The sequence below is a fragment of the Acidovorax sp. Root267 genome, from assembly GCF_001429215.1.
Taxonomy (GTDB): domain Bacteria; phylum Pseudomonadota; class Gammaproteobacteria; order Burkholderiales; family Burkholderiaceae_C; genus Acidovorax; species Acidovorax radicis.
Genome location: NZ_LMJC01000029.1, coordinates 114,041 through 170,588, shown reverse-complemented (window position 1 = coordinate 170,588; position 56,548 = coordinate 114,041). Strand labels below are relative to the sequence as shown.

Below are 56,548 nucleotides of genomic sequence, written 5' to 3'. Positions count from 1 at the left end.
CAGCGAGCGCATCTACCGCGAGGTCAAGGTCATGATGATCGGCGGCGGTGCGGAAGAAATCATGAAGGACCTGGCTGCACGTCAGCTAGGCATTTGAAGGAGAGAGGCACCATGCACAGCACCGACAACAGCAACAAAGCCATCATCACCTGCGCCATCACCGGCGTGCTGACCGACCCCGGCCAGCACCACGTGCCCGTCACGCCCGAGCAATTGGCCCAAGAAGCCCGCCGCGCCTACGACGCAGGCGCCGCCGTGGTGCACGTGCACTTTCGCAACCAGGAGCCCGGCAAGGGCCACCTGCCCAGCTGGGACCCGCAGGTGGCGCGCGACTGCGTGCAGGCCATGCGCGAGGCCTGCCCGGGTTTGATCATCAATCAGACCACCGGCGTGGTCGGCCCCAACTATCAGGGCCCGCTCGATTGCCTGCGCGCCACCCGCCCCGAGATGGCCGCGTGCAATGCCGGCTCGCTCAACTACCTGAAGGTGCGCAGCAACGGCACTTGGGCCTGGCCGCCCATGCTGTTCGACAACCAGCCCGCCAAGGTCAAGGACTTCATCGACGTGATGCTGGAGACCGGCACGCTGCCCGAGTTCGAATGTTTTGACGTGGGCATCGTGCGCTGCGTGGAGATGTATGTGCAGACCGGCATGTACACCGAGCGCCTGCCCGAATACAACTTTGTGATGGGCGTCGAATCCGGCATGCCTGCGGACCCGGACCTGCTGCCCATCCTGCTCAAGCTCAAGATCAAGGACGCCCCCTGGCAGGCCACCGTCATCGGCCGCAGCGAGATCTGGTCCGTGCACCAGCGCGTGGCCGAGCTGGGCGGGCATCTGCGCACGGGGCTGGAGGACACGTTCTATCTGCCGGATGGGACCAAGGCGGATTCGAATGGGCCGCTGATTGAGAAGCTGGCCGAGTACGCGCGCAACGCGGGGCGGGAGGTGGCGTCGCCGCAGGAGGCGCGGGGGATGTTGGGGTTGAAGGGGGTGGCAGCTGCTTCGATTGCCTGAGTGCTACATGAGGGAGCTCATTCCGGTGCTCTCCTCAGATCCTTGCAAATTGATCGTCTCGTGATCAATTTGCAGGGTAACCCTATCTGCGCTCTGGCCGTAGAGTCGGTCGGCACTCTGCGCTTCATAAGCATGCAGCTGGACGCTGGAAAGCTATTTCCCCCGTTGTTCTTGTTCGACCACCGCTTTTGGCAGGAGCCACCAAGAGCCTTTCCTGGCGGGAACCAGCCTCTCAAGCGCCAGGTTGTCCAACTTTTCGCTGGGGAGTTGTGCTACTTCTGGCGCAGTTGGCGCCTCCGAATATTTTTTAAGTTCTTCCACTAGCTTCCGCTCTGCTGTCGGATCAATGGGCTCCTCAAGCAGGGGCTTTCCTCTTTTTGGGGAGTGCTTTTCCCACATCGATACAACTACGTTGCTGGCATTCCCACAGGGTCTCGGCGCGATTTTGTGCAGACCTTGCTCGCGTTCCTCTTGGGGGATTGAGGAGAGTTCAGAGTTGATGCTTGAAAGCGAGGCTTTCAGATCAGGACCCCATATGAAGTCTTGGGCTGGGGCCAAGAAAGGTGGGGTGCATAGTTTGTGCAATTTATCGCCCGAGACAAACAAGTTGCAAAACGGCAAATAGAAGAGATACGCAATATCGGCCCGATTCGATGCTCGATCGGCAGAGATCAGGTTGGCTGCCAGAGCTATCTGAAAAAACATCTCAACTTTCAGAACGTGCGCTGCATAGGGCGCGTAGTTGGCGAGCGGAGGGAAGCCTGCAGAAGACCAGCGATGGAGAATTTCCCCCTGGAGATGGACCGGTACATGAACAAATTCAAAGAGCAGACCGATTTGCTCCAATGGAGCAGCTTGGGAGTGCATGAGCCCGTGAGCTAGTCCCCATGCCTCTTTGACAGATTTGCAATTTTTTGGTGTGACACCGAGTGCCCTCATTCTTTGAGCGACCTCGGGCAAGTTCAAGCTAGAGAGCATTGCCCGCCATGCGGACGCAGCATCGCGTTCGACCTCCATAAATTCGTGACGTTGCCAACGAGCAAACGATTCCGCTTCAGGGGAGGGCTTGAACACAACCCCAGCCTTGTTGTCTTTGGTTCTTATGGGACGGCCGCCAGCGAGGGGGACTTGGCCCAATCTTGGTGCTTGGTGACCCAAGAGGTTGGCGATACACATATCCATGTGATGTACGCATGGAGCGCCAGACAACACAGGAGATTTGTCTGCAAGTATTCGGACTTCATCCTGAGGGGTTCTTGAAGAGTTTGAACGCTTGGTTTTTGCCAGATCTGCTAGTGTTTCGACATAAAAAACTGGGCATATGACGGCCAAAAAGAAGTGATCAAACCAGACCGATTCGTCAAGCGTCAGCGACTGTAAAAACGATTTGTCGAAGAGCGCAACAGGACCCATTTTTCCCTCGTGAGTCACTAGTGAACCGGGCGGTGGACATCCCTAGTGCATTCTCGATACCTCGATTGCATTTCTAGCGCACTTAGATATCCAACGCCCAACACTACCGCATCTCACTAGTAGGGCGGTTGAAGTCGTTCGACTGCCTGCTTGACTGTCGCGGTAGCTGTGAAGCCTGCGCCGTGTTTAGTGGCAAGTTCTCGGGATCTCTGCCAAAACGCTTCCGCGCCCATCCCATAAATAAACTGCATCGCCCCCCCCGTCCACGCCGGAAACCCAATCCCAAAAATCGACCCGATGTTCGCGTCATGCACGCTGGTCAACACGCCCTCGGCCAGGCAGCGCGCGGTCTCGATGGCTTGGCGGTAGAGCAGCCGGTCCTGGATCTCCTGCACGCTCCACTCCACGCCGGGCTTTTCAAACAGAGGTTTCAGCTCGGGCCACAGGTGCTTCTTGGCGCCTGCGGGGTAGTCGTAAAAGCCGCCGCCACCGGCGCGGCCCGGGCGCTTCAGTTCCTTGACCATGCGCTCCACCAGCAGCTCGCCGGGTGTGGCGGTGTAGGTCTTGCCTTCCGCTGCATAGTCGGCGCGGGTCTGGTCCAGCACGTGCACGCTTAACGTCAGCGCGGTTTCGTCCAGCACGGCCAGCGGTCCCACGGGCAGGCCGGCCTGCATGGCGGCGTTTTCAATCGCGGCGGCGGGGATGCCTTCGCCCAGCATGGCGGCGCCTTCCATCACAAAGGTGCCGAAGGTGCGGCTGGTGTAGAAGCCGCGTGAGTCGTTGACCACGATGGGCACCTTGCCCAGGGCCTGCACGTAGTCGAAGGCGCGGGCCACGGTTTCGTCATCTGTCTGTTTGCCGCGGATGATCTCCACCAGCTTCATCTTGTCCACGGGGCTGAAGAAGTGGATGCCGACAAACTTCTCGGGCCGGCTGCTGGCCGTGGCCAGGCCGCTGATGGGCAGGGTGGAGGTGTTGCTGGCAAAGAAGCCGCCGGGCGCCAGCTGCGGCTCGGCCTCTTGTGTGACTTTGGCCTTGAGGTCGCGGCTTTCAAACACGGCTTCGATGATGAGGTCGCAGCCCGCCAGGTCGGCCGCGCTGGCGGTGGGCGTGATGCGCGAGAGCAGCGTTTGCTGCGCCTCGGCCGTCATGCGGCCCTTGTCCACACGGGCCTGCGTGAGGCGGGCAGAGTAGGCCTTGCCGGCCTCGGCTTTCTCCGCGCTCACGTCCTTGAGCACGGTGGCGATGCCTTTGCTCGCCTGGGCCCAGGCGATGCCCGCGCCCATCATGCCGGCGCCCAGGATGCCGACCTTTTGCGGCTTGTAGCGTGGGGCCGAGCCGGGGCGCGACTTGCCGCTCTTGATCGCGTTCATGTCGAAGAAGAACGTGTTGATCATGTTGCGCGCCACGGGGCCGGTCATCAGGCGGGCGAGGTAGCGGCTTTCGATGCGCAGGGCGGTGTCGTAGTCCACCATGGCGCCTTCGACCATGGCGGCCAGTGCTGCCTCGGGCGCGGGGTAGCGGCCGCGGGTGGTCTTCTTGAGCATGGCGGGCGCCACCGTCAGCGCGCCCGCAATCTTGGGGTTGGCGGGCGTGCCGCCGGGCATCCTGTAATTTTTGTCGTCCCACGGCTGCACGGCGTGTGGGTGGGTGGCGATGTGGGCCAGGGCTGCGGGCAGCAGCTGTTCGCGCGTAGCGACCAGCTCGTGCACCAGTTGCAGCTCCAGCGCCTCGGCGGGGTTGAAGAGCTTGCCTTCCAGAATGTAGGGCTGCGCACCCATCAGGCCCAGCAGGCGCGTCATCTTGGTCACGCCGGTGGCGCCAGGCATCAGCCCCAGCGTGACCTCGGGCAGGCCGAACTGGATCTTGGGGTCGGCCACGGCGATGCGGTAGTGGGCGACCAGGGCCACTTCCCAGCCGCCACCCAGCGCGGCGCCGTTCAGGCACGCCACCACCGGGATGCCCAGGGTTTCGAGCGTGCGAAAGTGCTTCTTCATGCGCTCGATCTCCCCAAACGCGGCGGGCGCATCGGCGGGCGTGAGGCGCATGGTGGCCTTGAGGTCGGCACCGGCAAAGAAGCTGGTCTTGGCCGATGCCAGCACGATGCCTTTGAGCGCAGCGCCCAGGCGTTCGCGGTCGCCAAGCACCTGGGCGGTGACCTCGCCCAGCTCTTGCTGCCACTGGCGGCACATGGTGTTGACGGGGGAGTTGGTTTCGTCAAAGGTGATGACGGCAACTTCGCCGTCGGTGCCCTGGGCGGGGATGAGTTCGTAGCGGATGGTTTGCATGCTGATGTCTCCGAATCTGTAATACGGCATAGCGCAGGTGTGGGGCGCGGCCTTAGATGAAGCGTGGCCGAGGCCAGCGGACGCCGTGGAACTGGCTTTGCCAGGCAAGTGGCGTCGTCCCCCTTCCCATCGCGCAGCGATGAGAGAAGGGGGAAGCGGCGCAGCCGCTCAGGGGGGTGTTCCTCATATGCGTTCAACGATGGTGGCAATGCCCATACCGCCGCCCACGCACAGCGTGGCCAGGCCGTAGCGCTGGCCCCGGCGGTGCAACTCGTCAATCAGGGTGCCGAGGATCATGGCGCCCGTGGCGCCCAGCGGGTGGCCCATGGCAATGGCGCCCCCGTTCACGTTGACCTTGTCGTGCGGTACGCCCAGCTCGCGCATGAAGCGCATGGGCACGGCGGCAAAGGCCTCGTTCACTTCAAACAGGTCGATCTGGTCGATGGTCATGCCCGCACGGGCCAGCGCCTTTCTGGCAGCGGGCACGGGGCCGGTGAGCATGATGGTGGGGTCGGCGCCGCTCAGTGCCGTGGCCACGATGCGTGCGCGGGGAGTGAGGCCGTGGGCCTTGGCGGCGGCCTCGTTGCCGATGAGCACGGCAGCGGCGCCGTCCACAATGCCCGACGAGTTGCCCGCGTGGTGAACGTGGTGGATGCGCTCCACCTGCGGGTAGCGCTGCAGCGCCACGGCGTCAAAGCCCATGCCGCCCAGTTGCTCGAACGATGCCTTGAGCGCACCCAGGCCTTCGAGGGTTGTCTTGGGCTTGATGAATTCGTCTTCCGCCAGGATGGTCTGGCCGATGAAGTCGCGCACGGGCACGACGGAATTCTTGAAGTAACCCGCGGCACGCGCGGCGGTGGCGCGGCGTTGGGATTCAAGCGCGAAGGCATCCACGTCGGCGCGGGTGTAGCCGTCCAGCGTGGCGATCAGGTCGGCGCCGATGCCCTGGGGCACGAACAGGGTTTCTGAATTGGTGGCGGGGTCTTGCGCCCAGGCGCCGCCGTCGGAGCCGATGGGCACGCGGCTCATGCTCTCCACGCCGCCGGCCACCACCAGGTCTTCCCAGCCGCTGCGCACTTTTTGCGCGGCCAGGTTCACGGCTTCGAGGCCCGATGCGCAGAAGCGGTTGACCTGCACACCCGCACAGCGAAAGTCCCACCCGGCCTTGAGTGCCGCCACCTTGGGCAGTACCGAGCCCTGCTCACCCACGGGCGAGACGATGCCCATGACAACGTCGTCCACCGCTGCCGTGTCGAAGCGGTGGCGTGCCTGCAGCTCAATGAGCAATCCCGTGAGCAGGTCGATGGGCTTGACCTCGTGCAGGGTGCCGTCCTTCTTGCCCTTGCCGCGCGGGGTGCGCAGCGCGTCGAATACATAGGCTTCGGTCATGAATGGTCTCCGGTGGTCTTTAAACGAAGGCAACGCCGAACAAGCCCATACAAGGGCTTGCTCAGGGATGCCGTGAAAGTCGCATGGGAAATGGGCAGATGCCTTAAAACACGCTTCGTACACATTGACAGCGAACGGCGCCCCGCTGGCCCACGCCACGACAGCACAACCTCTGACGCCGGTCCAGCCGGTTTTGCACTATCTTTCTGCAGTCGCTATCTAAATTTCTGGCTATGAAAACAAACACATCCTCTGCCGTGCAGCGCATGGCCCGTGGCGCCATCGAGTACGACGACACGCGTGACGGGTTTGCGCTGGAGCACCACGTGGTGCTGGCCGCATCCAGCGCGCTGGCGGTGGCGGCCTTCATGGCGCCCTCGCGCGGTGCGGCCGCCATTCGCGGCATCGGCGCCGGGTTGCTGCTGATGCGCGCGCTGAGTGGCAGCCAAGGCATCCGCGCCTGGTTGAACGTCACAGACCGCCGTCCCGGGGCGCCGCTCAGCCCCGAGGAAGCCCGCGCCGCCTGGTACCTGTGACGGCGTGGGGCGCGCAACGCGGCGCTGTTTTGCGCGCTGCTGCGGGCGCTGCGTGTGGCGCAGTCCATGGCGCTATTTGCCCAAACCCATCGCACGCGCAATCACCTCTTTCATGATCTCGTTCGTGCCGCCGTAGATGCGCTGCACGCGCGCATCAGCGTAGGCGCGGGTGATGGGGTATTCCCACATGTAGCCGTAGCCGCCGAAGAGCTGCACGCATTCGTCCATGACCTTGCACTGCAGATCGGTGGTCCAGTACTTGGCCATGCTGGCGGTCTGGGTGTCGAGCTGGTCGTTAGCGATCAGCTCGCAGCATTTGTCCACGAACACACGCGCCACCTGCACCTGGGTCTGCAGCTCGGCCAGGGTGTGGCGTGTGTTCTGGAATGACGCCACGCTCTGGCCGAAGACCTTGCGATCCTTGACGTAGTCCACCGTCCAGTCGATGGCGGCCTGCGCTGCGGCCACGGCGGTGATGGCGATCTGCAGGCGCTCCCACGGTAGCTGCTCCATCAGGCAGATGAAGCCGCGCCCTTCCATGGCGGGGCCGCCCAGCAGGTTGCCCACCGGCACCTGCACGTCGTTGAAGAACAGCTCGGACGTGTCCTGCGCCTTCATGCCCATCTTCTTGAGGCGCTGGCCTTTTTCAAAGCCGGGCATGCCGCGTTCCACCAGGAAGAGGCTGGTGCCCTTGGCCCCGGCAGCCGGGTCGGTCTTGGCGACCACGATCACCAGGTCGGCATGCCAGCCGTTGGTGATGAAGGTCTTGCTGCCGTTGAGCACATAGTGTGACCCGTCCGCGCTCTTGATGGCCGTGGTCTTGATGCCCTGCAGATCGCTGCCGGCGGCGGGCTCGCTCATGGCGATGGCGCCCACCATGGCGCCGCGGGCCATCTGCGGCAGGTACTTCTGTTTCTGGGCTTCAGTGCCGTAGTGAAGGATGTACGGCGCCACGATCTCGCTGTGCAGACCAAAGCCGATACCCGTGGTGCCTGCACGCGCCAGCTCTTCCATCTGCGCCACCGAATACAGCTTGTCGGCCCCGGCGCCACCGTATTCCTCGGGCAGGCTCATGCACAGAAAACCGTTGGCGCCCGCCTGGCTCCACACCTCGCGCGCCACATAGCCCTGGTCTTCCCAGGCGGCGTGGTGGGGCGTCACTTCCTTGTCGATGAAGCGGCGAAAGCTGTCGGCAAAGGCCTGGTGGTCGGGCTGGAAGAGGGTGCGTTCGATCATGGCGGTGGACTTGGTCTATTTATGCAAAGTTACTGCTTGGTTAAATTTTGCCACCGACTAGGCTCGGATGCACCCCCTGAAATACAAAAGCCGCCCGAAGGCGGCTTGTGAGAGCGTTTAAGTTCTCATGGCTTGACGTAGTCGGACACCACCTTCCACTTGCCGTCGGTGATCTGCGACAGGCGCGAAAGATCGCTGCCCAGGCGTTTTTGTGGGCCAAAACTGGCTTCGGCGCTGCCGAACATGTCGGGCGGAATCACCATGGTGTCCATGGCCTTGATGAAGCTGTCGGTGCTCAGGTTGGGGCCCGCCTTCTGGGCCGCCTTGATGAAGGCGTCGATGGCGTTGTAGCCGTAGACCGAGAAGACGGTGGGGTCTTCATTGAACTTGGTCTTGTACTTGTTGGCCCAGAAGCGGATCGGCTGGCTGGCCTCGTCCAGATAAGGGTGCTGCACCGTCATGGTGGCGTACAGCCCGTCCATGGGCTTGCCGCCCAGCTTGTGGATAAGGTCGGTGTAGGCGGCGCTGGAGCCCAGGAAGGTGGGGTTGAAGCCCGTCTTGCGCGCCTCGCCAATGGTGCCGATGGTCTCGCGGATGATGGTGCCCAGGATCACGAAGTCGCAGTCCGAGGACTTCATCTTGGCGACCTGCGACGAGAAGTCGGTAGCGCCGCGCTTGTACGAGGTCTTCTCGGTGAACTCCATGCCCAGGGCCTTGAGCGCTGCTTCGCCACCGCGCATCACCTCCAGCCCGAACTCATCGTCCTGGTAGATGGTGCAGATCTTCTTGGCGCCTTTTTCCTTGATGAGTTTGGGCGCGGCCAGACGGATCTGGTCGTAGTAGGTGGCGGCAAACGAATACTTGAGCTTGTGGAAGGGCTCGTACATTTCCCGCGCGGCCGTGATGGGGAAGAAGTTGATCACGTTCTTGCTGAACTGCACGGGCATGGCCGCCAGGTTCTGGGCCGTGCCGATGTGGCCCACCATCATGAAGATCTTGTCCTGGTTCACCAGCTTCTGCGCGGCCAACACGGCTTTCTTGGGGTCGTAGCCCGAGTCTTCCACCTTCAGGTCGAGCTTGCGGCCGTTGACGCCGCCTTGCTCGTTGGCTTCGTCCACGCGCAACATCATGCCCAGCCGCACCTGCTTGCCAAACCCTGCCAGCGGGCCGGACAGGTCCTGGATGGAACCCAGCGTGATGGTGTCCTTGCTCACGCCCTGGCTGGGCTGGGCTTGGGCGGAGGCACCGGCCATGGCCACGAGGGCCAGCGCGGCGATGTGATGAAACTTCATGGCACGTCTCCTTCGGTTGGATCGAAACAAAAACGATCGCTCGTTATAGAACGATGCCCGGGGTGGGGCACCAGCACTTTCCCTATCCTGACGGGCGTGGCCTGTGGTTGCGTGACGTGCGCACCTACGGGTACATCGCCTCAATCTGGGGGGCGTACTTCTGCTGCACCAGCTTGCGCTTGAGCTTCATGGTGGGTGTCAGCTCTTCGTCCTCGGCCGTGAGTTGCGTATCGAGCAGGAAGAACTTCTTGATCTGCTCCACGCGGGCGAACTTGGCGTTCACGCGGTCGATCTCGGCCTGAATCAGCTCCTGCACCTCGCGCGTGCGGGTCAGGCTGGCGTAGTTGGAAAACGGCACGTCGTTGTCCTGCGCGTATTTCTCCACGTTTTCCTGGTCGATCATGATGATCACCGTGAGGTAGGGCAGCTTGTCGCCAATGACCACCGCGTCGGTCACGTAGGGGCTGAACTTGAGCTCGTTCTCCAGCTCGCTGGGCGTGATGTTCTTGCCGCCCGCCGTGATGATGATGTCCTTCATACGGTCGGTGATGCGCAGGTAGCCATCGGCGTCGATGGCGCCCACATCGCCGGTGTGCAGCCAGCCATCGGGGTCGATGGTTTCGGCAGTCTTCTCGGGCTGGTTGAGGTAGCCCTTGAACACGTTGGGGCCGCGCACCAGGATCTCGCCCGTGGCGGGGTCGATGCGCACCTCGTTGTAGCTGGCCGCCGGGCCGATGGAGCCGGGCTTGATACGGCTGGCGGGCACGCCGGTGGCGGCGCCGCAGGTCTCCGTCATGCCCCACACCTCCAGCATGGGCACGCCCAGGGCCAGGTACCACTTCACCAGTTCGGGCGAGATGGGGGCGGCGCCGGTGACGAGAAAACGCGCGCGGTGGATGCCGATGAGCTTGCGCACATTGTTGAGCGCCAGCCAGCGCGCCAGCTGGAACTGCAGCTTCAGCGGCCCGCCCACGGGCTGACCCGCCAGCACCCGATCTGCAATGCGGGTACCCACGCCGATGGACCAGGCATAGGCCATCTGCTGCATGCGTGTGGACTCCTTCAGGGCAATCATCACGCCGGAGTAGAACTTCTCCCACACGCGCGGCACGGCGGTGAACACAGTGGGGGCGATCTCACGCACGTTCTCGGGCACGGTGTCGGGGTTCTCCACAAAGTTCAGGCGCGCGCCGGTGTACAGCGAGAAGTATTCGCCGCCCATGCGCTCGGCGATGTGGCACAGCGGCAGAAAACACATGGTCTCGTCGGCCTCGCTGCGCGAGATCAGCGTGTTGTAGCCGCGTACGGTGTAGGTGAGGGCTGCGTGCGTGTGCATCGCGCCCTTGGGCTTGCCCGTGGTGCCCGAGGTGTAGACCAGAATGGCCACGTCCTCGGGCCTGCAAGCTTGCACGCGGCGCTGGATTTCATCAGGGTGCTGCTGGTTCCAGGCGCGGCCCAGCTCGCGCAGGGCCGTGAGGCTCAGCACATCGGGGTCGTGCAGGCCGCGCAGGCCTTCCATGTCGAACACCACAATCTTGCGCATCAGGGGCAGGCCGCCGCGCACTTCCAGCGCCTTGTCGAGTTGTTCATCGTCTTCGACAAACAGCACGGTGGTGTGGGAGTCTTCGCTCAGGTAGTGCACCTGCGCCGCCGCATCGGTGGGGTAGATGCCGTTGGCCACGCCGCCACAGCTCAGCACGGCCAGGTCGGCCAGCACCCATTCGATGTTGGTGTTGGACAGGATGGACGCGCATTCTCCGGGCGCAAACCCCAGCGACATCAGGCCGCCCGCAATCTCCCGCACGGCCTCGGCCGTCTGGTTCCAGGTCCAGCTCTTCCAGATGCCCAGTTCCTTCTGGCGCATCCACACGCGCGGGCCGCGCTCGGCCACGGCGTTCCAGAACATGGCGGCGATGGTGTCGCCTGCGAGCACGTCAGTGCCTGCGGGCTGGATGTGAGAAAGGTCCCAGAGATTGCTCATACCGTCCTCATCGCCATGTTTTCTTCTTTTTCCAGCGCCGCTCTCCGCGCACACCGACATCTTTCATCCCAAGGTAGAACTCCTTGATGTCGTCCTTTTCGCGCAGGCGCTCGCAGCTGTCTTCCATCACGATGCGGCCGTTCTCCAGCACGTAGCCGTAGTCGGATGCGTTTAGCGCCATGTTGGCGTTCTGCTCCACCAGCAGGATGGTGGTGCCGCGCTCGCGGTTGATGCGCACCACGATCTCGAAGATCTCCTTGGTGAGCTTGGGGGACAGGCCCAGGCTGGGCTCGTCCAGCAGGATGAGTTCGGGGTTGGCCATGAGCGCACGCGAGATGGCCAGCATCTGCTGTTGCCCGCCTGACAGCAAACCAGCATCCTGCGCGGCGCGCTCCTTCAGGATGGGGAAGTAGCCATACACCGTTTCAATATCCCGAGCCACGGCATCGGCGTCGCTGCGGGTGTAGGCGCCCATGAGCAGGTTGTCGCGCACCGAGAGCAGTGCAAACACCTCGCGCCCCTCGGGGACATGCATGAGGCCCCGGCGCACGATGGCCGCCGGGTCGTTGGCGGTGATGTCGGCGCCCGCGAATTCGATGGAGCCCTTGCGGGGGTCGATGATGCCGCTGATGGTCTTCAGGATGGTGGTCTTGCCCGCGCCGTTGCTGCCCAGCACGGCGGCGATCTCACCCCGTCGCACCTGCAGGCTCACGCCCCGGATGGCCTTGATGGGGCCGTAGGCGCTTTCCACGTTCTGCAGACGCAGCAGGGGCTGGTCAGCTGCTGCTGCGGTTGGTGTGTGGGCGGCTGCAAGTACGGCGCTCATGCCCGAACCCCCAGGTTGGAACCCGCCGGGCGGCGCAGGTTGCTCACATCGTCGATGGTGCCCAGGTAGGCCTCGATCACCCCGGGGTGCGACTGCACCTCGCGCGGCGTACCCATGGCCACGACCTCGCCCTGGTTCATGGCCAGCACGCGGTCGGATACCTTGGAGACCAGTGACATATCGTGTTCCACCATCAGCACGGTGATACCCAGCTCGTGCTGGATGTCCTGGATCCAGAAGGCCATGTCGTCGGTCTCCTCCACGTTCAGGCCCGACGATGGCTCGTCGAGCAGCAGCAGTTGTGGCTCGGTGCACAGGGCGCGCGCCAGCTCCACCACCTTGCGCACGCCATACGGCAGGCCGGCCACCATGGTGTCGCGGTAGTGCTGCAGGTCGAGGAAGTCGATGACCTGCTCGGCCTTTTCTCGGGCGCGGATCTCTGCGCCGCGCACCTTGCGGGTGAAGAGCATGTCGGCCCACAGGCCGGTCTCGCGGCGGGTGTGGCGGCCGATCAGCAGGTTGTGCAGCACGCTTGCGTGCTCGAAGAGTTCGATGTTCTGGAAGGTGCGTGCAATGCCCAGGCCCGCTACCTTGTGCGGCGGCTGGTCGGTCAGCGGCAGCAGGGCCCCGCCCGGGCCCGCATAGGCGATGGTGCCGGTGGTGGGCGTGTAGATGCGGCTGATGAGATTGAACACCGTCGTCTTGCCGGCACCGTTGGGGCCGATGAGGGTGAACACCTCGCCACGGCGCACATCGAAGCTTACGTTGTTGACCGCCAATACGCCGCCAAAGCGCACGCTGAGGTTCTGGGCGCTGAGAAGTAAATCAGCGGTGTTCATGGGCAAAGCAGCGTTGGTCATTCACTGTTCCATGGGATGAGTGCACGGCCGTTGAAACCGGCGTGCCTCGAGCCAGTGCCCCCGCGCAAGGGCCGCCCCGCCGCGCTGGGGGCGTCCCCCTCCCGACTCGCGTAGCGAGACGAGAGAGGGGGAAGGCGCGAAGCGACTCAGGGGGTGTTTCATTTCAACCGATCCGATTTCTGGAACGACTTCTGCCGCTTGAACAGGCCCCTGCGGTAGAACGGGAACATCTGCAGCCAGGTGCGCACCTTGAGCCAGCGGCCGTACAGCCCCATGGGCTCGAACAATACAAAGGCGATCAGCACCACCCCATAGACCACGGCCTGCAGGCCCGGCGCCTGGCCGATGGCGGCGGGCAGCCAGTCCTTGCTGAGCGAAATCATCTGCGGCATGGTGATGAGGAAGATGGCCCCCAGGAACGCGCCATGCACCGAGCCCAGCCCGCCGATCACGATCATCAGCAGCAGGTCGATGGACTGCAGGATGTTGAACTGGTCGGGCGAGATGAATTGCAGCTTGTGCGCATACAGCGCGCCGCCCACGCCGGCCAGCGCCGCCGAGATCGAGAATGACAGGGTCTTGTAGCGCGCCAGGTGGATGCCCATGCTCTGCGCCGAGATCTCCGAGTCGCGGATGGCGACGAAGGCCCGGCCCGTGGGCGAGCGCAGAAGGTTCAGGATGGCCAGCGTGCTGACCACGGCAATCACGAGGCACAGAAAGTAGAACGACTCGGTGGATTCGAACTTGAACCCCCAGATTTCGGGCGGCACCAGGTGCTTGCCAGAGTTGCCGCCTGTGACCGATTCCCACCGCGCAAACACCTCCTCGACGATGAAGCCGAACGACAGCGTGGCCATGCCCAGGTAGATGCCCTTGACGCGCAGCGCAGGCAGTCCCACCACCACGCCCACGGCGGCCGACAGCCCCGCCGCGCAGGCCAGCGACAGCGCGAACGGCCAGCCCATGCCCGTGAGCACCGCCTGCGTGTACGCCCCTACGCCGAGGAAGGCCGCATGACCCAGCGAGAACAGCCCCGTGAAGCCGGCCAGCAGCATGAGCCCCAGGCCCACGATGGCGTAGATCAGCACAAAGGTGAGTTGCGCCAGCCAATACTCCGGCGCCACCCAGGGGGCTGCGACCAGCCCTACGGCCAGCAGGCTGTACCAGAAGACATGCCCGCCATGCTTGGCCAGGCGCAGGTCTTGTTCGTAAGATGTCTTGAAAAGAAAGCGCATGGGGTCAGACTTTCTTTCTCAATTTTTCGCCGAACAGACCGTTGGGTTTGACCATCAACATGATCAGCACCACGATGTACGCGGCCGTGTCCTTGAAGCCGTCGGGCAGATAGAAGCCCGAGAGCGATTCGACGATGCCGATGACCAGCCCGCCCACGATGGCGCCCGGCAGGCTGCCAAAGCCGCCCACCACGGCCGCCGGGAAGGCCTTGAGCCCGATGAGTCCCATGTTCGCGTGCACAAAGGTGATGGGTGCCAACAGCAGCCCGGCTACCGCCGCCACCGCTGCGGCAAGCCCCCAGGCCAGGCCGTTCAGACGCTGAACGGGGATGCCCATGTAGTAGGCCGCCAGCTGGTTCTGCGATGACGCCTGCATGGCAATGCCGAGCTTGCTGTAGCGGAACATGGCAAACAGCAGCACACACAGCACGCCCGTGGCACCGATCACCACCAGCTGCTCGGCGTTGAGCACCAGAGCGCCGAGGCGAAACGACAGGTCCTTGTAGGGCACGGGCAGCGTATGGGTGTCGGTGCCGATGTTGGGGATCATCGTGACCAGCCCGCGCAGCACGTAGCCGATGCCGATGGTGAGCATGACGATGGAGAACGCGGGCTGGCCCAGGATGGGACGGATCACCGCGCGCTCGAGCACCGTACCGAAAAGACCCATGGCCAGGATGCTGGCGAGCACCGCCACCCAGAAGGGAAAGCCCAGCACCGTCATGAGCGCGAGGCCGCAGAACGCGCCCAGCATCATGAGTTCGCCCTGGGCAAAGCTCACGGTCTCCGTGGCTTTGTAGATAAGCACGAACCCGAGCGCGATCAGCCCGTAGATGCATCCCTGTGAGACACCGCTGATCAACAGTTGCACAAATTGCACACTGGCTCTCCAGAATAAGTGATACGCAAAGCGGGTAAGAGCGGGGCGTATGCCTTGTGGGCATGTGCTTGGCGCATCGTTGCTTGCGCAGGTCCTGCAGAATATTTTTACAAAGCGATTGCTTTGCATAAATAATGGTGCACGCGTGCTGTGCATACCGCACTCGGGGCTAACCCTGATGGGGTGGGCGAGCGGGTAGCGGCGGATATTGACGCAGCGCTGCACCCTGCGCAATAGGAGTAACGTCGGGTGGGGGAACAGGTTCTGAGCACAGGGCCACAGGAGAGCCGCATGTCCGTAGAGGTTGAAACGCAAGGCGGTGTCACGCTGGTGACATTGCGCCGGCCTGATGTGCGCAACGCGGTGGATGCCGACACCGCCCGCGCGCTGCATGCGGCCTTCGTGGCTTTTGAGCACGATGAAAGTGCCGATGTGGCGGTGTTCCAGGGCGCTGGCGGGCATTTTTGTGCGGGCTGGGATCTGCAGTCGGGCGCGCGCTTGCTGGCCGACGGCGTCGCGCCCGAGGCGCTGGCAGAGACGCTCGACTTCCCTCCCGACGCGGTCCACCCGCCGGGGCCTATGGGACCGAGCCGCCTGCATCTGTCCAAGCCGGTGATCGCCGCAATAGAGGGCGCCGCCGTGGCCGGTGGCATGGAGCTGGCGCTGTGGTGCGACCTGCGCGTGATGGCGGAGGACGCGTATCTGGGCGTGTTCTGCCGCAGGTTTGGTGTGCCGCTGATCGACGGCGGCACGGTGCGCCTGCCACGCCTCATCGGGCTGTCGCACGCGCTGGACCTGATCCTGACGGGGCGCAAGGTGGATTCGTCAGAAGCCCTGCGCATGGGGCTGTGCAACCGGGTGGTGCCTGCAGGACAGGCGCTGGATGCAGCCCTGGCGCTGGCCCGCGAAATCGCGGCCTTCCCGCAGGCCACGTTGCGCGCGGACCGCGCCAGCGCGCTCGCCGCTGGAGGCCTGCCGTTACAGCAAGCCTTGCTGCAGGAATGGGCCGGTGGCCGCGAATGCCTGGCCGAAGCACTGCGCGGTGCCTCGCGTTTTGCCTCGGGGCAAGGGCGCCATGGCCAGTTTTAGATAAAAATGACCGCTGGCGCTTATCTAATAAGCGTACACAGCTACAAAATCAGGAGTGACTGGATGGTTTCGATTGCACGCACCATCCGGTATTGACCCCCAGGAGACCCATGAGCAAATCCACCGCCACCCCACCCCCACAAGCCTTTGAGCCTGAGTTCATCGCCGGGCTCAAGTCCATTTTTGAAGAAAAGATTGTGTTCAACCAGGTGCTGGGCCTCAAGATCACCTCGCTGGCACCCGATGGCGTGGTGGGCCGCATCGACATGAAGCCGGACCTGGTGGGCCACTACGCCTACAACCGTATTCACGGAGGCGTGATCAGCGCCGGGCTCGACGCCATGGGCGGTCTGGCGGTGATGGCCGCCATTGGCGCCAAACACCTGGATGAAGCACCCGAGCAGCGCCTGCACCGTTTTGCCAAGCTGGGCACCATCGACTTGCGCATCGATTACCTGCGCCCTGGCATTGGCAGCCATTTCGAGCTGCGCGCGCAGGTGCTGCGCCTGGGCTCGCGCGTGGCAACCACGCGCATGGAGTTTCTGGGGCCGGATGGGCAGATCATGTCGGCGGGGGCTGCGGCTTATATAGTGTCCTAGTCCAGCTGTCCCCCGGGCCGCCTGCGGCGCCTTCCAGCAAGGGTGACGCCAGCGGTGGCCTGGCCAATCCAGTTCCACGGTGGCCCTGGCCCTGGCCTTGGGAAGCGCCAGTTGCCTGCGTCGTGCCCGACTTCGCCCCACCATGCCGGGCAAGTTCGGCGCCGGGCTGTGGCACACGCCGGATGTGTGATCCCGCAAGCCTTGCAAGCGCATGCTACGAGCGAACCGTTTGGTTACCGTTCTTGCGTAACGAAGGCATCTTTCACGGGGCGCGGTACCTACGATGACTCTCTTTTCAAGGAGATCTGATGGCCGTGCAAAACCCCTTCTTTGGCAAGCGTGAACCCGAGTCGTTCCAACCCCGTAGCAGCACCACTTCAGGCTCCGTATTGGGAGGCTCGGCAGCGAGCAGTTCTGCAGCTGCACAGCCGGTGGCCAGCCCGGCAGTCCCCAAGGCCGCCAGCAGCAGCGACAGCTCGGGCAGCAAGCTCACGGTGGGCCCGAACATCAAGCTCAAAGGCGTGGAAATTACCGATTGCGACACCCTCGTGGTCGAAGGCACGGTCGAAGCCACCATGGATTCGCGCGTGATCCAGATCTCGGAGCATGGTGCCTTCAAGGGCTCGGCCGAGATCGACATTGCCGAGATCCACGGCGAGTTCAACGGCACGCTCACCGTGCGCCAGAAGCTGGTGATCTACAGTACCGGCAAGGTCAACGGCAAGATCCGCTACGGCAAGCTGGTGGTGGAAGAGGGCGGCCAGCTGGCGGGTGAGATCGAAGCCGGCTTTGCGAATGGTGTGTCCTTGTCTGGCGCACAGCGCACGTCCTCGGCGCCGCTGCGGGCAGAGCCTGCAGCCATGGCCGCCTGATCGGCGCTGCCTCCACAAATCGACAAATACGCAGGCACCTGCGGCGGCCCGGTTTGGCGGGTGGCCCGGGTGCCTGTTGCCGTCTGCGTCGGTGGAAAAGGGGCTGGGCTATGTGGTGCGGGGGTGGGCGGCGCCGGCATGAGGACTGGACCCGGTCCGGCACGGAAACATCTTTGTAGAATTTCCGCAGCCCTTTTCCACTTCCACACGCGCCCCCGCGCGCCATTGCCACCATGACGCGAGTCCTCCTTGCCGCGTGCCTCCTCCTGGCTTCGCAGGGCGCCTGGCCGCAGACTGAGTCCTCTGAGCCAGTGCGGCGCACCCGGCAGCCTGTGCAGCGCGACGCGGCACAGACCCTCGTGCCCGCACCCCCCGCAGCAAGCACCTTCACCCCGTTTGTGGATGCCCATGTGCACCTCAACAGCCTGCCGATGCAACTGGAGTTGATGGCACGCTGGAGGGCCAGCCATGCGGTGGTGTTCTGGGGCGGGCGCAGCAGCAATGAATCGGTGGCCGAGGCCGCGCGCCAGCATCCCGGCGTGTTGATCCCGTTTGCGTCGATATCGCCCGAACGCACGGCGTACCGCCCGCACTGGGAGCAGCACAGCGACGAGCTGCTGAAACAGCTGGACGCCATGCTCGCGACCGGACTCTACAAAGGCATTGGCGAGATCTCGGTGGCGCATTTCCCATCCGCCGGGTTCGCCGAGACGGACTTCGGCGTGACCGGCCCGATGATGACCGGCATCCTGGAACTGGCCCGCAAGTACAAGGTGCCGGTGATGGTGCATGTGGAAAACACGCGCATGGCAGAGCTTTCGCAACTGCTGCAGCGTTTCCCCGATGTCTCGGTGATCTGGGCGCACGGCGGGTACACGCCGCTGTTCCTGGCGCGGCGCATGCTGGAGCAGCACCCCAATCTTTACTATGAGCTTAGTGCGCGCACCTGGCCGCACCATCCCCGCTCGCCGGACTACACCATCCTGCGCGACGGGGTGCGGGTCTGGCCCGAGTGGCTTGAACTCATCGAGCAGAAACCCGGGCGCTTTCTGGTGGGCACCGATGCCAGCCACCGCTCTGCGTCGAGCGACGACATGAAGTACGCCAGCGTGCAGGGGTTTCTGACCCAGCTGTCGCCAGCCGCGCGCCAGCAGGTGGCGCGCGACACGCTGATGCGGCTCGTGGGCCTTGGCCCCTGAGAGCCGTTCAATGGGCGAACGTGCGCCGCCCGGCTTTCAAGAGGATGGGTTTGGCGTGTGTTTGGGGACGGGGCGGGGGCGCCCATGGTCGTCGATGGCCACATACGTCAATCGGGCCTCGGTCACCTTCACATACCGGCCCTGGTCGGTAAACCGTTCGGCATATACCTCCACCTCCACGGTGACCGAGGTATTGCCCACCCGTGTGATGGACGAGAAGAACGACAGGATGTCGCCCACGCGCACGGGCTGCTTGAAGATGAATTCGTTGACCGCCACCGTGGCCATGCGGCCCTGGATGTAGCGTGCGGGCAGCACCGAGCCCGCCAAGTCCACCTGCGCCATCACCCAGCCGCCAAAGATGTCGCCATTGCCATTGGTGTCGGCGGGCATGGGGATGACCTTGAGCACCAGCTCCTTGTCGGTGGGTAATGCGGCGGGTGGCGGGCTGAAAACGGCGGACATGGGCACAATCTCGGTTGGGGCTGAGCCAATCCTTGGGGAAACCGGTGGTTTCGCAAGGGGCTTGCGCCCTGCAAAAACCACCTGGGCATCAGCCGGGTCGGTAAAAACAACAACCGGAATTGTCCCCCATGCGCCACCACGGCGAAACTGCCCCCACCGCTCCCAGTGCCACCGCCAGTGGCACGGGCGTCAGCCCTGCGCCGGTCCCGTCCGACTGGGCCACCCTGCACCGGCTTTTGCCCTACCTGTGGCAATACAAGTGGCGCGTGATTGCCGCCATCGTGTTCATGATCGGCGCCAAGTTCGCCAATGTGGGTGTGCCCATCCTGCTCAAGACGCTGGTGGATGCCATGAGCTTCAAGCCCGGCGATCCCGCTGCGCTGCTGGTGGTGCCGGTGGGGTTGCTGGTGGCCTATGGCGGCCTGCGGCTGTCCACCTCGTTTTTTACCGAGCTGCGCGAACTGGTTTTCGCCAAGGCCACGCAGGGCGCGGCGCGCTCGATTGCGCTGCAGACCTTTGAGCACCTGCATGCCCTGAGCCTGCGGTTTCACCTGGAGCGGCAGACCGGCGGCATGACCCGCGACATCGAGCGCGGCGTGCGGGGCATCGAGTCGCTGATCTCGTTCACGCTGTTCAATGTGGTGGCCACGCTGGTCGAGGTGGTGCTGGTGCTGTCGGTGCTGGCCATCAAGTTCGACGCCTGGTTTGCGTGGATCACGCTGGCGGCGCTGGCGCTGTACATCACCTTCACGGTGCTGGTGACCGAGTGGCGCACGCAGTTCCGCCGCGAGGCCAACGAATTCGACTCGGCCGCGCACTCCAAGGCCGTGGATTCGCTGCTCAACTACGAAACGGTCAAGTATTTCAACAACGAAGGCTTTGAGGCCCGCCGCTACGACGAAAGCCTGGAGCGCCTGCGCCGCGCGCGGCTCAAGAGTCAGACCACGCTGTCCCTGCTCAACACGGGGCAGCAGCTCATCATTGCTGCCGGGCTGGTGGCCATGCTCTGGCGTGCCACGCAGGGCGTGGTCGATGGCCGCATGACGCTGGGCGACCTCGTCATGGTCAACGCCTTCATGATCCAGCTGTATATCCCGCTCAACTTCCTGGGCGTGATCTACCGCGAGATCAAGCAGAGCCTGACCGACCTGGACAAGATGTTCACGCTCATGGACAAGGAGCGCGAGGTGGCCGATGCGCCTGGGGCCTTGCCCCTGGCCGGGCTGGACCAGTCCACCGTGCGCTTCGAGGACGTGCACTTTGCCTACGATGTGCGCAAGGGCGGCGACCTCCGCAGCGGCCGCCCCATCCTGCAGGGCATCAGCTTCGAGATCCCGGCGGGCAAGACGGTGGCTGTGGTCGGGCCCTCGGGTTCGGGCAAGTCCACGCTGGCGCGGCTGCTGTTCCGCTTCTACGACATCCAGCAGGGCCGCATCACCATTGCGGGGCAGGAGATCCGTGGCGTGACACAGTCGAGCGTGCGCCAGGCCATCGGCATCGTGCCGCAAGACACGGTGCTGTTCAATGACACCGTGGCCTACAACATCGCCTATGGCCGCCCTGGTGCCAGCCAGGCCGAGGTGGAGGCCGCCGCGAAGTCTGCCCGCATCCACGACTTCATTGCCAGCACACCCAAGGGCTACGGCACCATAGTGGGCGAGCGCGGGCTCAAGCTGTCGGGGGGCGAAAAGCAGCGCGTGGCCATCGCGCGCACCTTGCTCAAGAACCCGCCCATCCTGATCTTTGACGAGGCGACCTCGGCGCTCGACTCGGCCAACGAACGCGCCATCCAGGCCGAGCTGCAGAGCGTGGCGCAGAACAAGACCACGCTGGTGATCGCGCACCGCCTGTCCACCGTGGTGGACGCGCATGAAATCTTGGTCATGGATGCTGGCCGCATCATCGAGCGCGGTACGCACGCCCAGTTGCTGGCCCAGCGCGGGCGCTATGCCAGCATGTGGGCATTGCAACAAGAAGCTCCCCTGGATGTGGCTCCCCCTGAGTCGCCTTCGACGCCTTCCCCCTGAGGGGGACGACGGCCTTTGCTGCGGGGCGGCCCTTGCTGGCCGTCCTCGCCATAGCGCCGCGCCAGTTTTACGGCGTCACTCAGGGACACTTTGGGGGGACTGAGATTTCGTTCCTCACTGCATTCGCTCTTTCAATTTGACCTTCTCATCCCTCCCATGAAACCTGTCCTGCTCGCCCTCATGTTCCTCTCCGAAGAACACTGCGCCCAGCTGTCCCAGTCGTTCGATCTGATCTACACCCCCGATGCCCCTCAGGCCGCAGCGGCCATTGCCACACACGGCGAACGCATCACGGCGGTGCTGACCATTGGCTCCACGGGCTTGAGCGTGGCGCAGATCGACGCGCTGCCCCGGTTGTCACTGATCTGCGCGCTGGGCGCGGGTTACGAGAACATTGCCGTGCAGCATGCCAAGGCGCGCGGCATCGTGGTGGCCAACGGTGCGGGCACCAACGACGACTGCGTGGCCGACCACGCCTGGGGGCTGCTGATTGCTGCGGTGCGTGGCATCCCCAAGCTCGACCAACTCACGCGCGAGGGTGTGTGGCGCACGGCGCTCCCGCTGCCGCCCAACGTGTCGCACAAACGCCTTGGCGTCATCGGCCTGGGCACCATTGGCAAGAAGATCGCGCAGCGCGCGCTGGGCTTTGAGGTGGAGGTGGGTTACCACAACCGCAGCCCGCGCACTGATGTGCCGTACACCTACTTTGCCGATGTGACGGCGCTGGCGGCCTGGGCGGATTTTCTGGTGGTGGCCACGCCGGGTGGAGGGGACACGCGGCACCTGGTCAACGCCCAGGTGCTCAACGCCCTCGGCCCGCGTGGCTATGTGGTCAATATCGCGCGCGGCAGCGTGATCGACACCCAGGCGCTGGCGTTGGCGCTGAAGGACGGACGCATCGCCGGTGCGGGCCTGGATGTGTATGAGAGCGAGCCCGCGCCTCCGGCCGAACTGGTGGCGCTGGACACCGTGGTGCTCACCCCGCACGTGGCCGGCTGGTCGCCCGAAGCCGTGCAGGCGTCGGTGGACAGGTTTGTGGAGAACGCGCGCCGGCACTTTGCGGGCGAGGCGCCGGTCTCACCTCTCTAGAATCTGAGTCTAAATGGCCGTTAGCGCTTGATGGATAAGCGCAGGTAGCTATTAAATCAGGAGTAATCGCGATGTCGCTGGATGTAGATGCCTTGCAGGCGCGGCTGCGTGCTTTTGCGGCAGAGCGGCATTGGGAGCCGTTCCACACGCCCAAGAACCTGTCGATGGCGCTCATGGTGGAGGCGGCAGAGCTGGCCGAAATCTTCCAGTGGATGACACCAGAGCAGTCGCTGGCGGCGCGCAATGACCCGGCGTTCACAGAACCCATTGCCGACGAGGTGGCCGATGTGCTGCTGTACCTGCTGCAGATCGCCGACCACGCGGGCGTGGACCTGGCGCAGGCGGTGGAGAACAAGCTGCGCAAGAATGCCGTCAAGCACCCGGCGCCGCGCGTTGTGGATCCAGCCTTGGACAGTCGTGAAATTTGAGGGTAAAGTGCCTCTGGCGCTTTTCTGATAAGCGCTAAATGCTATCAATAGTGAAGCAATTGGCTTGAGCCAGGCTATCGTCCAACGCACATGAAAAAGCCCCGCCGCAGCGGGGCTTTTTGGGGCTTTGTCGAACCAGCGTTGGGTTTACTGCTTGCGCGCCGCAATCGCCTTCTCGGCCGAGGTCACGAGGTCAGCGCCGATCTGGCCCTTCCACTTGTCGTACACGGGGCGTGTGGCCTTCACAAAAGCGGCGCGCTCGGCAGGGCTCAGCTGGGTCACCGTCACGCCCAAAGCGCCGATGTCCTTGAGCAGCGGCTTGTCGGCCTCGATCACGCCTTTGCGCGCGAGGGCGATTTCTTCCTTGCCGGCGTCGATGGCAGCCTGCTTGACGATCTCGCGGTCAGCGGGGGTCCAGGATGCCCAGATGTCCTTGTTGACGACAAAGATCAGCGGGTCATTCACGTAGCCCCACAGCGTGATGTGTTTTTGCGCCACGCTGTGCAGCTTGGCGGCGGTGAAGATCGACAACGGGTTTTCCTGTCCGTCCACGGCGCCGCTGGCAAATGCGGGCTGTGCATCGGCCCAGCTCATCTGCGTGGGGTTGGCGCCCAGCGCGGTGAAGGTGTCCAGGAACAGGGGCGAGCCCACCACGCGGATCTTCAGGCCCTTCAGGTCTTCGGGGGTCTTGATCGCCTTCTTGGAGTTGGAGATTTCGCGGTAGCCGTTTTCACCCCAGGCCAATGGCACCACACCCGCCTTGTCGAGCGTGGCAAAGATGCTCTTGCCCACGTCGCCCTGCGTCACCGCGTCCACAGCGGCGTAGTCGGGGAACAGGAAGGGCAGGGAGAACAGGTTGAGCTGCTTGACCTGGGGCGACCAGTTGATGGTGGAGCCCACGGCCATGTCGATCACGCCCTGGCGCAGCGCTGAAAATTCGCGCGTCTGGTCGCCCTGGATCAGCGAGACGCCGGGGTACAGCTTGATGTTGATGCGGCCGCTGGTGCGCTCGCGGACCTTGTTGGCCCACAGCTCGCCGCCCTTGCCCCAGGGGAACGCAGGGCCCAGCACCAGCGACATGCGGTATTCGCTCTTGTACGCGGTTTGCGCCATGGCGGCGGGTGCGGTGAAGGCCAGCGCTGCGGCAGCAGCCACGGCGGAAGTGAGGAAGGTGCGCAGTTTCATGGTGTCAGTCTCCTTGTAGAAATTAGTCCGTCAGTCAGTCAATCAATCAATATCCGAGTTTGGCAGGCAGCCACAGGGCCAGTTGCGGGAAGGCGATCACGAGCACCATCACCAGGAACATGGCAAACAGCATCCAGCCCACCCAGCGCACGGTCGATTCCATGCGCACGCCGGCAATGCGGCACGAGACCATGAGGTTCACGGCCAGCGGCGGGGTGAATTGGCCCAGCGCCACCTTGAGGGTCAGGATCACGCCGAACCAGACCGGGTCCCACTTGTAGAACTGCATGATGGGCAGCAGCAGTGGCACAAAGATCAGGAAGATCGAGATGCCGTCGAGGAACATGCCCACGGTGATGAGCAGCACGATGAGCAGCGCCAGCACGCCGTACTCACCCAGGCCCGAGTTCACGATGGCGTTGGCCACCGGGTCGATCACGCCCAGCGTGGACAGCGAATACGCAAAGATGCCCGCAAGCGACACCACCAGCAAAATCACGGCCGACAGTTCACCCGACTCGCGCAGGATGGGGAACAGGTCGCGCACCTTGATCGTGCGGTGGATCACCATGCCCACGAACAGGCCGTAGAACACCGCCACCACGGCCGCCTCGGTTGGCGTGAACCAGCCGGCGCGCATGCCGCCCAGGATCAGCACGGGTGCGGCCAGGCCCCAGGTGGCCTCGCGCAGGCTCTTCCAGAACGGCGGGCGAGGCATGGTGGCTTCCAGCGCGCCCATCTTGTGCTTGCGCGCCATCCACACCGCCGGGATGACCAGCGCAATCCCTGCCAGGATGCCCGGGATCATGCCCGCCGCAAACAGCGCGGGTACCGAGGCGCCCGGCACCAGCACCGAGTAGATGATGAAGGCGACGGAGGGCGGGATCAGGATGTCGGTGGCGGCGGCTGCCCCCACCACGCTGGCCGAGAACGAAGGCGGGTAGCCCGCGCGCGACATGGCCGCGATCATCACGCCCCCCACGGCGGCGGCGTTGGCCGGGCCAGAGCCCGAGATGCCCCCGAGAAACATGGCCACCACAATGGCCACCAGCGGCAGCATGCCCGGGCCGCGCCCGACGATGGCCACGGCAAAGTTCACGAGGCGCAGCGCGACGCCCGAGCGGTCGAAGATGGAGCCGACCAGCACGAACATCGGGATGGCCAGCAGCGGGTATTTGCCCAGGCCCGCGTAGAAGTTCTGCGGCACGGCCAGCAGACCGAACCACTGGCTGTCGGCATTGGCCAACGCGATGGCGGCGGCACCGGCCAGCCCCAGGGCAGCGCCGATGGGCACGCCCACGAACATCAGGCCCAGGAAGGCCACGAACAACAGGGTGGCGATCATGGCTGGCCGTCCCGGGTGGCTTCTGCGGCCGCTGCTTCGGGCTCAGTGCGTGTGCGGCGAAGCAGCACGCCGACGGCGCGGGCGGCGATCAGCGTAGACAACACTGGCAGCCAGATCGAGTACCACCATTGCGGCACGCCGATGCCGGGCGAGGTCTCGCCAAAGCGGTAGTCGTCCCACACCACGCGCACGCTGAGCACGGCGATCAGCCCGAACAGCACGGCCACGGTGACGGCGCCGAGTTGGGCCAGCCGCTTGCGGCGCAGGGCCGAGCCGCCTTCGGCAAAGTATTCGATGCGGATGTGCTGGTCGCGCGCCACGGCTGCAGAGCCCGCCACCAGGGCCAGAACAATCATCAGGAAGACCGAGATTTCCTCGGTCCAGGCAAAAGACGAGTTGGTGAAATAGCGCACCAGCACGTTGGCAAAGGTGATCAGGGCCAGGGCGGCCATCACGATGACTGTGAGCCAGTCTTCAAGGCGCAGCGAACGGGGCTCGGCCTCGGGGCTTGTGGTGTCGGGCGATGCGTCGGCCGAAGGCCCTGGGGGGGGAGAGGAGGACATGGGGGCAGGGTGGAAGAGAAAAAACGTGCGCGGGACTTGTGCCAACAAGGATGAATCCGCAGCGGCAGGCAAAGACAGGTAGGTTGCCTGATCGCGCTGTAAGTCGTGATGCGAACACCAGCCGCCCCGCCCGGCGGTGTTGTGCACCGTGGGCGTGGGGCGTGTCACGCCCCGAGCGCAAAAAAAGCGCGGTAAGCGCTGTGTTCCATTATGCGTTGGTTGCTATGCATGCACACCATTGGTGCGCTCAGGGTGCACTATGAAAACCCTCATATCTTTACGAAGCACGACCGCAGGCGCGCGCGGATAATGCCTGCATGGAAACCAAGTGGCTAGAAGATTTTGTCAGTCTTGCGGAAACACGCAGCTTCAGCCGGTCCGCCCAGTTGCGCCACGTGACACAGCCGGCCTTTTCGCGGCGCATCCAGGCCCTGGAAGCCTGGGCGGGCACCGATCTGGTGGACCGCAGCTCCTACCCCACACGACTCACCCCGGCCGGCAAGACCCTGTACGACCAGGCGCTGGAGGTGCTGCAGGCGCTGCAGAACACGCGCGCCATGCTGCGGGCGCACACCAGCGCCGGCAAGGACATGATCGAGTTCGCGGTGCCGCACACCCTGGCGTTCACGTTTTTCCCCGCCTGGGTGTCGAGCCTGCACGACAAGTTCGGCCCGTTCAAAAGCCGGTTGATCGCGCTCAATGTGCACGATGCCGTGATGCGGCTGGTGGAAGGCGGGTGCGACCTGCTGATTGCCTACCACCACCCCTCACAGCCTTTTCAGCTGGATGCCGACCGGTATGAAATGGTCAGCCTGGGGCAGGAAGTCATTTCTCCCTACAGCAAGGCCGACGCAGACGGCCAGCCCTTGCACCGCCTGCCTGGCCGGGCCGGGCAGCCACTGCCCTATCTGGGCTACGCCCCCGGCGCGTACCTGGGCCGCGTGACGGAACTGATCCTGAAGGAATCCGGCACGCCCATCCACCTGGAACGGGTGTACGAGACCGACATGGCCGAAGGCCTGAAGGCCATGGCGCTGGAAGGCCATGGCGTGGCCTTTCTGCCGCACAGTGCCGTGAAGAAAGAACTGCGGTCCCGCCGCCTGGTCAGTGCGGCCCCGGCCGACACCGAAGGCCTGCAGATGACCATGGATGTGCGCGCCTACCGCGAGAAGCCAGCGGGCAAGGAGGCCCCCAAGGGCACGGCCCAGGCCCTGTGGATGTACCTTCAAGCACAGGCAGGGTCATGCTAAGGGTAAATACGGATATAAACACTTTGCATAGTTGCGCGCGCAAACGGCATTGGAATTTCACGGTAACGACACGTACAGTCGGCGCCATCGCTGGGTCGGTTACCGCAGCGTGTGCCGTCTAAGAGCAGGTTCTTAGTCCCCACGGTGGCACGAACATTGCGAATCCGATCCATCCACTCACCGAGACGCCGTATGAAAGTTCAGCATTGGGGAATAGCCTGGGGCCTTGCGGCTGCAAGCTGCGCTTTTGCGGCGTCCGCACACGCCTCGGTGCTGGAGCGCATCAGTGCCGGTGGCAAGCTGGTGATTGCACACCGCGAATCGTCGGTACCTTTCTCGTACATTGATACGCAGTCCGGCAAGCCGGTAGGCTATGCGATGGATCTGTGTTTGCGCCTGGCCGAAGTAGTGCGCAAGAAGACCGGCAAGAAAGACATGGAGGTCGAGTTCCTGGCGGTCACACCCGCCAACCGCATCGCCGTGATCGAGCAGGGCAAGGCCGACATGGAGTGCGGCTCCACCACCAACAACGCCGAGCGGCGGCAGAAGGTGGCCTTCACCATTCCCCATTTCATCACTGGCGCGCGGCTGCTGGTCAAGTCTTCGAGTCCCATCGACCGCGTGGAAGATCTCAATGGCAAAAAGCTGGTGTCCACCAAAGGCACCACCCCCCTGAAAGCGGCGGACCAGGCCAACCGGGAGCGCCTGATGGGGATCTCCATCGTGGAGGCGGCCGACCACGCCAAGGCGGTCGATATGGTCGAGAAGGGCGAGGCCGATGCCTTTGTGATGGACGATGTGCTGCTGTATGGCCTGGCGGCCGGGCGGCCGGACCCCAAGGCGCTCAAGGTGGTGGGCCGCTTCATGACCACCGAGCCGCTGGCCATCATGCTGCCCAAGAACGACCCTGAGTTCAAGAAGCTGATTGACGAAGAGATGCGCCGCCTGATCACCAGCCGGGACATCTATCCGATCTATGACAAATGGTTCCAAAAACCCATCCCGCCGAACAACACGGTACTGAACCTCCCGGTCAGCTACTTGTTGCGCGACTTCTGGAAATACCCTACCGACCAAGTCCCGTTCTGACTAATATCCCGGTCGAGGTTTCTGTTTTTGGAGAACATGGCCTGCTGGCGTTGCCAGCACGGGCGAATCTCTAGAATCCCCCCTTTTTAGCTTCACACACAAGGAGATACCAATGAAGAAGCATTTGCTCGCGGTTGCCGTGACCGCCCTGGCTGCAGGTAGCGCTTTCGCTCAAGCCACCGATACCCTGGCCAAGATCAAGGCCTCGGGTACCGTGACGCTGGGTGTTCGCGAATCTTCCGGTCTTTCCTACACCCTGGGTAACGGCAAGTTTGTGGGTTTCCATACCGAAATGGGCGAAATCGTCTTGGCCGATATCCAGAAGCAACTGGGCCTGCCCAAGCTGGAAGTCAAGTACCAGCCCGTCACCTCGCAAAACCGCATTCCACTGGTGACCAACGGTACTGTGGACCTGGAGTGTGGCTCCACCACCAACAACGCAGCCCGCCAGAAGGATGTGGCCTTTGCCGTGACCACTTACGTGGAAGAAGTGCGCACGGCCGTGAAGGCCAGTTCGGGCATCACGTCGATCAAGGACTTGAACGGCAAGACCATTGCTACCACCACGGGCACCACTTCGGTGCAGACTCTGCGCAAGCACGAGCGCGCTGGTGGCATCGACTTCAAGGAAGTCTTTGGCAAGGACCACGCTGACAGCTTCCTGATGCTGGAAACGGGCCGTGCTGACGCCTTCGTGATGGATGGCTCCATCCTGGCGGCCAACATCTCCAAGTCCAAGAACCCCGCCGATTACAAGATCGTGGGCGAAGTGCTGAACGTGGAACCCATCGCCTGCATGCTGCGCAAGGACGACGCGGGCTTCAAGAAGGCTGTGGACGATTCCATCAAGCGCCAGATCGCTGACGGTTCGCTGGCCAAGCTGTACGACAAGTGGTTCATGCAACCCGTGCCACCGACCAACACCAAGATCGGCCTGCCATTGTCTGACGCTACCAAGGCCGCGTGGGCATCGCCTAACGACAAGCCCATGGAAGACTACGCAAAGAAGTAATTTTCTGAACGCTTGTGCCCCTTCGGCCAAACGGTTTGAAGGGGCTTTTTTGTTGGGCTCGCAAAGGGTTGCGCCCAACGCAACACCAAGAATTTAAGGGGTGCTCCTATGAGTTGGGATTGGCAGGTGTTCTGCCAGGACACCATGGACAGGGAAGTCGTGCAAAGCTGCTTTGGCAAGGGCGGCGATATCACCTACCTGGACTGGATGCTGTCGGCCTGGGGCTGGACGGTGTCTGTTTCGCTGCTGGCCCTGGTGCTGGCTCTTGTGCTGGGTTCCCTGATCGGGACACTGCGGACCTTGCAGGACCGACCGATGATCGTGCGCCTGGGCAATGCCTGGGTGGAGCTGTTCCGCAATATTCCGTTGCTGGTGCAGATTTTTCTGTGGTACCACGTCCTGCCCAGCTTCTTTCCGGTTTTGAGGGGCGTTCCCGGCTTTGCGCTGGTGGTGCTGGCTTTGGGCTTCTTCACGTCGGCGCGGATTGCCGAGCAGGTGCGCTCTGGCATTCAGGCGTTGCCGCGGGGCCAGCGGTATGCCGGTTTGGCGGTGGGTTTCACCACGTTCCAGACCTACCGCTATGTGCTGCTGCCCATGGCATTTCGCATCATCATTCCGCCGCTGACCAGCGAGACGATGAATATCTTCAAGAACTCGTCCGTGGCGTTTGCCGTGTCGGTGGCAGAACTCACGATGTTCGCCATGCAGGCACAGGAAGAAACCTCGCGCGGTATCGAGGTCTACCTGGCGGTGACGAGCCTCTACATCATCTCGGCATTTGCCATCAACCGCATCATGGCCTTCATCGAGAAGCGCGCACGCATCCCCGGGATGGTCGTTTCTGGCGCGGCAGGAGGGGGGCACTGATATGAATCTCGACTTTTCCTTCTACAACTGGGACCTGATTTCCAACTTCGTGCTCAAGGGGCTGTATTTCAGCCTGTTGCTCACGTTCATCGCCACCATCGGTGGTGTGGTCTTCGGCACGGTGCTGGCGCTCATGCGTCTGTCGGGCAAGAAGTGGCTGGATGTGCCTGCCACCATCTACGTCAACGGCATGCGCAGCATTCCGCTGGTCATGGTGATCCTGTGGTTCTTCCTGCTGGTGCCGGCCATCATTGGTCGCCCCATCGGTGCGGAAGTCTCGGCCATCATCACCTTCATCGCGTTTGAAGCGGCCTACTTCAGCGAGATCATGCGTGCCGGTATCCAGTCCATTCCGCGCGGCCAGGTGTATGCGGGCCAGGCGCTGGGCATGACGTATGGCCAGAACATGAAGCTGGTGGTGCTGCCCCAGGCGTTCCGCAACATGCTGCCGGTGCTGCTCACGCAGACCATCATCCTGTTCCAGGACACGTCGCTGGTGTATGCCATCGGTGCCTACGACATGCTCAAGGGCTTTGAAGTGGCGGGCAAGAACTTCGGTCGCCCCATCGAGGCCTACCTGGCTGCAGCCGTGCTGTACTTTGTGATGTGCTACGCGCTGTCCTGGGCGGTCAAGCGTCTGCACCAGAAGATCGCGATCATTCGCTGATGCAAAAGAGATTGGATTGAGGAAAAAGAAATGATCGAACTCAAGAACGTATCCAAATGGTATGGCCCGGTGCAGGTGCTCAACGAGTGCTCTGCCACCATCCAAAAAGGTGAAGTGGTGGTGGTGTGCGGCCCGTCGGGCTCGGGCAAGTCCACGCTGATCAAGACCATCAACGCGCTCGAACCCTTCCAGAAGGGCGAGATCACGGTGGACGGTATTGCGCTGCACGACCCCAAGACCGATCTGCCCAAGCTGCGCAGCCGCGTGGGCATGGTGTTTCAGCACTTTGAGCTGTTCCCCCACCTGTCGGTCACGGACAACCTGACCATTGCGCAGATCAAGGTGCTGGGCCGCAGCGCGGACGACGCCAAGAAGCGTGGCCTCAAGATGCTTGAACGCGTGGGCCTGATGGCGCACAAGGACAAGTTTCCGGGCCAGCTCTCCGGCGGCCAGCAGCAGCGCGTGGCCATTGCCCGTGCGCTGTCGATGGACCCCATCGTGATGCTGTTCGACGAACCCACGTCCGCGCTCGACCCCGAAATGGTCGGCGAAGTGCTGGACGTGATGGTGGGCCTGGCCAACGAAGGCATGACCATGATGTGCGTGACCCACGAAATGGGCTTTGCCCGCAAGGTCAGCAACCGCGTGATCTTCATGGACGTGGGCGGCAAGATCCTGGAAGACTGCTCCAAGGACGACTTCTTCAACAACCCCGATGCACGCCAGCCGCGTACCAAGGACTTTCTCAACAAGATCCTGCAGCACTGAGCTGCACCCGCATCGCAGCCTCCTGCAAGGGCGATGCGATGGCCGGTACAAAACACAAAAGGCGCCTCGGGCGCCTTTTGTGTTTTGGTGCGGGCGGCGGAAGGTGGGGGTGAGGGCCTTCTATTAAGGGGGGGCTGCGCGTGTTGATCTGCAATATCCTGTGCTACCTTGGCAGATGCTGCCATCAACCTCTGTCCCGATGAACCCTGCTCTCCCGATGGCCCATCCCATGGCCGGTGGCTCCGATGCCTGCGTGCCCTGGGTGGCGTGGCTGTGCCTGCACCTAGCCATGGCCTTGTTGCCTGGCGTGGTGGCAGCCCAGGCGGGCAAGCCTGCCGTGGCAACCAGCCCTGTACTCCCGCCGACGGTGATGGCCTGCGGACTGGCCTTCGAACTTCCCGTGCAGTACCGCATCACCAGACCGCGCCGCACCGAAGGATCGGGCGGGATGGGCGTGTGCGCTTTTGATGTGGTGCCCGCCATCAACCCGCCGAAGGTGCTGGAGTGCAAGAACAAGGACGAGGGGGGCTCGCCACCTTATAACGTCTGCGACTGGACCCTGAGTGGCGTGACGGACTGGCCCACCGTGCAGGTGGCGCGCACCCGCATCGAGGTCGATCATCAGCCGATGGAGCCTTTCCAGTTTGAGGGTGGGGTCTGGCTGTTGCCCAAAGTGGGTGCAGAGGCCTTGGTGCGCACCAGGTTCTTTGGCAAGCGGGCCTATTTGGGCGAGGCGGTTGCAGGGAGCACCTGGTACCGCACCCGCATCAAGAAGTACGAGTCCATCCATGCAGGGGTCGGGAGCGTGGACGCTGTGCTCATGCAGCTCACACCTCAATTGGCGGTGGTGCTGGTGAGCCCGCCCACGGACAGCTCGGAAGGTGGTTTAGAGGCGTGCCGCATTTTCTGTGGGAGTCTGCGCGCCGCCGGGCGCCCCGCTGACGAGCCTTCCTCCAAAGGCGCGGTGTCCGCCCAGGGGGCCGCGCGGGGAAGCTCCCGAGCGAACTCGAATTGACAGGAATCTCACCACCATGCACAGCAATACCCCAGCGGCCGACAAATTTGCCTTTCCCGCGGACCTGCCGGTGCCGCAACCTCTGCGCGACCTCCTGCAGGCGTGCCCGCAGCTGCGCGACTCGTCCGCGAGCGTGAGTGGCTTCTTTGCCTTTCATGCAGAGCCGCCCCATGCCGTGGCCCGCTACCTTGGCGGGGAAGGCCATGCCAGCGGACAGTTCGCGGCGCAGCAGCTCGGGGTCTTTGGCACCCAGCCAGACGGTGCTGCCATTGCGGTCTGGCGTGCTCCCCAGGGCGGAATGCCCGTGGTGTACCTCGGGTCCGAAGGCGGAGGGCGGGTGCTGGCCAGCGATGCCTTGCAGTTTCTGCGCTTGCTGGGCATCGGCTACGGCGAGTTTGCCCTCAGCGGCGACATGGACGATCCGCCCGAAGAGGGGTCGGAGGTCGCCCGCGAGCTGCTGGAGTGGCTGGCGAGGCAGGGCCTGGCGGTGCCCTCGACCGGGGAAGACATCGTGTCCGAGGCGGAGCAGCGCTGGCCCGATTTCGATGGCTGGATCGAGGATGCCGTGCAAGGGCGGCTGCAGCAGTCGGCCTCCGGCAGCGCAGTACCTGCAACTGGGGCTGCGCATGCCCCGGCACCCGAAGGCGGCGGCAGCCCGTGGGTTCAGATGCTGGCCTGCATCGGCCGACGCATTGACGACCCTGTGGTGCGGCAGTGGCTGGCTAGCGTGGGGGCCAAGCCGCTCAAGCCCGCCACACCGCACAACAACAGGACCTACGTCACCTCGCAGTCCACCGGCATCGCGGTTTTTGCCGAGAGGGCCCCCAGGCACCGAAGCCTGTGGCCTCCGGTCAGAGACGGGCGCGTCTGGCGCACCCATGTCGTGAGAATCCTCGTGCCCGCGCAGGCTGCCCAGGTGGTGCCATTGCCCCAGGGGCTGTCGTGGCAGCACTTTCCAGGCACAGACGCAGACGATCCCTATGTGACCCTGCCTGTCAACGACATGCTGGAGATGATCCTGGAGCGCGACGGCGAAGGCCCCGGCATCGGCCGCGTTTTCGTGAAATTGCGCCAGGAGCTGGACTTCATCGAGGCCAGTGCCAGCTACGAAGAGACCCAACCCCTGGTCTATGTGGAAGGCGCGTTCTTTGCGACCTGGTGCGCGTTGCACGGCCTGCTCAACCCGCAGCGCTACCCGGACAGCGTGCTGGCACCTTGGCGAGCCCGTGTGGCCACACCATTGCAGTTTCTGCATGGTCCCTGCCAGCGCATTGTCTGGAGCAGCGACATCACCGACGAAGCGAATGGCTTCTGGGGCTACTACTACAAGGGCTTTGGTGCGCCCGACGACCAGCGCTGGCAGGCCGACATCCAGGCCGTTTTCGGTTCTTCCAACCACTTTCGCGACCCGGACGAGGCCCGGACGCCCGACAGCTGGGAGGCATTCGATGCCATCGCGCCAACGATTGCGATGCGATTTGCCGAGTGGCGCGCCACGCTGGCTGCAGGCTGACCGCCCTGGACGCCGGTTGGCAGGGTTTTTCGGGCCATATGCACAGGGCGCTGCCCGCTGGTGTGTCTGCCCCTGCTACTTGCGTGGGGGCTTGCGCGCCGGTGTGTCGTTCACGATGAGCTGCTGGTCCTCCACATCCTTCCACAGCGTGTCCCTGCGCTTGAGCGCCTCGGACACCTGCGCATGGCGAAGCTGCGCGACGGCCGAGACCAGGGCATTGCAGACGAAGAAGGCGGCGGTGTACGAATCGAAGGGCGATGCGTTGGACGTGCGCACCTGCACGAGGTGTTGGGCCAGCGCCGCCAGCGGGGCGGCCGCACTGTCGGTGATGGCCAGGACCTGCGCGCCCGCGTCGCGAAAGCGCTGGGCCACCTTCACCGGCCCGCTGGCGTAGCGGCGGATGCTGAAGGCCAGCAACGTGTCTTCAGGCTGCACCCACAGCAGCTGGTCGGTGGCCGCCACCGCACCGGCACCCAGTTCCTGCACGCCAGGGCGGCACATGTTCAGGTGCAGCGCCAGCCAGGCGGCCACGGGGGCGCTGTTGATCTGGGCCAGCACGAAGATCCGACCCTCGGTCTGGGCAATGCGCCGGGCCATCGCTTCGAATGCGACCATGTCCAGGCTGTCGCGCGTGGCGGTGATGTTGTGCTGGTCGTGCAGCAGTGCATCGTCCACGCACTGCGGCAGGCTGCGCTCGGTGCCGATGGTCACCGGGGCGCGCTGGCCGGCCGTCTGCAGCAGGGCGGTGACTTCGCCGCGCGCCTCGCGCTGAGCCTCGGCATAGCTGGCGTAGCCCAGCTTGGCGAACAGCCGCACCACGGTCGACGCGCTGGTGCCATTGCGCGCGGCCAGGGCTGTGGCGGATTCGAGCAGTGCGTACGGGTAGTCGCGCCCCAGGGCTTCGGCCAGAGCGCGTTCGCTGGCGGTCAGCTCCGCGCTCTGCCGCGCCAGGCGCTCGGTCAGCAAGCCGGAGGATGATTGCAATGATGATTTCATTGATGTCTCTTTTGTGAAAAATGTATTGCAAACACGGGCGGTGCGTGCAACACTTCCACCCAGATTCGCGCCCCGATTCCGGGGCCCACCCCGAGGATTGAGATGCAGGATACCCTTGAAAACCAAGGCCTGGCGGTGCGCCAGCGCATTCTGGACTGGCTGGCCAGCCAGTCCCAAGCCATGCAAGACCTGTTGCAGAAAGTCGTGGACATCGACAGCGGCAGCCGCGACGAGGCGGGTGTGACGGCCGTGGCCACCGCCCTGCGCGAGCGGCTGGAGGCTGCCGGCGTAGCCGTGCAGTTCGAGCCCGTGCCAGGCTATGGCGTGCTGCTGCATGCCCACGTTCCCGGCGCCGTCGACGGCCCGCCCATCGTGCTCATGGGCCACATGGACACCGTGTTCCCCGCCGGCACGGTGGCGCGCCGCCCCTTCCGCGTGGCGGACGGCCGTGCCTATGGCCCCGGCGTGGCCGACATGAAGTCGGGCCTGGTGATGAACGTGTTCGTGGCCGAGGCCTTTGCGCGCTGCGGCGGGCTGAAGGGGCCGCTGCAGCTGTTCTTCTCGTGCGACGAGGAGATCGGCTCGCCCGTCACGCGCGAGCGCATCATGGCCAAGGCGCGCGGCGTCAAGGCGGTGCTCAATGCCGAGCCCGGCCGGGTCAGCGGCAATTTGGTGACGAGCCGCAAGGGCTCGATGGTGGTGGAGTTCGAGGTGGAGGGCGTGGCCGCCCACGCCGGCATCAACCACGCGGCAGGCGCAAGCGCCATCGAGGCGCTGGCCCGCAAGACGCTGGCGCTGCATGCGCTGACCGACCCCGCCACGGGCACCACCGTCAACGTGGGCGTGGTGCAGGGCGGCATCGTGCCCAACATGGTGGCCCCACACGCCAAGGCCGAGGTGGACCTGCGCTTCACCTCCGACACCGACCCGGAGGCACTGCTGCAGAAGGTGCGCGCCATCGTGGAAGAAGAGTCCGTGCCGCGCACCCATGGCCGCATCACCGAATCCCGCCGCACGCTGCCCATGAAGCCCACGCCCGACGCGCTGCTGGCGCTGTACCAGCGTGGCGCCCTGTCGTTGGGCTTCGAGGTGCAGGGCGAATTCACCGGCGGCGCGGCCGACAGCGGCCTGACCGCGTCGGTGGGCGCGCCCACACTGTGCGGCACCGGCCCCGTGGGTGGCCACCCGCACACCGAGCGCGAGTACTGCGAGCTGTCCACCTTCGTGCCGCGCGCGCAGGCGGTGGCGCTGGCGGTGCTCGACCACCCCTGATCGATCCATTCCGCGCCCCTGCGCGCATCCGCACAAGCCCGACGATGCCGATGCCGCTGCGCGCACGCTCCATCCCCATCCCAGTTTCCTGAAAGAAGACCCATGCCATTTGCTTCGCAATCTCCCCGCCGTCGTGTTCTTTCCTCCAGCCTGGCGCTGGGCCTGGCGGCCGTGACCGGCCTCGCACCGCTGGCCGCACAGGCCGACGAGAAATACCCTTCGCGTCCGATCACGCTCGTGGTGCCGTTCCCGCCCGGTGGCTCGGTGGACATCATGGCGCGCCAGTATTCCGAGCCGCTGTCCAAGGTGCTGGGCGTGCCCATCGTGGTGGAGAACCGCGCTGGCGCGGGCGGATCGGTGGGGGCGCTGTACGTGGCACGCGCCAAGCCCGATGGCTACACGCTGGTCGTGTCCTCGCAAAGCAGCCACCTGGCCAACCCGCTGACCCAGCCCAAGGTGGGCTACGACCCGGTCAAGGATTTCGAGAACATCGCCATCCTGGGCCGCCAGCCCAACGCGCTGGTGGTGCACAGCAGCCTGCCGTTCAAGACGTTTGCCGAGTTCGTGGCCTACGCCAAGAAGAACCCCGGCAAGCTCAACTACGGCAGCGGCGGCGTGGGCAGCATGGGCCAGCTCAATGTGGAGATGTTCAAGGCGGCCACTGGCGCCTTCACCACGCACATCCCGTACCGCGGCGGCACACCGCTGATCACGGCGGTGCTGGCCAACGAGGTGCAGTTCATCCTCGACAACCTGGTCATCATGCTGCCCCACGTCCAGGCGGGCAAGGTGCGCGCCCTGGCAGTGGCCGCCGACCAGCGCCTGCCGCAACTGCCCGATGTCCCCACCATGGCCGAGGTCGGCTACCCCGAGCTCAACCTCACGTCGTGGACCGGCCTGGCCGCACCCGGCGGCACGCCCGACGCCGTCGTGCAGACCTTGTACAAGGCCGTGCGCCAGGTGGCCACGTCACCCGCCATGGTGGCCAACCTCAAGGAGCGCGGCGTGATCGTGCCGGAAGAGATGGCGCCGGCCGCGTTCGAGAAGATGATGTCCGAGCGCCTCGTGAAATTCGGCGAGGTGGTGCGCAAGGCTGGCATCACGGCCGAATGAGCGCCGGGAAGCTTGGTTTTTGAGTATTTTTGGCTGCTGGCGCTTATTTGGTAAGCGCTAGTAGCTATAAAAATGATAGTTTTCAAGCCGATGGGACAATGCTGCCCATGACAGCCGCACCCCCCACCCCCATCGACACCCTCACCATCACCCGCCCCGACGACTGGCACCTGCACGTGCGCGACGGCGAGCCGCTGCACACTGTGGTGCCGCACACGGCCGCCCAGTTTGGCCGCGCGATCATCATGCCCAACCTGCGCCCGCCCGTGACCACGGCCGAGCAGGCACTGGCCTACAAACAGCGCATCCTGGCCGCCGTGCCTGCCGGTGTGCAGTTCGAGCCGCTGATGACGCTGTACCTCACCGACAACCTGCCCGCCGACGAGATCGCGCGCGCTAAGGACGCGGGCGTGGTGGCCTGCAAGCTCTATCCCGCTGGCGCCACCACCAACAGCGACGCGGGCGTGACCGACCTGCGCAAGACGTACAAGACGCTCGAAGCCATGCAGAAGGCAGGGATGCTGCTGCTGGTGCACGGCGAGGTGACCAGCAGCGATATCGACCTGTTCGACCGCGAGGCCGTGTTCATCGAGCAGCAGCTGATCCCGCTGCGCCGCGACTTCCCCGAGTTGAAGATCGTCTTCGAGCACATCACCACCAAGGACGCGGCCGACTACGTGGCAGACGCTGACCGCTTCACCGCCGCCACCATCACCGCGCACCACCTGCTGTACAACCGCAACGCCATCTTCATCGGCGGCGTGCGCCCGCACTACTACTGCCTGCCCGTGCTCAAGCGCGAAACGCACCGCGTGGCTTTGGTGCAGGCCGCCACCAGTGGGTCCAACAAGTTTTTCCTGGGTACCGACAGCGCACCACACCCCGCGCACCTCAAGGAACACGCCAGCGGTTGCGCCGGCTGCTACACGGCCCACGCCGCCATCGAGATGTATGCCGAGGCGTTTGACAACGCGGGCGCGCTCAACCAGCTGGAAGGGTTTGCGAGCTTCCACGGCCCCGACTTCTACAACCTGCCGCGCAACACCACCACCGTCACCCTGCGCCGCGAATCGTGGACACCGCCCGACAGTTTTGCGTTTGGCGAGGGCCAGCTCAAGCCCCTGCGTGCGGGTGAAGCCCTGCCGTGGCGGCTGGTGTAAGTCAGCCCTTCGACGCCATCGACTGGAGTGCTCCCTGGCTGGCGCCGTGGCGCAGCCTGGGCCAGCCCGTGGCGCAGCAGGCGCGGGGCGGTCAGTCTGTGCACCAGGCGTTGCAGGCCACCGCGCCGCTGGGCGGGCCTGTAGGCTTCGCGCCGCAAGACGAACTGCCGGACGGCACGGCCTACGAGCAGTACATCTGGGACACCCGCCGTGTCCCCACCCGTGACAACCTGCACGACTTCTTCAACGGCCTGGTCTGGCTGCAGTTTCCGCACACCAAGCGCCGCCTGAACCAGTTGCAGGCCCAGGCCATCGCTGCCGACGGCGTGCAGGCCGTGCGTGGGCCGCTGCGTGATGCGCTCACGGTATTCGATGAAAACGGTGCGCTGTTGCAGGCGCCGGATGCCCTGTGGGATGCGCTCAATGCGCGAGACTGGCAGCGCCTGTTCATCGACCTGCGCCCGCTGTGGGGCCAGGCCCGGCTGGTGCTGTTCGGCCATGCGCTGCTCGAAAAGCTGGTTCTCCCGCGAAAACCGATGGTGGCGCACGTATTCAAAGCGCCAGCAGCTATCGAATCCATAGCGAATGTAGATGTTTGGCTGGCAGGGGCGGTTGAGGCAACTGCATGGGCCACCAAGCCCTTCACGCCGCTTCCCGTGCTGGGCGTACCCGGCTGGTGGCCCGCCAACGAAGCGCCGGGCTTCTATGCCGATGCGCAGGTATTCCGGCCCTTGCGGGCAGCGTCCTTTTCCTAATTCCCGTCAAGGCTTGTGTGATAAGGCCCTGGTCGGGGTTTGCACCTACCATAGCGCGATGAAATCGCGGCCATGGGGGCTGCCCGGGGCTCGCAGTGGCCCCGCAGGCCGGGGGCGGCGCTTGAAGCGCAGCCGCCGGGCCCCATCTGAGCCAGCAAACACTTGTTGTTGTTTACCCCACGGAGAACCCATTCCATGAAGCGGATCCTTTTGTTTGTGATGACCAACCTGGCCGTCGTTGTCGTGCTGGGGGTGGTGGCCAGCCTGCTGGGCGTCAACCGCTACCTCACGGCCAACGGGCTGAACCTGGGCGCGTTGCTGGGCTTCGCGCTCGTCATGGGCTTTGGTGGCGCGATCATCTCGCTGCTTATCAGCAAGCCCATGGCCAAGTGGACCTCGGGCGTGCGCGTGATCGACGGCTCCGGCTCGCCCGACGAGCGCTGGATCGTCGAGACCGTGCGCAAGTTCGCCACCGAAGCCAAGATCGGCATGCCCGAAGTCGGCATCTTCGAGGGTGACCCCAATGCGTTTGCCACGGGCGCGTTCAAGAACTCGGCCCTGGTGGCGGTGTCCACCGGCCTGCTGCAAGGCATGACGCGGGAAGAGGTCGAGGCCGTGATCGGCCATGAGGTGGCCCACATCGCCAACGGCGACATGGTCACCATGACGCTGATCCAGGGCGTGATGAACACCTTCGTCGTGTTCCTGTCGCGTGTCATCGGCTACGCGGTCGACAGCTTCCTGCGCAAGAACGACGAGAGCAGCTCGGGCCCCGGCATCGGCTATTACGCGACCACCATCGTGCTCGACATCCTGCTGGGCTTTGTGGCCGCCATGATCGTCGCCTGGTTCAGCCGCCAGCGCGAGTTCCGTGCCGACGCGGGCGCCGCCCAGCTCATGGGCCGCCGCCAGCCGATGATCAACGCACTGGCCCGCCTGGGCGGCATGCACCCGGCCGAGCTGCCCAAGAGCATGGCCGCCATGGGCATTGCCGGTGGCATTGGCAAGCTGTTCAGCACCCACCCGCCCATCGAAGAGCGCATTGCCGCACTGCAGAACGCACAGCAGCAAGGCTGAGCCTGATCCGTTGGGGGCCCGGGCCCACGGCCCTTTGAGGCCGCTGCAGGGGCTCCTGCAGCGGCCTTTTCATTGGGGGGCGGGACCGGCGGTCTTGTGGGAAGGCTCAAGGGCTTGTAACCTTTTGTCGATAAGCTGGTGGTGACCCGGGCCCGCATGCTGCGCGGCGCGCAGCTGCATCACTGATCATCATTCCCACGAGAGCACTTCATGTCCATTTCCCACGCACGTGTTGCGGTCCGCCTGGCCCTGGCCTTTGGCGTTGTCTGCCTGGTCATGTCGCTTTCGGCCGCCGTCGGTATCTGGCGGCTGGCGGGGTTGCAGGACATCGCCGACGACCTGGGCGGCGCATCGTCCGAACGGGCGCTATTGGCGCGCGAGCTGCACGCCATCGTGGTGCTCAGCTCCGTGCGGGCCGAAACCCTGCTGGAAATCGACAACCCCGCCTACGCTGCGCGCATCGATGCCGACCGCAAGGTCACATCGGCCCGGTCGTCCGAAGTGCGCAAGCGGCTGGACGAACTGGCGGCGGACCCGGAGTCCCAGGCCCTGTTCGATGCCATTGACAAGGCAGGCAATGGTTTTCGCACCGTGCGGGACGACCTCGTCAAACGCCGCAAGGACGGCGAGGCCCTGCCGCCCGACGCCATTGCCACGCGCCTGCGCCCGGCGGCCGACGCCTACGCCGCCTCGGTGAACAAGCTGGCCGATTTCCAGCGCCAGCGCGTCGCCGAGGCCCGCGAGGCCGCCGCCCGCAGCGAGCGCCAGGGCATCACCCTGCTGGCGGCGGGCTCCGTGGTCGGGTTGCTGTTGAGCCTGGCCTGCGCCTGGCTGTTGTCGCGCTCCATCCTGCAGCCGCTGGCCCATGCGTCCGAAGTCACCGACCGCATTGCCGAGGGCGACCTCACCTCACCGGTGCCAGCGCTGCAGGCGGGCAGCCGCGACGAACTGCAGGCCTTGCTGGCGCGCCTTGCTGGCATGCAGGCACGGCTGGCGGAACTGGTGGTGGGCATGCGCCAGGCCAGCACCTCGGTGGCCGGTGCCAGCAGCGAAATCGCGGCGGGCAACGCCGACCTGTCGGCCCGCACCGAACATACGGCCTCCAACCTCGAAGAAATTGCCGCCAGCATGGAGGAACTGCTGGCCACCGTGCGCCACAGCGCCGACGCCGCCGCGCAGGCCAGCACCCTGGCCACCGGTGCCAGTGGCGTGGCCCAGCGCGGGCGTGAGGCCGTGGACCGCGTGGTGGGCACCATGGACGGCATCGCGCTGTCGTCGCGCCGCATTGCCGACATCACCAGCGTGATCGATGGCATTGCCTTCCAGACCAACATCCTTGCGCTGAACGCCGCCGTGGAAGCGGCGCGCGCGGGTGAGCAGGGCCGGGGTTTTGCCGTGGTCGCCAGCGAGGTGCGCAGCCTGGCGCAGCGCTCGGCCACCGCAGCCAAGGAGATTGGGGGCCTCATCAGCGACAGCGTGCGGCAGGTGGACGAAGGCACCAAGCTGGTCCACGCAGCAGGCGGCACCATGGGCGAGATCGTGAACTCGGTGCAGCAGGTGGCCACCATCATTGGCGAGATCAGCACCGCGGCACGCGAGCAGACCACGGGCCTGAGCCAGGTGGGCGAGGCGGTCTCGCAGCTTGACCAGATGACGCAGCAGAACGCCGCACTGGTCGAAGAATCGTCCGCCGCTGCGCAGGGCCTGCGGGTGCAGGCGCAGCAGTTGGCCGAACTGGTGGAGGCGTTCCGGTTGCCCCCGGGGTCCTCGGCAGTGGCGCTGCGCTAGCTGGGTGCTGCCGCCACCACACTGCGCGACGCAATGGCCGTAGGGGCGGTGTGGGCCAGCCCGCTCTGTGCTCAGCGCGCAGCCACATCCACCCGCCAGCGCCTGCGCGGCGCGCGCAGCGCATGGCGCCTGCGGTATTCGGTCGGCGCCATGCCGGTGTAGCGCGCAAAGATGCGCCTGAAAGCCGCCGGGTCGGCATAGCCGCACGCCACGGCAACGCTGGGCACGCTCTCCAGCGTCACTTCCAGCATCACCTTGGCGCGGTGGCATCGCAGGCCGTGCAGGTAATCGAGCGGTGACTGCGACAGCTCCTGCTGAAAGTGCCGCAGCAGCGTGCGGGGGCTCACCGAGGCGGCTTCGGCCAGCCGGGCCAGCGAGTAGGGCTGGTCCAAATGGGCCTCCATCCAGGCAATGGCGCGCGCCAGCGTGCTGTCGCGGGTGGCCGGGATGTGTTGCTGTGCATTGGCCTGCAGGGCCGCGCGGGCGCGCTGGTGGTCGGGTGCCATCACGCTCTCGCAGGCGGCGGCCAGCTCTTCGCCCAGTGCATGCCGCACCAGGGCGACGGCCAGCAGGTTCACGCTCTGCGGCAGCGCGCAGCTGATCCAGGGGCCGTCGTCCGACAGGTCCTGGCCCAGGCTCAGGCCCACCTCCGGAAAGTCCCGCTCAAACCCTGCGATGTAGAACCAGGGCAGGCTGGCCTTGCGCCCGTTCAGCCGTCCGCTTTGCGCCGCCAGCCACGCGCCATTGCCCACGGTGAGCAGCTTTTGCCCGGCATCGAGCGCAATGCCCAACTGCCGCGACAGCGCGCCGTGCCGGCCCGCCACCGTGCGAATGCTCGGAATGTCGGCGGCGTGGATCGATGCAATGAACAGCGCGTGGGCGGGGGCGGTGTCTGCTGCCGAGTCTTCCGCTGGGGTGTAGGCCGCCAGGGGCCCAGGCAAGGGTGGCAGGGGCAGCCCCTGGGCATCCAGCAGCCGCCAGGCCATGCGCGGCGCCGTTGCCCCCATGCGCAAGCCGGCCAGAAGGTTGGCGCCGCGCAGCAGGTCGATGAACTGCAGCGCGTTGCCCACGGCGGACTCGGGCAGCAGCGGAATGTCCACGCGAAAGACCGGGGGCCTGGAATCGCCCGAAGGCGAGGACAAAGATGGCGATGGCATGGCGGTATTGGCTCGTTGGATGGCCATTTTCGCTTGTCACCAAGGCCGTGCCGGCTTTTAGCATGAACGTGCTTTTTGCTCCCTGCCCCGGCCTTGCAAGCTGTCACCCACCCTACGGATCTGCCCCATGCACAAACCCCTTTCCGCCATCGCACTTGCCGCAGGCCTTGCCGCCAGCGGGCTGAGCGCCGTTTCTTCGGCCCACGCCCAGGCGCTGGATGCCGCCGGCCTGCAGGCCATTGATGCGGCCGTGAACGCCGTGGCCCCCAAGATGGTCGGCTGGCGCCGCGACATCCACGCACACCCCGAACTGTCGGGCCAGGAAGTGCGCACCGCCAAGCTGGTGGCCGAGCACTTGAAGAAACTGGGCATGGAAGTGCAGACCAACGTGGGTGGCACCGGCGTGGTGGGCACGCTGCGCGGTGGCCTGCCGGGCAAGGTGGTGGCGCTGCGTGCCGACATGGATGCGCTGCCCGTTCCTGAGAACACCGGCCTGCCCTTCGCGTCGAAGGTGAAGGCCAACTACCTGGGCAAGGAAGTGCCGGTGATGCACGCCTGCGGCCACGATGCCCACGTGGCCATGCTCATGGGCGCGGCCGAGGCGCTGGCCGGCATGAAAGCAAAGTTGCCTGGCACCATCAAGTTCATCTTCCAGCCTGCCGAGGAAGGCGCGCCGGTGGAGCCCGATGCGACCGGCAAGGTGTCCAGCTTTGGCGCCAAAGCCATGGTGGAGGAAGGCGCGATGAAGGACGTGCAGGCCATCTACGGCCTGCACATCACGGCCAACCTGCCTGCGGGCGTGGTGGGCTACCGCAGCGGCCCGCTGATGGCGGGCTCCGACAGCCTGAAGATCCTGATCGAAGGCCGTGGCGGCCACGGTTCATCCCCCTGGAACGCGGTGGACCCCGTGGTGGCCGCGAGCCAGGTGGTGCTGGGTTTGCAGACGGTGGTCAGCCGCCAGCTCAATATCAGCAAGGAGCCGGCCGTCATCACCATCGGCTCCATCCAGGGCGGTACGCGCTACAACATCATTCCCGACAACGTCGAGATGATGGGCACCCTGCGCACCTTTGACGAGGAAATGCGGCAGGAAGCCTTGAAGCGCATCACCACCACGGCCGAGTCCATTGCCCTGTCGAGCGGCGCCAAGGCCAAGGTGGTGTTCGGCCCCGTGGCCTACCCGGTCACCAGCAACCCCGCCGAATTGACGGCAGCCTCGCTGCCAGCACTCAAGCTCGCCATGGGTGGCAAGGCGATGATCATCCCCAAGGTCAGTGGCTCGGAAGACTTCTCGGAATTCCAGAAGGTGGCGCCGGGCTTCTTCTACTTCCTGGGCGCACCGCCCAAGGGTGCGGACTTCAACAAGGCCCCGTCCAACCATTCGCCGCTGTTTGACATCGACGAAGACCAACTGCCCGTGGGGGCCCGCTCGCTGGCGGCGCTGGCCGTGGACTTTTTGCAGCGCAAGTAAGCGATGCCACTGGCCTGCACCGCCGGGAGGCAGGTCAGCCCACTACACCCAGCAGGCTCCGGGCGACGGCCTCGCCCACTTTGATGCCATCCACCCCGGCCGACAGAATCCCGCCCGCGTAGCTCGCCCCTTCACCCGCCGGGTACAGCCCGGCGGTGTTCAGGCTTTGCAGGTTCTCGCCCCGGCCGATCTTCAGTGGGGACGAGGTGCGCGTTTCCACGCCCGTCAGCACCGCGTCGTGCATGTCAAAGCCCTTGATCTTGCGGCCGAACACCGGCAGCGCCTCGCGCAGCGCCTCGATGGCGTAGGCGGGCAGGGCAGCGTGCAGATCACCCAGCGCCACGCCGGGCTTGTACGACGGTTCCACATCGCCGAGCTGCCTGGACGGCGTGCCCTGGATGAAGTCGCCCACCAGCTGGCCCGGCGCGCTGTAGTCACGCCCGCCCAGCACAAAAGCATTCGATTCGAGTTGGCGCTGCAGCACGCTGCCCGACAGCGGGTGAAATTGCCCGACAGCCAGACGCTCCACACCGTAGGTCTGGCCCAGGTGCGTTTCAAACGCTGCGGGGTCGGTGGGGTAGTCGCGCGGGTCGATGCCCACCACCATGCCCGCGTTGGCGTTGCGCTCGTTGCGCGAATACTGGCTCATGCCGTTGGTGACCACACGGTTCGGCTCACTGGTGGCGGCCACCACGGTGCCGCCGGGGCACATGCAAAAGCTGTACACCGCGCGCCCATTGGCCGCGTGGTGCACCAGCTTGTAGTCGGCCGCACCCAGCAGCGGGTGGCCCGCGTGGCGGCCCCAGCGGGCGCGGTCGATCACGCCCTGCGGGTGCTCGATGCGAAAGCCGATGGAGAACGGCTTGGCCTCCATCGCCACGCCGCGCTCGTACAGCATGGCAAAGGTGTCGCGTGAGCTGTGGCCCAGGGCCATCACCACGTGGTCGGCGCGCAGCTCGGCGACCTCGCCCGTGGCCTGGTTCAGCACCTTCAGTCCACGCAGGTGGCGCTGGCCTTGGGCATCGCTCTCCACGATCACATCCGTCACGCGCTGCTCAAAGCGGATCTCGCCGCCCAGCGCAATGATCTGCTCGCGCAAGTTCTCTACCACCTTCACCAGCTTGAAGGTGCCGATGTGCGGGTGGGCGACGTACAGGATTTCTTCTGGGGCGCCCGCCTTCACGAACTCGTTCATCACCTTGCGGCCCAGGTGGCGCGGGTCCTTGATCTGGCTGTAGAGCTTGCCGTCGCTGAAGGTGCCTGCGCCGCCTTCACCAAACTGCACATTGCTTTCGGCATGCAGCTCGCGCTTGCGCCACAGGCCCCAGGTGTCCTTGGTGCGTTCGCGCACGGGCTTGCCGCGCTCCAGCACGATGGGCTTGAAACCCATCTGCGCCAGCACCAGTGCCGCAAAGATGCCGCAGGGGCCAAAGCCCACCACCACGGGGCGGAGGGGCAGGTCGGCAGGCGCCTGGCCCACGGGGTGCCAGGCCATGTCGGGCGTCGGCTGAACGTGCGGGTTGCCCGCGAACTGCGCGAGCAGCGCGGCTTCGCGCGCGGGCTGGACCAGGGTGATGTCCACGATGTACACCGCCAGCAGGTCTACCTTGCGCGCATCAAAGCTGCGCTTGAAGACATGCAGATGGGCGATGTCGGCATCTGCCAGGCCCAGAATGTGGGCGGCAGCGGCGCGCAGGGGCGCCTCGGGGGCTTCGGCCACAGTGAAGGGCAGCCGGATTTCGGAGAGTCGGATCATGTTCTTGCGGGCCCGTGTCGATCGGGCGGGTTGCAATGGCGTGGGGCCGCGATGATACGGGGTGTGTGCTGCGGATGGAATCCCGGGTGGGAAAGTTGCGTGGAGCCGCCTGCCTAAAAACTATCAAATTAATAGCTGGTCGCGATTTATAGATAAGCGCTGGAGGCATATTTGACTCATATTTTTTGGTCTGAAGTGCTTTCAGCGTCCGGGTCTGCCTGCTGGCGCCAACGCAGCTCTGTAACGCCGAACGCTGCGGCCGCCAGCACCAGCGGCCCAAAGTAATACAGCGCCCGGTAGGCCAGCAGCGCCGCCAGCACTTCTTCTTGCCCCAGCGTGTCGGCGGCCAGCAGCGCCACGCCCACGGCCTCCAGCACACCCAGGCCGGCGGGCACGCGCAACACCAGCCCGGCCACGGCCCCCAGGAGCACAGTGGCCAGCGCGGCGGGGTAACTCACCTGGTGTTGCAGCACCGTCCACAGCGCGGCGCCCATCAGCATCCAGTTGGTGGCCGACGCGGCCACCTGCCACAGCGCCACGGGCCAGCGGGGCAGCGGAAACGCGTGACCGCGCAGCGTGAGTGCGCGCCCGCTGCGCAGCGCACACAGCGCCATGTAGGCCACGGGCAGGCTGCCCAGCACCGTCCCGCCCAGGCGCCACTGCCAGGGCTCCACCGCCCAACCCGCCACCGCAGGCGGCTGCCACAGCCAGGCCAGCACACCCGCGAGCAGCAGGTAGCCCACCCAGTTCGTCAGGATGCTGGTGCCCACCACCTGGCTGATGGTGCCCGGGTCCACGCCGCGCCTTGCATACAGCCGGTAGCGCACGCCGACACCGCCAATCAGCGAACCCAGGTTGAGCGTGAACGGGTAGCTGGTCATGGCAATGCCCAGCGTGGTGGCGCGCGGTAGCCGGTGGCCGCTGCAATGGCGGCCCACCCAGTCAAAGCTGCCGTAGGTGAAGTGGCTCAGCAACGCCAGCGCACCGCCCATGGCCAGTGCGGTGCTGGGCAGGTCGCGCAGGGCTTGCAGCACGGCGGGCCAGTCCACCGTGCGCGCTTGCCGAAAGATCAGCCAGGCCACCGTCGCAAAAAAAGCGGCGGCGACCCCCCGGGTGGCCCAGGGCCACCAGGCCTGCCGCGGCCAGTTGCGCCGGCCGTGCTGGCTGGTTTTGCGCCGTGGCGCCTCCATGGCGTCGGTGTCGGCGAGCAGCGTGGGGGTGGCCATGGTGGGGACGCCCGATGTTGTCAGGCGGTTGCGCTGCCGGTGGGTTCTGCGGCCGCAGTGCCCGGGTTGGCCAGCGTGATCGTGGGCTGGTGCTTGGGCAGCCAGCCCGCCCATGCCGGGAACCAGCGCATGAGGTGGAAGACGGCATAGCTGCGCAGCAGACGCAGGCCATTCCACCGGCCGGGTGCGACAGCTTCAATCTGCTTGCAGCTGTTCTCCATCAGGTGCGAGAGACGGCCATACAGGTGGTCGTTGAAGGCACGGTCGCGGATGATCACGTTGGCTTCGAGGTTCAACGACAGGCTCAGCGGGTCGAGATTGCTCGAGCCCACGGTGGACCAGTCGTCGTCCACCAGCGCCACCTTGCCGTGCAGCGGCCGGTCGCAGTATTCATAAATGCGGACACCCGCGCGCAGCAGATGGTCGTAAAGCAGGCCGGCCGCCGTTTTCACGATGGGCATGTCGGGCTGGCCTTGCAGGATCAGCCGCACATCCACACCACGTTTTGCGGCGCGCCGCATCTCGCGGATGAAGCGGTAGCCGGGGAAGAAGTAGGCGTTGGCAATCACCACCCGGTGGCGCGCAGACCGCAGGGCAACGCGGTAGTGGCGCTCTATGTCGCTCTGGTGGTCATGGTTGTCGCGGGTCACAAAAATGGCGTGTGCGGTGCCCGCGTCGGACTGGCTGGGGGCGCTTGCGGCTGGATGGCGCTTGCGCTCATTGCGGTGGAGCACCGCCTCGCGTGTGAAATGCTGCATCTGCGCCACGATGGGCCCGCGCACCTGCACGGCATAGTCCTGCTTGGCCTCGGGGCCAAAGTCCGCCACGTGGTCGGCCGAATAGTTGATGCCGCCGATGAACCCCAGCTCGCCGTCCACCACCACAATCTTGCGGTGCATGCGGCGCAGCATGTTCAGGCGCTGCCCCAGGAAGCGGCGGCCCGGGTCAAAGATGCGAAAGCGCACGCCCGCATCGACCAGGCTGCCCACAAACGTGTCTGGCAGATCGGGCGAGCCAAAGCCATCCACCAGCACGTGCACCTCCACACCGCGCTGGGCTGCGGCCAGCAGGGCCGCGTGCAGTTCCTGCCCGATCTTGTCGTCGAACAGGATGAAGGTCTCCAGCATCACTTCGCGCCGGGCCTTGGTGATGGCGTTGAACACGCGGGGAAAAAAATCCTCGCCGTTTTCCAGCAACTCGAACTGGTTCCCCGGCACCCAGCGGGACGAGCGCGGCAGGCTGAAGGCAGGGCGTTTCATAGCAGGATCTCCGCCGCCAGTGGCGCATGGTCCGAGAGCTTGTCCCAGGGCTTTTTGGGCAGCGCCAGGGGGGAGTGCACGGCGGCGTTGCGCACATAGATGCGGTCCAGTGCCAGCAGCGGCATGGCAGCCGGAAAGGTGCGAACCGGGCGGCCAAAGGCCTGCACAAAAACTTCCTGCAAGCCCGCCTCGCGGTGCAGGATGTCGTGTGCCCGGTTGCGCCAGTCGTTGAAATCACCGGCCAGCACCACGGGCTCGTTGGCCGGAAAGCTGCGCAGCAGATCGCACACATGCATCAGCTGCCGCTGTCGGTGGGATTCCTGCAGGCCCAGGTGCACGCAGACTGCATGCACCGGAAGATGGTGTCCGGGCGGCTGCAGCACGCAATGCAGCATGCCGCGCCGCTCGGGCCCACTGATCGAGATGTCGTGGTTCTCGTAGTGCGTGATCGGAAACTTGGACAGCAGGGCGTTGCCGTGGTCGCCGTTGTCATACACCGCATTGCGGCCGTAGGCGTATTGCGACCAGATGGTGTCGGCCAGGAACTCGTAGTGGGGCACCTGCGGAAAGTTGGCGAACCGGCTGGCGTGCCGGTGGTGGGTGCCCAGCACTTCCTGCAGAAAGACCAGGTCTGCCGCGACGCCCCGCACGGCCTCGCGCAGCTCGTGCAGCATGAAGCGCCGGTTGAAGGTGGTGAAGCCCTTGTGCACGTTCACGGTGAGCACCTTGAACGCAATGGGCTGTGATGGGATGGTGTCCATGGGCAAACAATCGTTGTGGTGCCCTTCGGCGTGGGCGCCGCCAGGGGCGGGCCGAAGGGTGAAACGATTGTTGGGGCCGCAGTGCGCCGCCGCTGTAGGACGGCTGGCCGTGGGTTTGTGCTGCGCTGGCCGAAAAAGGCTTTCGGCGCCTGACCCCGTGTCTTAGAACGTGTTCACCAACGCCGCAGACCGCCCGCCAAGACCGCTGCCCGAAGGGTTGGAGCGAAATCGGGCGATTGGAAGCCCCGGCTGCTTGCATGGGCATGAGCCCATGCGGCGCATCCGAAGCATCCACTCATCCCGATTGCGCTCCAACGTGACCCCTGCGAGATCGTGAACACGTTCTTAGCTGCGTGCCGGGTTCAGGGCTGGCACCAGGGGCTAGCCACCCCAGCACCTTGGAAACTGGCGCCCCCCAGGCCATTGCGCCCGTGGAACTGGCTCTGCCAGGCCACCCGGTGCGTCCCCCTGGGGGCTGAGACGCCGCGGCTCCAAGCCTGCCTGCGCAGGCTTGGACGGCATCGAAGAGACACCGCCTCTGGCGGTGGCACCAAGCGGTTGCGCCTCAGGGGGCAACTTATGCAGGCAGGAACCCCTCCACCGACAGGTAGCGCTCGCCCGTGTCGTAGTTGAAACCCAGCACCTTGGCGCCCGCAGGCAGCTCGGGCAGCTTCTGCGCAATGGCGGCCAGTGTGGCGCCCGACGAAATACCCACCAGGATGCCCTCTTCGCGCGCAGAGCGGCGTGCGTATTCCCGGGCCGGTTCGGCATCGACCTGGATCACGCCGTCGAGCAGGCTGGTGTCGAGGTTCTTGGGGATGAACCCCGCGCCAATGCCCTGGATGGGGTGGGGTGAGGGTGCGCCGCCCGAGATCACCGGCGAGGCCGTGGGCTCCACCGCAAACACCTTGAGCTGGGGGAACTTGGCTTTGAGCACCCGCGCCACGCCCGTGATGTGGCCACCCGTGCCCACCCCCGTGATCAGCACATCAATGCCGTCGGGGAAATCTGCCAGGATCTCCTGCGCCGTGGTGCGCACGTGCACGTCGATGTTGGCCGGGTTCTCGAACTGCTGCGGAATCCACGAGCCGGGCGTCTGGGCCTGCAACTCCTGCGCGCGGGCGATGGCGCCCTTCATGCCTTTTTCGCGCGGGGTCAGGTCGAACTGCGCGCCGTAGGCCAGCATCAGGCGGCGGCGCTCGATGCTCATGCTGTCGGGCATCACGAGGACGAGCTTGTAGCCCTTGACGGCCGCCACCAGCGCCAGGCCGATGCCGGTGTTGCCCGAGGTCGGCTCGATGATCGTGCCGCCGGGCTGGAGCGCGCCCGACTTCTCGGCGTCTTCCACCATCGACAGCGCAATGCGGTCCTTGATCGAGCCGCCGGGGTTGCTGCGCTCGGACTTCACCCACACGTTGGCCGCTGGGCCAAACAGGCGGTTGATGCGCACGTGGGGCGTGTTGCCGATGGTCTGCAGAATGTTGTCAACTTTCATGGCGTCTCCTGTGAGGTGCAAAGAGGGGTGTGACGCGCATTCTGAACCACTTGTTCTGCTGTCTGGGTGATATGGATATGCCGGGGCCTGTGGGTTGCAGGCCGGCCAGCAGGGGCTGCCCCCAGCCCCTGCCTGCGGAACCGGCCTTGGCATTGGTTCGGGCTGCGGGCTACACCGGTGCGATATCGACCCGCATGGCCCCGTCCACCGGCGTGATCTGCACCCGCACCGGCAGGCCCATCGCGATGGTCTGCGCGTTGGTGGCCGTGTGCTGCGTCACCTCGGTGCAGGTGTAGCGCGCGGCCCGCCCGCTGCGCCACACCGCCAGTGCCAGCGGTAGCATCCACTGGTCGGCCAGGTGCGGGCCCAAGGCGCCCGTGCTGCGCTGGTAGGCGCGTAGCTCGTCCACCAGCCGTTTGGCGACCTGCACGGCCGATACACTGCGCTCGCCCAGCTGGCAGAACACCTCGGTGATGTGCTCGTACTCCAGCGTGGCAAGCAGTGCATTGCCCGGGCCTTCGTTCTGGCGCGCAGGGGGCTGGCGCAGTCGGCCGGATTCAAAGGTCCAGCCCATGCGCTGGCCCAGGGCGTCCAGCTCACGCGTGGCGATGTTGCGCGCCAGGCCCGGCACCAGCGCTTCGCCCCAGGCGTCTTGCAGCGGGCCGCGCTCCAGTACATCCACTGGCGTCAACGGCAGCGCTGCAGGCGTGATGTGCGCCAGCACCTCACCACCTCCAGCGGGGTAGAACCCGCGCCGCTGCAGTTGCAGATCCAGCCCCACACCCAGCCGCCGCACCAGCGGCGCAAACGCCCGCTCCAGAAAATCAAACGGCGGCGCCATCGGGTTGTGCGTGCCGCCCGACAGCTGCACGCGGCTTTCGCCTCCCTCCAGTATCAGCGCGGGCAGCACGGTCTGCAGCACCAGCAGGCAGCTGCCCGCCGTGGCGATCTGAAAGCGGTAGTCGCCCGCACGCACCGCGCCAGGCGTGAACACCAGCGTTTGCGAGCCCAGCTCGGCGCCGTCCCCCTGCCCGCGGCACACGGCCACCGCCGCCTGCACGCAGGCCAGGTGCTGGCGCATCAGCCCCGGCTTGGGTCGCCCTGCGCGAATGCGTGTGATGTGCAACGGGCGGCCGGTGACCATCGAGAGGGCCAGGCCGGTGCGCAGGATCTGGCCGCCGCCTTCGCCGGTGGAGCCGTCGAGGGTGAGGGGATGCAGGCTGGTATTCGTCAAGGCGCTGTGCATGGGGGGTCTAGGTGCCTGTGTTTTCGGAAAACATGGCTTGGATTGCGTTGCTTGACGAGGCGAGGCAATGGCAGGCGCCTTCAATCACATGTTCAATGAAATAGTCAGAAGGTCCCGTTTGCATAGACACCTGACCATCCTGTTTGACATCGAAGATATGCCCCAAAGACGCCGGCCCACAGTGGATGAAATCTGAGAGTGTTGAGTATGCAAACAGATAAACCTCTATTTCTTCTGCGCGTGCAGCCCATTCGTGCGGCTTGATCTCTTTGAGGCCCTTCGTCTCTTCCAAGCGGACCGCCTCTTCAGCCTCTTTGGCGAGGCTCTCAGCCAATTCTGGTCCAAGTGCTTCAAGCGCTGCAGAGTTCTTCAGTACCCATCGGCGTGACTTCGCCCGAGAGATGATTTCTTGAGTCATGAAGTCCTCAGGAGTAGCGTTGCCACTACATATGGCCTTTAGCTTGAAGCCTACCTCCAAACATTGGCGGTTCAGAGATGCACTTGCTGCAGCCATCCCGGCTTTGGACAAGATGCCGCAGCTGCGCGCAAGCTCAAGCAATCGCAACACAAGGGCGTGCACGACAACGTGCTGCATGTTCCCCGAGAGGAACGGATGTTCACGAAGAACAGCTTCTAGCCGAACTATCTGCGCGTCCAACTCTGAAAAGTGCGCGACATATTTTGTCTGGATTTCTTGTTCAGTCATGTATCACCCCTTCACGCAGACGACCTGCTTGAGTGTGTAAACCACCTCCACCAGATCCTGCTGCGCCGCCATCACCGCGTCGATGTTCTTGTACGCCATCGGAATCTCGTCGATCACGTCGGCATCCTTGCGACATTCCACGCCTTCAGTCGCGGCAATCTGGTCGGCCACGGTGTACATCTTCTTGGCCTTGGTACGGCTCATCGTTCGGCCCGCGCCGTGGCTGCAGCTGTTGAAGCTCTCGGGGTTGCCTTTTCCGCGCACGATGAAGCTTTTGGCCCCCATGCTTCCCGGGATGATCCCCAGCTTGCCCTGCTCGGCACTCACCGCGCCCTTGCGGGTCACGAAAACGTCTTGCCCGAAGTGCGTTTCGCGCTGCACGTAGTTGTGGTGGCAGTTCACCGCCTCAATGTGCGTCTCGAACGGCTTGGTGATGACTTTTCGCAGCGCGGCAATCACGCGGCCCATCATCACCTCGCGGTTGGCGGCGGCAAATTTCTGCGCCCACCCCACGGCCTTCACGTAGTCACCGAAGTACTGCGCGCCTTCCTCGAAGTACGCCAGGTCCTTGTCGGGCAGGTTGCGCTGGTTCATCTCGGCGTCCTTCTTGGCCAGCTCGATGAAGTGGGTGCCGATGGCGTTCCCCACACCACGCGAGCCCGAGTGCAGCATCACCCACACGGACTGGTGTTCGTCCAGGCAGATCTCGATGAAGTGGTTACCCGTCCCTAGCGTTCCCAGGTGCTTGTAGTTGTTGGTGTTCTTGATGCGCGGGTGCGCTTCGCAAATTTCCTCGAACTCATCCACCAGACCTGCCCAGGCGCGGTCGGTTTCGGAGGGCGGCGTATCCCAGCTTCCCTTATCGCGGCCAAAGCGCTTGGGCGTCATCCCCACTGGCACCGCGCGCTCGATGGCGGCGCGCACGCCGGACAGGTTGTCGGGCAGGTCGCTGGCAGTGAGCGTGGTCTTGCACGCCATCATTCCGCACCCCAGGTCCACGCCCACCGCAGCGGGGATGATGGCCTTGAGCGTCGGCACGACCGAGCCGATGGTGGCACCGATTCCCAGGTGCACGTCGGGCATCACCGCCACGTGCTTGAACACGATGGGCAGGCGCGCGATGTTGCGCAGCTGGTTCCTGGCTTCTTCTTCTACGGGCACGCCGTTCGTCCACATCTTCACGGGCACGCCGTTGGGTACTTCATATTGTTCGTAGTTGTTCATATTTTTTTTGTTCTGTCGTTCATCTTCAGCTGGCCGTTGCATCAAAGACAGCTGCAATGCGTTCGGTCAGCGGGTAGTGGATCTGGCCGCATTTGGCGCATGCCGGGCGCCAATCGGCGGGTGGCCCGTCCTCTGCCAGCTTTAATAGCTTGTGTGCCCACGCGGCTTTGACTTGCGGATCATTCAGCCATGCCTGCATGGCGGCATGAAAGGGCGCTTCGGAAAACGCGTTGGAGATCGCTCCGCCATTCGTCCAGTATTCCCAGTAGTAGGAATCTACAAAGTTCAGCGTCGCCGCTTCGCGGTCGTCTGCCAACCAGTCGTCCAGCAAGGGCGCCAGGGGGACGCCGGCATAGTCCCACATGAGCAAGATGCTGAATGCGTACTCTCCCTGGAAAAGCCCCTCACTGTCAGGCTCCCAGTGCGCCAGGCCCTCGGAAAAGAATGACCGCGCATAGCTCTGCAGTGCCGCTGCCTCGTCAGCGGAATATGCACCGGCCTCGCAACGCCCCAGCCGGTCCAGATACAGCTCGGTGGAGTGGTGCAGACGGGCGCCTTGCGCTAGCAATTCCAGCATGCGAGGCAGGTAGTACTTAATCTCGTCAGCGGGTTGTACGGCGCTCTTGGCCGAGTCGTTGTACTGGTAGAAATGCTCCCGGGTCAGCAGGCGCAGAGGCAGGCGGCGCATCTCGCGCTCCAGCTCGGCATCCATGCAGCAGCCGGTGCAGACGTCCAGCAGCCCATGCGGTGCCTGGTATTTCGCAAAGGTCTGGTAGACAGCTTGTGTGGCGACTTCCAGAGGCGTTGCGGCAGTCGTTGGTTTCTTTTTCATGGTTTTCTTTCATCGCATTTTCACCAGGCCATTGAGCACCTGGTCCAGACCGCCAAACACCGAGATCTTGTCGATGCGCTCAGCCACGCGCTCCAGCGTCTCCAGCTCCTTCATGCGCAGGGCGACGGGGTTGTCCTCCATCACTTTCGCCGTGTTGAGCAGGGAGCGCGTTGCGGCGGTTTCCTCGCGGCGGCGGATCACGTTGGCCTGGGCCTGCTTCTCCGCTTGCACCACCTGCGTCAGGATGGTCTTCATCTCGCCAGGCAGCACGATGTCCTTCACACCCACGCTCTCCAGCTGCATGCCGAAGGGCTGCAATTTGGCGGCCATGTGAGCGGTCACCACGTCGTCGATCACCGTCTTGTTCTCCAGCAGCTCATCGAGCGTGCGGGTGCCCACGGCGGCGCGCAGCGCAAACTGCAGTTCGCGATACAGGTGATCGGCAGGCTTTTGCAACTGGGCAAAGGCGCGCAGCACATCGGTGTAGCGAAAGGTGGCAGACAGGTTCAGCCGCAGGCTCACCTTGTCGCGGGTCATGATGTCCTGGCCTGAGACCTCTACGGTCTGCAGGCGCAGGTCCACCAGCTCCACGGCGATGGTGCGGCCGTACCTCCAGAACGCGTAGGCGCCCGCAGGCAGCAGCCGATCCACTTTGCCGTCGATGGTGAGCAGCGCGCACTGGCCCTCGGGCACCTGCACCTGCAGCACGCCGGTCAATCCGGTCACGCTGCGCTGGCGCAGTTGTGTGTGCGTCAGGCGCGCCACCAGGGCGGCGGGCAGCTCGGGGCCTGCCTCCAGGTCGATCACCTGCACACTCACCTCCACCAGGCCTTTCCAATAAAGGCGGCGGGTGCCGGGCGGCAGCACTTCGACCAGCACACCGTTCTCGCTGCGCAGGCCCACTTGCTGCTCCGACAGGTTCACTTGCACAAACTCTGCCGCCACCACTGCGGATTCCTGCGCCATCAGGTAGTCGGCCAGGCCGTGGGTGAAGGCGGGTTGTTCGAGGGCGAAGGTCTCTACGCGCAGCTGGTCCATGCCCTCAAACAGCCAGTAGGTGCCGCTTTGGAGCACGCGGTCAAAGCTGCCGTTGCGCAGCAGCAGTGCGCGTTCGTTCTTCTTCACGGTGGTGCGTTGGATCAACTTCATCATTTTTCTTCTCCTCGTTCTTTCGTTGTCGTTGCTTCTTCGTTGTTGTCATGGCAATCAGGGTGCCGTTACAGCGATGGCGGGGTGCCAGGGGGCACAGCCAGGGCCCT

Annotated in this window: 51 protein-coding genes (1 of these 51 only partly in view); 25 read left to right on the top strand and 26 right to left on the bottom strand. The window is 64.7% G+C overall.

The genetic code is table 11. The features are described from left to right. Both ASE39_RS17145 and ASE39_RS17140 read left to right on the top strand, forming a co-directional pair. Window positions 1–97, top strand: partial view of an acyl-CoA dehydrogenase family protein gene (locus tag ASE39_RS17145; RefSeq protein WP_057271934.1) — the final stretch only. It extends 1,076 nt beyond the left edge of the window; 97 of the gene's 1,173 nt are visible here — the last part of the coding sequence; its start codon lies beyond the left edge, outside the window; it ends in the stop codon at window positions 95–97. A gap of 14 nt (window positions 98–111) precedes the next feature. Next, on the top strand, window positions 112–1,017 hold the full coding sequence (locus ASE39_RS17140; RefSeq protein WP_057271933.1) for a 3-keto-5-aminohexanoate cleavage protein: 906 nt from the start codon (window positions 112–114) through the stop codon (window positions 1,015–1,017). Window positions 1,018–1,170: 153 nt separating this feature from the next. Here the strand turns inward: ASE39_RS17140 and ASE39_RS26580 are convergent, their stop codons facing one another. The 3 genes from ASE39_RS26580 to ASE39_RS17125 form a co-directional block, all read right to left on the bottom strand. Further along, a complete protein-coding gene (locus ASE39_RS26580; RefSeq protein WP_140426819.1) occupies window positions 1,171–2,430 on the bottom strand; it encodes a hypothetical protein in 1,260 nt (419 codons plus the stop codon). Between the two features lie 116 nt (window positions 2,431–2,546). Then, window positions 2,547–4,718 (bottom strand): 3-hydroxyacyl-CoA dehydrogenase NAD-binding domain-containing protein, encoded by a 2,172-nt coding sequence (locus ASE39_RS17130; RefSeq protein WP_057272114.1) that lies wholly within the window; start codon window positions 4,716–4,718, stop codon window positions 2,547–2,549. Between the two features lie 183 nt (window positions 4,719–4,901). Beyond that, complete coding sequence (locus ASE39_RS17125) at window positions 4,902–6,107, bottom strand: acetyl-CoA C-acetyltransferase (RefSeq protein WP_057271931.1); 1,206 nt, start codon at window positions 6,105–6,107, stop codon at window positions 4,902–4,904. A 233-nt stretch (window positions 6,108–6,340) separates the two neighbouring features. Here ASE39_RS17125 and ASE39_RS17120 point away from each other — a divergent pair, with 233 nt between their 5' ends. After that, window positions 6,341–6,643, top strand: a complete 303-nt coding sequence (locus ASE39_RS17120) for a hypothetical protein (RefSeq protein WP_242421475.1) — start codon at window positions 6,341–6,343, stop codon at window positions 6,641–6,643. Window positions 6,644–6,715: 72 nt separating this feature from the next. Here ASE39_RS17120 and ASE39_RS17115 read toward each other — a convergent pair whose 3' ends face one another. From ASE39_RS17115 to ASE39_RS17085, 7 genes are all read right to left on the bottom strand, one after another. Continuing rightward, window positions 6,716–7,879: an acyl-CoA dehydrogenase family protein gene (locus tag ASE39_RS17115; RefSeq protein ID WP_057271930.1), complete on the bottom strand. Its 1,164-nt coding sequence runs from the start codon at window positions 7,877–7,879 to the stop codon at window positions 6,716–6,718. 125 nt (window positions 7,880–8,004) lie between these two features. Next, window positions 8,005–9,171, bottom strand: coding sequence for an ABC transporter substrate-binding protein (locus ASE39_RS17110; protein ID WP_057271929.1), 1,167 nt, complete (start codon window positions 9,169–9,171; stop codon window positions 8,005–8,007). A 124-nt stretch (window positions 9,172–9,295) separates the two neighbouring features. Beyond that, window positions 9,296–11,152, bottom strand: coding sequence for a long-chain fatty acid--CoA ligase (locus ASE39_RS17105; RefSeq protein ID WP_057271928.1), 1,857 nt, complete (start codon window positions 11,150–11,152; stop codon window positions 9,296–9,298). A 7-nt stretch (window positions 11,153–11,159) separates the two neighbouring features. Beyond that, window positions 11,160–11,978 (bottom strand): ABC transporter ATP-binding protein, encoded by an 819-nt coding sequence (locus ASE39_RS17100; protein WP_057271927.1) that lies wholly within the window; start codon window positions 11,976–11,978, stop codon window positions 11,160–11,162. Continuing rightward, the gene (locus ASE39_RS17095) at window positions 11,975–12,838 is read right to left on the bottom strand and encodes an ABC transporter ATP-binding protein (RefSeq protein ID WP_057271926.1); all 864 of its coding nucleotides are present in this window, start codon (window positions 12,836–12,838) and stop codon (window positions 11,975–11,977) included. Before ASE39_RS17095 ends, ASE39_RS17100 begins: the two co-directional genes overlap by 4 nt. A 158-nt stretch (window positions 12,839–12,996) precedes the next feature. Then, window positions 12,997–14,073: a branched-chain amino acid ABC transporter permease gene (locus ASE39_RS17090; protein WP_057271925.1), complete on the bottom strand. Its 1,077-nt coding sequence runs from the start codon at window positions 14,071–14,073 to the stop codon at window positions 12,997–12,999. 4 nt (window positions 14,074–14,077) lie between these two features. Then, window positions 14,078–14,953, bottom strand: a complete 876-nt coding sequence (locus tag ASE39_RS17085; protein WP_010462481.1) for a branched-chain amino acid ABC transporter permease — start codon at window positions 14,951–14,953, stop codon at window positions 14,078–14,080. 291 nt (window positions 14,954–15,244) lie between these two features. On the opposite strand from ASE39_RS17085, the gene ASE39_RS17080 reads away from it, so the two are divergent. From ASE39_RS17080 to ASE39_RS17065, 4 genes are all read left to right on the top strand, one after another. Then, on the top strand, window positions 15,245–16,042 hold the full coding sequence (locus tag ASE39_RS17080) for a crotonase/enoyl-CoA hydratase family protein (protein WP_057271924.1): 798 nt from the start codon (window positions 15,245–15,247) through the stop codon (window positions 16,040–16,042). A 110-nt stretch (window positions 16,043–16,152) separates the two neighbouring features. Continuing rightward, entirely contained in the window at window positions 16,153–16,641 is a 489-nt protein-coding gene (locus ASE39_RS17075; protein WP_057271923.1) for a thioesterase family protein, read from the top strand. 308 nt (window positions 16,642–16,949) lie between these two features. Continuing rightward, window positions 16,950–17,513: a polymer-forming cytoskeletal protein gene (locus ASE39_RS17070; protein WP_010462478.1), complete on the top strand. Its 564-nt coding sequence runs from the start codon at window positions 16,950–16,952 to the stop codon at window positions 17,511–17,513. 233 nt (window positions 17,514–17,746) lie between these two features. Continuing rightward, window positions 17,747–18,712, top strand: a complete 966-nt coding sequence (locus ASE39_RS17065; protein WP_057271922.1) for a TatD family hydrolase — start codon at window positions 17,747–17,749, stop codon at window positions 18,710–18,712. 36 nt (window positions 18,713–18,748) lie between these two features. On the opposite strand, the gene ASE39_RS17060 is transcribed toward ASE39_RS17065, so the two are convergent. Next, window positions 18,749–19,177, bottom strand: a complete 429-nt coding sequence (locus ASE39_RS17060; protein ID WP_010462475.1) for an acyl-CoA thioesterase — start codon at window positions 19,175–19,177, stop codon at window positions 18,749–18,751. Window positions 19,178–19,305: 128 nt separating this feature from the next. Between ASE39_RS17060 and ASE39_RS17055 the strand changes: the two genes are divergently transcribed. From ASE39_RS17055 to ASE39_RS17045, 3 genes are all read left to right on the top strand, one after another. Beyond that, on the top strand, window positions 19,306–21,204 hold the full coding sequence (locus tag ASE39_RS17055) for an ABC transporter ATP-binding protein/permease (RefSeq protein WP_057271921.1): 1,899 nt from the start codon (window positions 19,306–19,308) through the stop codon (window positions 21,202–21,204). A 156-nt stretch (window positions 21,205–21,360) separates the two neighbouring features. Next, window positions 21,361–22,293 carry a 2-hydroxyacid dehydrogenase gene (locus ASE39_RS17050; RefSeq protein ID WP_029413959.1) on the top strand — a complete coding sequence of 311 codons (933 nt, stop codon included), beginning with the start codon at window positions 21,361–21,363 and terminating at the stop codon, window positions 22,291–22,293. A 71-nt stretch (window positions 22,294–22,364) separates the two neighbouring features. After that, complete coding sequence (locus tag ASE39_RS17045; protein WP_010462468.1) at window positions 22,365–22,721, top strand: nucleotide pyrophosphohydrolase; 357 nt, start codon at window positions 22,365–22,367, stop codon at window positions 22,719–22,721. Between the two features lie 147 nt (window positions 22,722–22,868). Here the strand turns inward: ASE39_RS17045 and ASE39_RS17040 are convergent, their stop codons facing one another. Genes ASE39_RS17040 through ASE39_RS17030 form a run of 3 tightly spaced genes read right to left on the bottom strand, consistent with a single transcriptional unit; the run spans window position 22,869 to window position 25,814 of the window. Continuing rightward, a complete protein-coding gene (locus ASE39_RS17040) occupies window positions 22,869–23,906 on the bottom strand; it encodes a DctP family TRAP transporter solute-binding subunit (protein ID WP_010462466.1) in 1,038 nt (345 codons plus the stop codon). Window positions 23,907–23,952: 46 nt separating this feature from the next. Continuing rightward, window positions 23,953–25,251 carry a TRAP transporter large permease gene (locus ASE39_RS17035; RefSeq protein ID WP_010462464.1) on the bottom strand — a complete coding sequence of 433 codons (1,299 nt, stop codon included), beginning with the start codon at window positions 25,249–25,251 and terminating at the stop codon, window positions 23,953–23,955. Beyond that, the gene (locus ASE39_RS17030) at window positions 25,248–25,814 is read right to left on the bottom strand and encodes a TRAP transporter small permease (RefSeq protein WP_029413957.1); all 567 of its coding nucleotides are present in this window, start codon (window positions 25,812–25,814) and stop codon (window positions 25,248–25,250) included. Before ASE39_RS17030 ends, ASE39_RS17035 begins: the two co-directional genes overlap by 4 nt. A gap of 317 nt (window positions 25,815–26,131) precedes the next feature. Here ASE39_RS17030 and ASE39_RS17025 point away from each other — a divergent pair, with 317 nt between their 5' ends. The 8 genes from ASE39_RS17025 to ASE39_RS16990 all read left to right on the top strand — a co-directional run bounded on the left by ASE39_RS17025 (window position 26,132) and on the right by ASE39_RS16990 (window position 33,995). After that, window positions 26,132–27,064, top strand: coding sequence for a LysR family transcriptional regulator (locus ASE39_RS17025; RefSeq protein ID WP_010462461.1), 933 nt, complete (start codon window positions 26,132–26,134; stop codon window positions 27,062–27,064). 192 nt (window positions 27,065–27,256) lie between these two features. Beyond that, window positions 27,257–28,153, top strand: coding sequence for an amino acid ABC transporter substrate-binding protein (locus ASE39_RS17020; protein ID WP_029413955.1), 897 nt, complete (start codon window positions 27,257–27,259; stop codon window positions 28,151–28,153). A gap of 112 nt (window positions 28,154–28,265) precedes the next feature. Continuing rightward, the gene (locus tag ASE39_RS17015; protein ID WP_057271920.1) at window positions 28,266–29,165 is read left to right on the top strand and encodes an amino acid ABC transporter substrate-binding protein; all 900 of its coding nucleotides are present in this window, start codon (window positions 28,266–28,268) and stop codon (window positions 29,163–29,165) included. A 108-nt stretch (window positions 29,166–29,273) separates the two neighbouring features. Continuing rightward, window positions 29,274–30,032 carry an amino acid ABC transporter permease gene (locus tag ASE39_RS17010; protein ID WP_010462453.1) on the top strand — a complete coding sequence of 253 codons (759 nt, stop codon included), beginning with the start codon at window positions 29,274–29,276 and terminating at the stop codon, window positions 30,030–30,032. Between the two features lies 1 nt (window position 30,033). Beyond that, entirely contained in the window at window positions 30,034–30,699 is a 666-nt protein-coding gene (locus ASE39_RS17005; RefSeq protein ID WP_010462450.1) for an amino acid ABC transporter permease, read from the top strand. Window positions 30,700–30,729: 30 nt separating this feature from the next. After that, complete coding sequence (locus ASE39_RS17000; protein WP_010462448.1) at window positions 30,730–31,467, top strand: amino acid ABC transporter ATP-binding protein; 738 nt, start codon at window positions 30,730–30,732, stop codon at window positions 31,465–31,467. A gap of 199 nt (window positions 31,468–31,666) precedes the next feature. After that, window positions 31,667–32,482: a hypothetical protein gene (locus ASE39_RS16995; protein WP_140426818.1), complete on the top strand. Its 816-nt coding sequence runs from the start codon at window positions 31,667–31,669 to the stop codon at window positions 32,480–32,482. 16 nt (window positions 32,483–32,498) lie between these two features. Further along, window positions 32,499–33,995 (top strand): hypothetical protein, encoded by a 1,497-nt coding sequence (locus ASE39_RS16990; protein ID WP_057229145.1) that lies wholly within the window; start codon window positions 32,499–32,501, stop codon window positions 33,993–33,995. A 75-nt stretch (window positions 33,996–34,070) separates the two neighbouring features. Here the strand turns inward: ASE39_RS16990 and ASE39_RS16985 are convergent, their stop codons facing one another. Beyond that, window positions 34,071–34,991, bottom strand: coding sequence for a MurR/RpiR family transcriptional regulator (locus ASE39_RS16985; protein WP_057229143.1), 921 nt, complete (start codon window positions 34,989–34,991; stop codon window positions 34,071–34,073). Between the two features lie 102 nt (window positions 34,992–35,093). On the opposite strand from ASE39_RS16985, the gene ASE39_RS16980 reads away from it, so the two are divergent. The 6 genes from ASE39_RS16980 (at window position 35,094) to ASE39_RS16955 (ending at window position 42,156) form a co-directional block, all read left to right on the top strand. Then, window positions 35,094–36,263 carry a M20 family metallopeptidase gene (locus ASE39_RS16980; protein ID WP_057229141.1) on the top strand — a complete coding sequence of 390 codons (1,170 nt, stop codon included), beginning with the start codon at window positions 35,094–35,096 and terminating at the stop codon, window positions 36,261–36,263. Between the two features lie 102 nt (window positions 36,264–36,365). Further along, window positions 36,366–37,376, top strand: a complete 1,011-nt coding sequence (locus ASE39_RS16975) for a tripartite tricarboxylate transporter substrate binding protein BugE (RefSeq protein WP_057229139.1) — start codon at window positions 36,366–36,368, stop codon at window positions 37,374–37,376. A 107-nt stretch (window positions 37,377–37,483) separates the two neighbouring features. Then, window positions 37,484–38,536, top strand: coding sequence for a dihydroorotase (gene pyrC, locus ASE39_RS16970; protein ID WP_057229671.1), 1,053 nt, complete (start codon window positions 37,484–37,486; stop codon window positions 38,534–38,536). Continuing rightward, window positions 38,521–39,291 (top strand): DUF3025 domain-containing protein, encoded by a 771-nt coding sequence (locus ASE39_RS16965; RefSeq protein WP_057229137.1) that lies wholly within the window; start codon window positions 38,521–38,523, stop codon window positions 39,289–39,291. Before pyrC ends, ASE39_RS16965 begins: the two co-directional genes overlap by 16 nt. Window positions 39,292–39,486: 195 nt before the next feature. After that, window positions 39,487–40,368 carry a protease HtpX gene (htpX, locus tag ASE39_RS16960; protein WP_057229135.1) on the top strand — a complete coding sequence of 294 codons (882 nt, stop codon included), beginning with the start codon at window positions 39,487–39,489 and terminating at the stop codon, window positions 40,366–40,368. Between the two features lie 210 nt (window positions 40,369–40,578). Beyond that, window positions 40,579–42,156 (top strand): methyl-accepting chemotaxis protein, encoded by a 1,578-nt coding sequence (locus tag ASE39_RS16955; protein ID WP_057229133.1) that lies wholly within the window; start codon window positions 40,579–40,581, stop codon window positions 42,154–42,156. A gap of 71 nt (window positions 42,157–42,227) precedes the next feature. Here ASE39_RS16955 and ASE39_RS16950 read toward each other — a convergent pair whose 3' ends face one another. After that, complete coding sequence (locus ASE39_RS16950; protein WP_057229670.1) at window positions 42,228–43,313, bottom strand: helix-turn-helix domain-containing protein; 1,086 nt, start codon at window positions 43,311–43,313, stop codon at window positions 42,228–42,230. A gap of 127 nt (window positions 43,314–43,440) precedes the next feature. On the opposite strand from ASE39_RS16950, the gene ASE39_RS16945 reads away from it, so the two are divergent. Further along, window positions 43,441–44,784, top strand: coding sequence for an amidohydrolase (locus ASE39_RS16945; RefSeq protein WP_057229131.1), 1,344 nt, complete (start codon window positions 43,441–43,443; stop codon window positions 44,782–44,784). A 34-nt stretch (window positions 44,785–44,818) separates the two neighbouring features. Here the strand turns inward: ASE39_RS16945 and ASE39_RS16940 are convergent, their stop codons facing one another. The 10 genes from ASE39_RS16940 to ASE39_RS16895 form a co-directional block, all read right to left on the bottom strand. Continuing rightward, window positions 44,819–46,540: an NAD(P)/FAD-dependent oxidoreductase gene (locus tag ASE39_RS16940; RefSeq protein WP_057229129.1), complete on the bottom strand. Its 1,722-nt coding sequence runs from the start codon at window positions 46,538–46,540 to the stop codon at window positions 44,819–44,821. 176 nt (window positions 46,541–46,716) lie between these two features. Further along, entirely contained in the window at window positions 46,717–47,766 is a 1,050-nt protein-coding gene (locus tag ASE39_RS16935; protein WP_057271918.1) for a lysylphosphatidylglycerol synthase domain-containing protein, read from the bottom strand. Window positions 47,767–47,786: 20 nt separating this feature from the next. Next, window positions 47,787–49,025 carry a cardiolipin synthase ClsB gene (clsB, locus tag ASE39_RS16930; RefSeq protein ID WP_057271917.1) on the bottom strand — a complete coding sequence of 413 codons (1,239 nt, stop codon included), beginning with the start codon at window positions 49,023–49,025 and terminating at the stop codon, window positions 47,787–47,789. After that, window positions 49,022–49,786: an endonuclease/exonuclease/phosphatase family protein gene (locus ASE39_RS16925; protein ID WP_057271916.1), complete on the bottom strand. Its 765-nt coding sequence runs from the start codon at window positions 49,784–49,786 to the stop codon at window positions 49,022–49,024. The genes clsB and ASE39_RS16925 overlap by 4 nt, the downstream gene beginning before the upstream one ends. Before the next feature lie 577 nt (window positions 49,787–50,363). After that, a complete protein-coding gene (gene cysK, locus ASE39_RS16920; protein WP_010462416.1) occupies window positions 50,364–51,281 on the bottom strand; it encodes a cysteine synthase A in 918 nt (305 codons plus the stop codon). Window positions 51,282–51,450: 169 nt separating this feature from the next. Continuing rightward, complete coding sequence (gene rtcA / locus ASE39_RS16915) at window positions 51,451–52,527, bottom strand: RNA 3'-terminal phosphate cyclase (RefSeq protein WP_057271915.1); 1,077 nt, start codon at window positions 52,525–52,527, stop codon at window positions 51,451–51,453. Between the two features lie 7 nt (window positions 52,528–52,534). After that, window positions 52,535–53,233 carry a DUF5677 domain-containing protein gene (locus tag ASE39_RS16910; protein ID WP_140426817.1) on the bottom strand — a complete coding sequence of 233 codons (699 nt, stop codon included), beginning with the start codon at window positions 53,231–53,233 and terminating at the stop codon, window positions 52,535–52,537. A gap of 3 nt (window positions 53,234–53,236) precedes the next feature. After that, entirely contained in the window at window positions 53,237–54,457 is a 1,221-nt protein-coding gene (locus tag ASE39_RS16905) for an RtcB family protein (RefSeq protein WP_057272112.1), read from the bottom strand. A 25-nt stretch (window positions 54,458–54,482) separates the two neighbouring features. Further along, complete coding sequence (locus ASE39_RS16900; RefSeq protein WP_057271913.1) at window positions 54,483–55,289, bottom strand: hypothetical protein; 807 nt, start codon at window positions 55,287–55,289, stop codon at window positions 54,483–54,485. A 9-nt stretch (window positions 55,290–55,298) separates the two neighbouring features. Next, on the bottom strand, window positions 55,299–56,438 hold the full coding sequence (locus tag ASE39_RS16895; RefSeq protein ID WP_057272111.1) for a slipin family protein: 1,140 nt from the start codon (window positions 56,436–56,438) through the stop codon (window positions 55,299–55,301). Window positions 56,439–56,548: the final 110 nt, after the last annotated feature.

Coding starts and splice junctions, on each gene's coding strand:
- ASE39_RS17140 (WP_057271933.1), top strand. CDS start 112: ATGCACAGCACCGACAACAGCAACAAAGCCATCATCACCTGCGCCATC.
- ASE39_RS26580 (WP_140426819.1), bottom strand. CDS start 2,430: ATGGGTCCTGTTGCGCTCTTCGACAAATCGTTTTTACAGTCGCTGACG.
- ASE39_RS17130 (WP_057272114.1), bottom strand. CDS start 4,718: ATGCAAACCATCCGCTACGAACTCATCCCCGCCCAGGGCACCGACGGC.
- ASE39_RS17125 (WP_057271931.1), bottom strand. CDS start 6,107: ATGACCGAAGCCTATGTATTCGACGCGCTGCGCACCCCGCGCGGCAAG.
- ASE39_RS17120 (WP_242421475.1), top strand. CDS start 6,341: ATGAAAACAAACACATCCTCTGCCGTGCAGCGCATGGCCCGTGGCGCC.
- ASE39_RS17115 (WP_057271930.1), bottom strand. CDS start 7,879: ATGATCGAACGCACCCTCTTCCAGCCCGACCACCAGGCCTTTGCCGAC.
- ASE39_RS17110 (WP_057271929.1), bottom strand. CDS start 9,171: ATGAAGTTTCATCACATCGCCGCGCTGGCCCTCGTGGCCATGGCCGGT.
- ASE39_RS17105 (WP_057271928.1), bottom strand. CDS start 11,152: ATGAGCAATCTCTGGGACCTTTCTCACATCCAGCCCGCAGGCACTGAC.
- ASE39_RS17100 (WP_057271927.1), bottom strand. CDS start 11,978: ATGAGCGCCGTACTTGCAGCCGCCCACACACCAACCGCAGCAGCAGCT.
- ASE39_RS17095 (WP_057271926.1), bottom strand. CDS start 12,838: ATGACCAACGCTGCTTTGCCCATGAACACCGCTGATTTACTTCTCAGC.
- ASE39_RS17090 (WP_057271925.1), bottom strand. CDS start 14,073: ATGCGCTTTCTTTTCAAGACATCTTACGAACAAGACCTGCGCCTGGCC.
- ASE39_RS17080 (WP_057271924.1), top strand. CDS start 15,245: ATGTCCGTAGAGGTTGAAACGCAAGGCGGTGTCACGCTGGTGACATTG.
- ASE39_RS17075 (WP_057271923.1), top strand. CDS start 16,153: ATGAGCAAATCCACCGCCACCCCACCCCCACAAGCCTTTGAGCCTGAG.
- ASE39_RS17070 (WP_010462478.1), top strand. CDS start 16,950: ATGGCCGTGCAAAACCCCTTCTTTGGCAAGCGTGAACCCGAGTCGTTC.
- ASE39_RS17065 (WP_057271922.1), top strand. CDS start 17,747: ATGACGCGAGTCCTCCTTGCCGCGTGCCTCCTCCTGGCTTCGCAGGGC.
- ASE39_RS17060 (WP_010462475.1), bottom strand. CDS start 19,177: ATGTCCGCCGTTTTCAGCCCGCCACCCGCCGCATTACCCACCGACAAG.
- ASE39_RS17055 (WP_057271921.1), top strand. CDS start 19,306: ATGCGCCACCACGGCGAAACTGCCCCCACCGCTCCCAGTGCCACCGCC.
- ASE39_RS17050 (WP_029413959.1), top strand. CDS start 21,361: ATGAAACCTGTCCTGCTCGCCCTCATGTTCCTCTCCGAAGAACACTGC.
- ASE39_RS17045 (WP_010462468.1), top strand. CDS start 22,365: ATGTCGCTGGATGTAGATGCCTTGCAGGCGCGGCTGCGTGCTTTTGCG.
- ASE39_RS17040 (WP_010462466.1), bottom strand. CDS start 23,906: ATGAAACTGCGCACCTTCCTCACTTCCGCCGTGGCTGCTGCCGCAGCG.
- ASE39_RS17035 (WP_010462464.1), bottom strand. CDS start 25,251: ATGATCGCCACCCTGTTGTTCGTGGCCTTCCTGGGCCTGATGTTCGTG.
- ASE39_RS17030 (WP_029413957.1), bottom strand. CDS start 25,814: ATGTCCTCCTCTCCCCCCCCAGGGCCTTCGGCCGACGCATCGCCCGAC.
- ASE39_RS17025 (WP_010462461.1), top strand. CDS start 26,132: ATGGAAACCAAGTGGCTAGAAGATTTTGTCAGTCTTGCGGAAACACGC.
- ASE39_RS17020 (WP_029413955.1), top strand. CDS start 27,257: ATGAAAGTTCAGCATTGGGGAATAGCCTGGGGCCTTGCGGCTGCAAGC.
- ASE39_RS17015 (WP_057271920.1), top strand. CDS start 28,266: ATGAAGAAGCATTTGCTCGCGGTTGCCGTGACCGCCCTGGCTGCAGGT.
- ASE39_RS17010 (WP_010462453.1), top strand. CDS start 29,274: ATGAGTTGGGATTGGCAGGTGTTCTGCCAGGACACCATGGACAGGGAA.
- ASE39_RS17005 (WP_010462450.1), top strand. CDS start 30,034: ATGAATCTCGACTTTTCCTTCTACAACTGGGACCTGATTTCCAACTTC.
- ASE39_RS17000 (WP_010462448.1), top strand. CDS start 30,730: ATGATCGAACTCAAGAACGTATCCAAATGGTATGGCCCGGTGCAGGTG.
- ASE39_RS16995 (WP_140426818.1), top strand. CDS start 31,667: ATGAACCCTGCTCTCCCGATGGCCCATCCCATGGCCGGTGGCTCCGAT.
- ASE39_RS16990 (WP_057229145.1), top strand. CDS start 32,499: ATGCACAGCAATACCCCAGCGGCCGACAAATTTGCCTTTCCCGCGGAC.
- ASE39_RS16985 (WP_057229143.1), bottom strand. CDS start 34,991: ATGAAATCATCATTGCAATCATCCTCCGGCTTGCTGACCGAGCGCCTG.
- ASE39_RS16980 (WP_057229141.1), top strand. CDS start 35,094: ATGCAGGATACCCTTGAAAACCAAGGCCTGGCGGTGCGCCAGCGCATT.
- ASE39_RS16975 (WP_057229139.1), top strand. CDS start 36,366: ATGCCATTTGCTTCGCAATCTCCCCGCCGTCGTGTTCTTTCCTCCAGC.
- pyrC (WP_057229671.1), top strand. CDS start 37,484: ATGACAGCCGCACCCCCCACCCCCATCGACACCCTCACCATCACCCGC.
- htpX (WP_057229135.1), top strand. CDS start 39,487: ATGAAGCGGATCCTTTTGTTTGTGATGACCAACCTGGCCGTCGTTGTC.
- ASE39_RS16955 (WP_057229133.1), top strand. CDS start 40,579: ATGTCCATTTCCCACGCACGTGTTGCGGTCCGCCTGGCCCTGGCCTTT.
- ASE39_RS16950 (WP_057229670.1), bottom strand. CDS start 43,313: ATGCCATCGCCATCTTTGTCCTCGCCTTCGGGCGATTCCAGGCCCCCG.
- ASE39_RS16945 (WP_057229131.1), top strand. CDS start 43,441: ATGCACAAACCCCTTTCCGCCATCGCACTTGCCGCAGGCCTTGCCGCC.
- ASE39_RS16940 (WP_057229129.1), bottom strand. CDS start 46,540: ATGATCCGACTCTCCGAAATCCGGCTGCCCTTCACTGTGGCCGAAGCC.
- ASE39_RS16935 (WP_057271918.1), bottom strand. CDS start 47,766: ATGGCCACCCCCACGCTGCTCGCCGACACCGACGCCATGGAGGCGCCA.
- clsB (WP_057271917.1), bottom strand. CDS start 49,025: ATGAAACGCCCTGCCTTCAGCCTGCCGCGCTCGTCCCGCTGGGTGCCG.
- ASE39_RS16925 (WP_057271916.1), bottom strand. CDS start 49,786: ATGGACACCATCCCATCACAGCCCATTGCGTTCAAGGTGCTCACCGTG.
- cysK (WP_010462416.1), bottom strand. CDS start 51,281: ATGAAAGTTGACAACATTCTGCAGACCATCGGCAACACGCCCCACGTG.
- rtcA (WP_057271915.1), bottom strand. CDS start 52,527: ATGCACAGCGCCTTGACGAATACCAGCCTGCATCCCCTCACCCTCGAC.
- ASE39_RS16910 (WP_140426817.1), bottom strand. CDS start 53,233: ATGACTGAACAAGAAATCCAGACAAAATATGTCGCGCACTTTTCAGAG.
- ASE39_RS16905 (WP_057272112.1), bottom strand. CDS start 54,457: ATGAACAACTACGAACAATATGAAGTACCCAACGGCGTGCCCGTGAAG.
- ASE39_RS16900 (WP_057271913.1), bottom strand. CDS start 55,289: ATGAAAAAGAAACCAACGACTGCCGCAACGCCTCTGGAAGTCGCCACA.
- ASE39_RS16895 (WP_057272111.1), bottom strand. CDS start 56,438: ATGAAGTTGATCCAACGCACCACCGTGAAGAAGAACGAACGCGCACTG.